At 73.8% G+C, this 54,412-nt stretch carries 55 protein-coding genes and 4 tRNA genes (2 of these 59 only partly in view); 26 read left to right on the forward strand and 33 right to left on the reverse strand.

Annotated features, from left to right (window positions below; genetic code table 11):
• The 3 genes from ACFWJB_RS02390 to ACFWJB_RS02400 form a co-directional block, all read right to left on the reverse strand.
• Positions 1-551 carry the 5' portion of an SCO family protein gene (locus tag ACFWJB_RS02390; protein ID WP_386919757.1) on the reverse strand. 100 nt of this gene lie to the left of the window's left edge, so 551 of the gene's 651 nt are visible here — the first part of the coding sequence; the start codon lies at positions 549-551; its stop codon lies off the left edge, out of view.
• An 84-nt stretch (positions 552-635) separates the two neighbouring features.
• A complete protein-coding gene (locus ACFWJB_RS02395; RefSeq protein ID WP_386919759.1) occupies positions 636-1,382 on the reverse strand; it encodes a YcnI family protein in 747 nt (248 codons plus the stop codon).
• A gap of 157 nt (positions 1,383-1,539) precedes the next feature.
• On the reverse strand, positions 1,540-2,379 hold the full coding sequence (locus ACFWJB_RS02400) for a hypothetical protein (protein WP_386919761.1): 840 nt from the start codon (positions 2,377-2,379) through the stop codon (positions 1,540-1,542).
• Positions 2,380-2,600: 221 nt separating this feature from the next.
• On the opposite strand from ACFWJB_RS02400, the gene ACFWJB_RS02405 reads away from it, so the two are divergent.
• Positions 2,601-3,056: an ATP-binding protein gene (locus tag ACFWJB_RS02405; RefSeq protein ID WP_385472857.1), complete on the forward strand. Its 456-nt coding sequence runs from the start codon at positions 2,601-2,603 to the stop codon at positions 3,054-3,056.
• 103 nt (positions 3,057-3,159) lie between these two features.
• On the opposite strand, the gene ACFWJB_RS02410 is transcribed toward ACFWJB_RS02405, so the two are convergent.
• Together ACFWJB_RS02410 and ACFWJB_RS02415 are read right to left on the reverse strand one after the other, a co-directional pair.
• A complete protein-coding gene (locus ACFWJB_RS02410; RefSeq protein WP_385472860.1) occupies positions 3,160-4,617 on the reverse strand; it encodes an aminopeptidase P family protein in 1,458 nt (485 codons plus the stop codon).
• A gap of 98 nt (positions 4,618-4,715) precedes the next feature.
• Positions 4,716-6,125, reverse strand: coding sequence for a PP2C family protein-serine/threonine phosphatase (locus ACFWJB_RS02415; protein ID WP_385472862.1), 1,410 nt, complete (start codon positions 6,123-6,125; stop codon positions 4,716-4,718).
• Positions 6,126-6,743: 618 nt separating this feature from the next.
• On the opposite strand from ACFWJB_RS02415, the gene ACFWJB_RS02420 reads away from it, so the two are divergent.
• Together ACFWJB_RS02420 and ACFWJB_RS02425 are read left to right on the forward strand one after the other, a co-directional pair.
• Positions 6,744-7,409: a bifunctional DNA primase/polymerase gene (locus ACFWJB_RS02420; RefSeq protein ID WP_386919763.1), complete on the forward strand. Its 666-nt coding sequence runs from the start codon at positions 6,744-6,746 to the stop codon at positions 7,407-7,409.
• Positions 7,410-7,465: 56 nt separating this feature from the next.
• Positions 7,466-8,110 (forward strand): hypothetical protein, encoded by a 645-nt coding sequence (locus ACFWJB_RS02425; protein ID WP_386919765.1) that lies wholly within the window; start codon positions 7,466-7,468, stop codon positions 8,108-8,110.
• Positions 8,111-8,366: 256 nt separating this feature from the next.
• Here ACFWJB_RS02425 and ACFWJB_RS02430 read toward each other — a convergent pair whose 3' ends face one another.
• Both ACFWJB_RS02430 and ACFWJB_RS02435 read right to left on the reverse strand, forming a co-directional pair.
• Positions 8,367-9,332 (reverse strand): DUF5926 family protein, encoded by a 966-nt coding sequence (locus ACFWJB_RS02430; protein WP_385470408.1) that lies wholly within the window; start codon positions 9,330-9,332, stop codon positions 8,367-8,369.
• 251 nt (positions 9,333-9,583) lie between these two features.
• On the reverse strand, positions 9,584-10,135 hold the full coding sequence (locus tag ACFWJB_RS02435; protein ID WP_385470406.1) for an ATP-binding protein: 552 nt from the start codon (positions 10,133-10,135) through the stop codon (positions 9,584-9,586).
• Here ACFWJB_RS02435 and ACFWJB_RS02440 point away from each other — a divergent pair.
• On the forward strand, positions 10,092-10,217 hold the full coding sequence (locus ACFWJB_RS02440; RefSeq protein WP_385470410.1) for a hypothetical protein: 126 nt from the start codon (positions 10,092-10,094) through the stop codon (positions 10,215-10,217). The genes ACFWJB_RS02435 and ACFWJB_RS02440 overlap by 44 nt on opposite strands.
• Positions 10,218-10,349: 132 nt before the next feature.
• Here ACFWJB_RS02440 and ACFWJB_RS02445 read toward each other — a convergent pair whose 3' ends face one another.
• On the reverse strand, positions 10,350-11,177 hold the full coding sequence (locus ACFWJB_RS02445) for a glycerophosphodiester phosphodiesterase (RefSeq protein ID WP_386919768.1): 828 nt from the start codon (positions 11,175-11,177) through the stop codon (positions 10,350-10,352).
• Positions 11,178-11,451: 274 nt separating this feature from the next.
• Between ACFWJB_RS02445 and ACFWJB_RS02450 the strand changes: the two genes are divergently transcribed.
• From ACFWJB_RS02450 to ACFWJB_RS02465, 4 genes are all read left to right on the forward strand, one after another.
• The gene (locus ACFWJB_RS02450; protein WP_386919770.1) at positions 11,452-12,909 is read left to right on the forward strand and encodes a S1C family serine protease; all 1,458 of its coding nucleotides are present in this window, start codon (positions 11,452-11,454) and stop codon (positions 12,907-12,909) included.
• Between the two features lie 62 nt (positions 12,910-12,971).
• Positions 12,972-13,056 (forward strand) — tRNA-Ser (locus tag ACFWJB_RS02455).
• A gap of 136 nt (positions 13,057-13,192) precedes the next feature.
• Positions 13,193-13,588: a hypothetical protein gene (locus ACFWJB_RS02460; RefSeq protein WP_386919772.1), complete on the forward strand. Its 396-nt coding sequence runs from the start codon at positions 13,193-13,195 to the stop codon at positions 13,586-13,588.
• Between the two features lie 67 nt (positions 13,589-13,655).
• A complete protein-coding gene (locus ACFWJB_RS02465) occupies positions 13,656-14,684 on the forward strand; it encodes a DUF4232 domain-containing protein (protein WP_386919774.1) in 1,029 nt (342 codons plus the stop codon).
• Between the two features lie 18 nt (positions 14,685-14,702).
• Here ACFWJB_RS02465 and ACFWJB_RS02470 read toward each other — a convergent pair whose 3' ends face one another.
• Entirely contained in the window at positions 14,703-15,569 is an 867-nt protein-coding gene (locus ACFWJB_RS02470; RefSeq protein ID WP_385470397.1) for a bifunctional DNA primase/polymerase, read from the reverse strand.
• 372 nt (positions 15,570-15,941) lie between these two features.
• Here ACFWJB_RS02470 and ACFWJB_RS02475 point away from each other — a divergent pair, with 372 nt between their 5' ends.
• The 3 genes from ACFWJB_RS02475 to ACFWJB_RS02485 all read left to right on the forward strand — a co-directional run bounded on the left by ACFWJB_RS02475 (position 15,942) and on the right by ACFWJB_RS02485 (position 18,920).
• Positions 15,942-16,268 (forward strand): hypothetical protein, encoded by a 327-nt coding sequence (locus tag ACFWJB_RS02475; RefSeq protein WP_385470395.1) that lies wholly within the window; start codon positions 15,942-15,944, stop codon positions 16,266-16,268.
• A 289-nt stretch (positions 16,269-16,557) separates the two neighbouring features.
• Complete coding sequence (locus tag ACFWJB_RS02480) at positions 16,558-17,115, forward strand: SigE family RNA polymerase sigma factor (protein ID WP_385470393.1); 558 nt, start codon at positions 16,558-16,560, stop codon at positions 17,113-17,115.
• A gap of 128 nt (positions 17,116-17,243) precedes the next feature.
• Complete coding sequence (locus ACFWJB_RS02485) at positions 17,244-18,920, forward strand: long-chain fatty acid--CoA ligase (protein WP_386919777.1); 1,677 nt, start codon at positions 17,244-17,246, stop codon at positions 18,918-18,920.
• Between the two features lie 106 nt (positions 18,921-19,026).
• Here ACFWJB_RS02485 and ACFWJB_RS02490 read toward each other — a convergent pair whose 3' ends face one another.
• Positions 19,027-20,247 (reverse strand): MFS transporter, encoded by a 1,221-nt coding sequence (locus tag ACFWJB_RS02490; RefSeq protein WP_386919779.1) that lies wholly within the window; start codon positions 20,245-20,247, stop codon positions 19,027-19,029.
• Between the two features lie 131 nt (positions 20,248-20,378).
• Here ACFWJB_RS02490 and ACFWJB_RS02495 point away from each other — a divergent pair, with 131 nt between their 5' ends.
• Positions 20,379-20,957, forward strand: coding sequence for a TetR family transcriptional regulator (locus tag ACFWJB_RS02495; RefSeq protein ID WP_386919781.1), 579 nt, complete (start codon positions 20,379-20,381; stop codon positions 20,955-20,957).
• Positions 20,958-20,964: 7 nt separating this feature from the next.
• Here ACFWJB_RS02495 and ACFWJB_RS02500 read toward each other — a convergent pair whose 3' ends face one another.
• Together ACFWJB_RS02500 and ACFWJB_RS02505 are read right to left on the reverse strand one after the other, a co-directional pair.
• Positions 20,965-25,242: a PAS domain-containing protein gene (locus tag ACFWJB_RS02500; protein WP_386919783.1), complete on the reverse strand. Its 4,278-nt coding sequence runs from the start codon at positions 25,240-25,242 to the stop codon at positions 20,965-20,967.
• Between the two features lie 177 nt (positions 25,243-25,419).
• Positions 25,420-25,911: an SSI family serine proteinase inhibitor gene (locus ACFWJB_RS02505; RefSeq protein WP_386919785.1), complete on the reverse strand. Its 492-nt coding sequence runs from the start codon at positions 25,909-25,911 to the stop codon at positions 25,420-25,422.
• Positions 25,912-26,079: 168 nt separating this feature from the next.
• Here ACFWJB_RS02505 and ACFWJB_RS02510 point away from each other — a divergent pair.
• Positions 26,080-26,170 (forward strand) — tRNA-Ser (locus tag ACFWJB_RS02510).
• Between the two features lie 213 nt (positions 26,171-26,383).
• A tRNA-Arg gene (locus ACFWJB_RS02515) sits at positions 26,384-26,456 on the forward strand.
• Positions 26,457-26,584: 128 nt separating this feature from the next.
• On the opposite strand, the gene ACFWJB_RS02520 is transcribed toward ACFWJB_RS02515, so the two are convergent.
• Entirely contained in the window at positions 26,585-27,895 is a 1,311-nt protein-coding gene (locus tag ACFWJB_RS02520; protein ID WP_386919787.1) for a hypothetical protein, read from the reverse strand.
• Positions 27,896-28,162: 267 nt separating this feature from the next.
• Between ACFWJB_RS02520 and ACFWJB_RS02525 the strand changes: the two genes are divergently transcribed.
• The 7 genes from ACFWJB_RS02525 to ACFWJB_RS02555 all read left to right on the forward strand — a co-directional run bounded on the left by ACFWJB_RS02525 (position 28,163) and on the right by ACFWJB_RS02555 (position 37,031).
• Positions 28,163-29,044, forward strand: a complete 882-nt coding sequence (locus ACFWJB_RS02525) for a DUF2797 domain-containing protein (RefSeq protein ID WP_386919789.1) — start codon at positions 28,163-28,165, stop codon at positions 29,042-29,044.
• Positions 29,045-29,106: 62 nt separating this feature from the next.
• On the forward strand, positions 29,107-30,021 hold the full coding sequence (locus ACFWJB_RS02530; RefSeq protein WP_386919791.1) for an amidohydrolase family protein: 915 nt from the start codon (positions 29,107-29,109) through the stop codon (positions 30,019-30,021).
• 137 nt (positions 30,022-30,158) lie between these two features.
• Positions 30,159-30,899: a response regulator transcription factor gene (locus ACFWJB_RS02535; protein ID WP_030188895.1), complete on the forward strand. Its 741-nt coding sequence runs from the start codon at positions 30,159-30,161 to the stop codon at positions 30,897-30,899.
• Positions 30,896-32,500, forward strand: a complete 1,605-nt coding sequence (locus tag ACFWJB_RS02540) for a sensor histidine kinase (protein ID WP_386919793.1) — start codon at positions 30,896-30,898, stop codon at positions 32,498-32,500. Before ACFWJB_RS02535 ends, ACFWJB_RS02540 begins: the two co-directional genes overlap by 4 nt.
• 14 nt (positions 32,501-32,514) lie before the next feature.
• Complete coding sequence (locus ACFWJB_RS02545) at positions 32,515-33,939, forward strand: glycosyltransferase (RefSeq protein WP_385471114.1); 1,425 nt, start codon at positions 32,515-32,517, stop codon at positions 33,937-33,939.
• The gene (locus tag ACFWJB_RS02550) at positions 33,936-36,131 is read left to right on the forward strand and encodes a glycosyltransferase family 39 protein (protein WP_385471112.1); all 2,196 of its coding nucleotides are present in this window, start codon (positions 33,936-33,938) and stop codon (positions 36,129-36,131) included. The genes ACFWJB_RS02545 and ACFWJB_RS02550 overlap by 4 nt, the downstream gene beginning before the upstream one ends.
• 141 nt (positions 36,132-36,272) lie before the next feature.
• Positions 36,273-37,031 (forward strand): TetR/AcrR family transcriptional regulator, encoded by a 759-nt coding sequence (locus ACFWJB_RS02555; RefSeq protein ID WP_385471110.1) that lies wholly within the window; start codon positions 36,273-36,275, stop codon positions 37,029-37,031.
• A gap of 7 nt (positions 37,032-37,038) precedes the next feature.
• Here the strand turns inward: ACFWJB_RS02555 and ACFWJB_RS02560 are convergent, their stop codons facing one another.
• Complete coding sequence (locus tag ACFWJB_RS02560) at positions 37,039-37,509, reverse strand: PPOX class F420-dependent oxidoreductase (RefSeq protein WP_385471108.1); 471 nt, start codon at positions 37,507-37,509, stop codon at positions 37,039-37,041.
• Positions 37,510-37,518: 9 nt separating this feature from the next.
• The gene (locus ACFWJB_RS02565; RefSeq protein WP_385471106.1) at positions 37,519-37,890 is read right to left on the reverse strand and encodes an STAS domain-containing protein; all 372 of its coding nucleotides are present in this window, start codon (positions 37,888-37,890) and stop codon (positions 37,519-37,521) included.
• Positions 37,891-38,150: 260 nt separating this feature from the next.
• Here ACFWJB_RS02565 and ACFWJB_RS02570 point away from each other — a divergent pair, with 260 nt between their 5' ends.
• Positions 38,151-38,831: an ANTAR domain-containing protein gene (locus ACFWJB_RS02570; RefSeq protein WP_385471105.1), complete on the forward strand. Its 681-nt coding sequence runs from the start codon at positions 38,151-38,153 to the stop codon at positions 38,829-38,831.
• 39 nt (positions 38,832-38,870) lie between these two features.
• On the forward strand, positions 38,871-39,581 hold the full coding sequence (locus ACFWJB_RS02575; protein ID WP_385471103.1) for a GAF and ANTAR domain-containing protein: 711 nt from the start codon (positions 38,871-38,873) through the stop codon (positions 39,579-39,581).
• On the opposite strand, the gene ACFWJB_RS02580 is transcribed toward ACFWJB_RS02575, so the two are convergent.
• From ACFWJB_RS02580 to ACFWJB_RS02590, 3 genes are all read right to left on the reverse strand, one after another.
• Entirely contained in the window at positions 39,564-40,385 is an 822-nt protein-coding gene (locus ACFWJB_RS02580) for a YceI family protein (RefSeq protein WP_385471101.1), read from the reverse strand. The genes ACFWJB_RS02575 and ACFWJB_RS02580 overlap by 18 nt on opposite strands.
• 146 nt (positions 40,386-40,531) lie before the next feature.
• Positions 40,532-43,069 (reverse strand): MFS transporter, encoded by a 2,538-nt coding sequence (locus ACFWJB_RS02585; protein WP_386919798.1) that lies wholly within the window; start codon positions 43,067-43,069, stop codon positions 40,532-40,534.
• A 13-nt stretch (positions 43,070-43,082) separates the two neighbouring features.
• Positions 43,083-43,583, reverse strand: coding sequence for a MarR family winged helix-turn-helix transcriptional regulator (locus ACFWJB_RS02590; RefSeq protein WP_385473453.1), 501 nt, complete (start codon positions 43,581-43,583; stop codon positions 43,083-43,085).
• Positions 43,584-43,789: 206 nt separating this feature from the next.
• Here ACFWJB_RS02590 and ACFWJB_RS02595 point away from each other — a divergent pair, with 206 nt between their 5' ends.
• A complete protein-coding gene (locus ACFWJB_RS02595; protein WP_385473456.1) occupies positions 43,790-43,990 on the forward strand; it encodes a hypothetical protein in 201 nt (66 codons plus the stop codon).
• Positions 43,991-44,096: 106 nt separating this feature from the next.
• On the opposite strand, the gene ACFWJB_RS02600 is transcribed toward ACFWJB_RS02595, so the two are convergent.
• From ACFWJB_RS02600 to ACFWJB_RS02635, 8 genes are all read right to left on the reverse strand, one after another.
• Positions 44,097-45,023, reverse strand: coding sequence for an RNA polymerase sigma factor SigF (locus ACFWJB_RS02600; RefSeq protein WP_385472943.1), 927 nt, complete (start codon positions 45,021-45,023; stop codon positions 44,097-44,099).
• Between the two features lie 306 nt (positions 45,024-45,329).
• A complete protein-coding gene (locus ACFWJB_RS02605; protein ID WP_385472946.1) occupies positions 45,330-46,241 on the reverse strand; it encodes an RNA polymerase sigma factor SigF in 912 nt (303 codons plus the stop codon).
• Positions 46,242-46,382: 141 nt separating this feature from the next.
• On the reverse strand, positions 46,383-46,676 hold the full coding sequence (locus tag ACFWJB_RS02610; protein WP_385472949.1) for a Dabb family protein: 294 nt from the start codon (positions 46,674-46,676) through the stop codon (positions 46,383-46,385).
• Complete coding sequence (locus ACFWJB_RS02615) at positions 46,676-46,852, reverse strand: hypothetical protein (protein ID WP_077801305.1); 177 nt, start codon at positions 46,850-46,852, stop codon at positions 46,676-46,678. Before ACFWJB_RS02615 ends, ACFWJB_RS02610 begins: the two co-directional genes overlap by 1 nt.
• Positions 46,853-47,008: 156 nt before the next feature.
• Positions 47,009-47,093, reverse strand: a tRNA-Ser gene (locus ACFWJB_RS02620).
• 67 nt (positions 47,094-47,160) lie between these two features.
• Positions 47,161-47,661 carry a tRNA adenosine(34) deaminase TadA gene (gene tadA, locus ACFWJB_RS02625; protein ID WP_386919808.1) on the reverse strand — a complete coding sequence of 167 codons (501 nt, stop codon included), beginning with the start codon at positions 47,659-47,661 and terminating at the stop codon, positions 47,161-47,163.
• A 29-nt stretch (positions 47,662-47,690) separates the two neighbouring features.
• Positions 47,691-48,227, reverse strand: a complete 537-nt coding sequence (locus ACFWJB_RS02630) for a hypothetical protein (RefSeq protein WP_385470667.1) — start codon at positions 48,225-48,227, stop codon at positions 47,691-47,693.
• 316 nt (positions 48,228-48,543) lie between these two features.
• The gene (locus ACFWJB_RS02635) at positions 48,544-49,038 is read right to left on the reverse strand and encodes a response regulator (protein WP_386919810.1); all 495 of its coding nucleotides are present in this window, start codon (positions 49,036-49,038) and stop codon (positions 48,544-48,546) included.
• 141 nt (positions 49,039-49,179) lie between these two features.
• Between ACFWJB_RS02635 and upp the strand changes: the two genes are divergently transcribed.
• A complete protein-coding gene (gene upp, locus ACFWJB_RS02640) occupies positions 49,180-49,815 on the forward strand; it encodes a uracil phosphoribosyltransferase (RefSeq protein ID WP_362485996.1) in 636 nt (211 codons plus the stop codon).
• Between the two features lie 27 nt (positions 49,816-49,842).
• Here upp and ACFWJB_RS02645 read toward each other — a convergent pair whose 3' ends face one another.
• From ACFWJB_RS02645 to ACFWJB_RS02675, 7 genes are all read right to left on the reverse strand, one after another.
• Positions 49,843-50,463, reverse strand: coding sequence for a LytR C-terminal domain-containing protein (locus ACFWJB_RS02645; RefSeq protein WP_386919872.1), 621 nt, complete (start codon positions 50,461-50,463; stop codon positions 49,843-49,845).
• A gap of 157 nt (positions 50,464-50,620) precedes the next feature.
• On the reverse strand, positions 50,621-50,917 hold the full coding sequence (locus tag ACFWJB_RS02650; RefSeq protein ID WP_003999914.1) for a type II toxin-antitoxin system VapB family antitoxin: 297 nt from the start codon (positions 50,915-50,917) through the stop codon (positions 50,621-50,623).
• 153 nt (positions 50,918-51,070) lie between these two features.
• Entirely contained in the window at positions 51,071-51,208 is a 138-nt protein-coding gene (locus ACFWJB_RS02655) for a hypothetical protein (protein ID WP_385470671.1), read from the reverse strand.
• Between the two features lie 58 nt (positions 51,209-51,266).
• The gene (locus ACFWJB_RS02660; protein WP_386919812.1) at positions 51,267-51,647 is read right to left on the reverse strand and encodes a hypothetical protein; all 381 of its coding nucleotides are present in this window, start codon (positions 51,645-51,647) and stop codon (positions 51,267-51,269) included.
• 91 nt (positions 51,648-51,738) lie between these two features.
• Positions 51,739-52,416, reverse strand: coding sequence for an HdeD family acid-resistance protein (locus tag ACFWJB_RS02665; protein WP_386919814.1), 678 nt, complete (start codon positions 52,414-52,416; stop codon positions 51,739-51,741).
• A 90-nt stretch (positions 52,417-52,506) separates the two neighbouring features.
• Positions 52,507-53,100, reverse strand: coding sequence for an HhH-GPD-type base excision DNA repair protein (locus tag ACFWJB_RS02670; RefSeq protein WP_385470677.1), 594 nt, complete (start codon positions 53,098-53,100; stop codon positions 52,507-52,509).
• A gap of 24 nt (positions 53,101-53,124) precedes the next feature.
• The gene (locus tag ACFWJB_RS02675; protein ID WP_386919816.1) at positions 53,125-53,847 is read right to left on the reverse strand and encodes a siderophore-interacting protein; all 723 of its coding nucleotides are present in this window, start codon (positions 53,845-53,847) and stop codon (positions 53,125-53,127) included.
• Positions 53,848-53,928: 81 nt separating this feature from the next.
• On the opposite strand from ACFWJB_RS02675, the gene ACFWJB_RS02680 reads away from it, so the two are divergent.
• Positions 53,929-54,412 carry the 5' end (the start) of a penicillin acylase family protein gene (locus tag ACFWJB_RS02680; protein WP_386919818.1) on the forward strand. It continues 1,586 nt past the right edge of the window, so 484 of the gene's 2,070 nt are visible here — the first part of the coding sequence; its start codon is at positions 53,929-53,931; the stop codon falls past the right edge of the window.

Here is a 54,412-nt window from a genome sequence, read left to right on the forward strand (position 1 = left end):
GAGAAGGCGATGACCTGGGTGCCGTGCGTCGAGACGACGTTGCCGTCCTTGTCCTTGGTCGGCGGGTCGATGGAGATGCCCAGGGTGCGGGCGCCGGCCTGGACGGTGTCGAAGTCGCCGGTCAGGCCGACGATCTGGGGGTCGATGCCCTGGAGCCACTTGCCGAGCGCGGCGGGGGTGTCCCGCTCGGGGTCGGTGGTGACGAACACGATGCGCAGCTTGTCCTGTTCGGCCTGGGGGAGCTGCTTCTTGGCCACCGCGACGTTGTTCATGGTCAGCGGGCACACGTCGGGGCAGTGGGTGTAGCCGAAGTAGACCAGGGTGGGTTTGCCGGCGGTCTGCTCGCGCAGGTCGTACTGCTTGCCCCGGGTGTCGGTCAGGACCAGGTCCGGCTTGTCGAACGGCCTGTCGAGGACGGTGGCCGCCTGCTTGCCGGTGTCCTCGGAGACCACGGTGACGGGCTTGTCGCCGTCGCCGTCGCTGCCGCAGGCGGAGAGGGTCAGGGTGGCGGCGGCGAGCAGCGCCGCCGCGGCGAAGGTCTTCTTGCGCATAGAGATATGTCCCAGATGTGATGTGCTCCGGTGCGCGCCGGGGTCCGCGGACGGAGCCCCGGCGCACACCGGCGGGGGGTGCTGTTACGCCGTCGCGCCGGTGTCCCGGCGGCGGCCGGCGAGGACGCCGTAGGCGACGCCCGCGGCGCCGACCACGATGCCGACGACGCCGAGGACGCGGGCGGTGGTGTCGCTGTCGTCGCCGGAGCCGGTGGAGGCGCCGGCCGCGGTCTTCGGTGCGGCGGACTCGGTGTCGGTGCCGGCCTTCGCGCCCGCCGCGCCGTGGGAGTCGCCCTCGGCGGCGGTCAGTTCGAGCACGGGCGCCGGGTTGTCGGGCTCCTCCTGGCCCTCCTGCGGCACCTCGATCCAGCGCACGACCTCCTTGTTGGAGTACGTCTGGATCGCCTTGAAGACCAGCTGGTCGGTGTCCTCGGGCAGCGCGCCGACGGACAGCGGGAACTTCTGGAAGTAGCCGGGCTCGATGCCCTTGCCCTCGGCGGTCCAGGTCACCTTGGAGACGGCCTCGGTGAGCTTCTCGCCGTGCGACTCCAGCGGCTTGTCCAGCGTGGACCGGGTCACCTCGACCTTCCAGCCGGCGACCGGCTGCGGCATCACGGACGCCAGCGGGTGGTCGGCGGGGATGGTGACCTCCAGCTTGGTGGTGGAGGCGTTGTCACGCTCGTTGGGGACCTTGAAGGCGACGACCGCGTAGCCGCCCTTGGCGGCCGGGCCCTCCGGCTGGACGCTGACGTGCGCGAAGGCGGGGGCGGACAGGGCGAGGACGGCGATGCCGGCCGCGGAGGCGGCGGCGGTGATACGGGAAACCTTCATGAACGGAGTACTCCGCTTCGTGTGATGACCGGCGGGAAGCCGGTCGGGAGTGACGAGAGGGATGCGCGCACGCGCGCGTGCCGCACGACGGCGGCCCCTGCTCCGTCACCCGGGCCGTGAGGCGGAAGCGGGTGGGGCGGTCGGTGGTCGCGTCGTGTCAGGCGGCGAGGGCGAAGGCGCTCGGCGGACCCCGTCTGATCACCGTGTGCTGGAGGGCGCTGGTGCGCGGCCGCGCCGGCACGAGCAGCGCGGTGCGCGGCGGACGCGGACCCGTGCGCGGCGCGCCCGCGAGCCCGCGGTGCAGGGCCCGCACCAGTGCGAGCGCCGCCCGCAGGGCGCGGACGAACGCTCCCTCGGCCATCGACTGGGCCGAGTGTGCCGACAGCGCGACGAGCCGCGCCACGGCCAGGTCCCCGCGCCGCAGCAGCCAGCCGGCGGCGAGTGCCGCGAGGACGTGGCCGAGGAGCATCGGCAGGGACGGCAGCAGTGGGGCGGCGGAGCCGGCGGCGCCGGCCAGGGCGTCCGCCGGGTGATGGGCCGCGCCCGGGTGGGCGCCGGAGGCCGGTGCGAGCCGCGCGTCGGTGAGGATCCGCTGGGCCTGCGCCGGGCTGATCGCCGCGGCGGTGGTCCCGCACACCAGGCGGGCGGCCTGCTGGACCAGCGAGGCGTCGGACAGCGGGCCCGGCCCACCGGGCGCCGCCGTGGTGACCGCCGCGGCTCCGTGCTGGCCCAGCCCGAACACGGTGTGCAGGGCGGTCTGGCCGACCGCGAGCAGCACCGCGATGCCGGGAAGTGACCGTTCGCGCCCGGCGAGGGGCACGGCGACCACGACCGCCCCGAGGAATCCCGCGCCCAGCGACCACAGGGGGACGGTGGCGCAGGAGGCCAGCGTGTGCCCCGCCGCGGCCAGCACGACGCAGACCGCGGCGAACACCGCGGCCCGCAGGATCCGGAGATCGATCCCGGAGCGCGCCGTAGGCGGGTGGGGGGCAGTCATGGCGCGCTCATCATCGCACTGGCGGCACCCGCGCCGTACGGCAGGTCCGCAAGATGCCGTACGACCGGATGGTCACTCCTGGTGCGAGCCGCCCCACATACACCGTTCGCCGGGGAGGTCGCGTCCGCCGTACGGGCGGTCCGATGCGCACACTGCGCTTACGCCCGGGCACGAGGGGCAATACGTAACGGTATGTCGAGCCGCGGCCGGGAGGCTGGAGCATGAGCATCTGGTGGTCACTCCATCTGCGGCGCGAGGCTGCGAGCGTGCCCCTGGCCCGGCGCCTGCTGCTCGGCACGATGGAGACCGCGGGCGTCGACCCCGACATCTCCTTCGACCTCTCCGTCGCCCTCAGCGAGGCCTGCGCCAACGCCGTCGAGCACGGCGGTGACGCCGGGCCCGGCAGCGACTCGGCCGCGTACCGCGTCACCGCCTACCTGGACGGCGAGCGGTGCCGCATCGAGGTCGCGGACACGGGCCCCGGCTTCGACGCGGAAGTGCCCGTCCGGCCGGCGGGCGCGGCGCCCGCCGACGCCGAGCACGGGCGCGGCCTGTGCCTCATCCGGGAGCTCGCCGACCACGTGCACTTCGGCGGCACGCCGGGCCGGGCGGGGGCCGTGGTGAGCTTCGACAAGCTCCTCAAGTGGCGCAAGGACGCACCGCTGATCGCGGTGTGACGGGCCGTGGGTGCCAGCGGTCGCCGAGCCGGCCGACGGCGAGGCCCCCCGGGTACGTCGATGGCCGGGTACCCGGTGCGGTACCCGGCCATCTGGCCGAAGGTCAGCCCTTCAGCGAAGCCATCCACGCCTCGACCTCGTCCGACCGGCGCGGCAGGCCGGCGGACAGGTTCCGGTTGCCGTCCTCGGTGACGAGGATGTCGTCCTCGATGCGGACGCCGACGCCCCGGTACTCCTCGGGCACGGTCAGGTCGTCGGCCTGGAAGTACAGGCCGGGCTCGACGGTGAGGACCATGCCGGGCTCCAGGGTGCCGTCCACGTAGGACTCCACGCGCGCCGCGGCGCAGTCGTGGACGTCCAGGCCGAGCATGTGGCCGGTGCCGTGCAGCGTCCAGCGGCGCTGGAGGCCCAGCTCCAGCACCCGCTCGACCGGGCCCTCGACCAGGCCCCACTCGACGAGCCGCTCGGTCAGCACGCGCTGGGCGGCGTCGTGGAAGTCGCGGTACTTGGCACCCGGCCTCACCGCCGCGATGCCGGCCTCCTGGGCGTCGTACACGGCGTCGTAGATCTTCTTCTGGAGCTCGCTGTACGTGCCGTTGACCGGCAGCGTGCGCGTGACGTCCGCGGTGTAGTACGTGTGCGTCTCCACGCCCGCGTCGAGCAGCAGCAGGTCGCCGGAGCGGACCGGGCCGTCGTTGCGTACCCAGTGCAGGGTGCAGGCGTGCGGGCCGGCGGCGGCGATGGTGCCGTAGCCGACGTCGTTGCCCTCCACCCGCGCGCGGAGGAAGAAGGTGCCCTCTATGTAGCGCTCGCTGGTCGCCTCGGCCTTGTCGAGGACCTTCACGACGTCCTCGAAGCCGCGGACGGTGGAGTCGACGGCCTTCTGCAGCTCGCCGATCTCGAACTCGTCCTTGACGAGGCGGGCCTCGGAGAGGAAGACGCGCAGCTCCTCGTCGCGCTCGGCGGTGACCTTGTCGGTCAGCGCCGCCTCGATGCCGGCGTCGTGGCCGCGCACGACGCGCACCGGGCCGGTGGCCTCGCGCAGCCGGCCGGCGAGTTCGCGCACGTCGGAGGCGGGGATGCCGTACAGCTTCTCCGCCTCGGTGAGGGAGTGGCGGCGCCCGACCCACAGTTCGCCCTGGCCGTCCAGCCAGAACTCGCCGTTCTCGCGGTCGGAGCGCGGCAGCAGGTAGATCGTCGCGGCGTGGCCGTCGCCCTCGGGCTCCAGGACCAGGACGCCGTCCTCCGTCTGGTTGCCGGTCAGGTAGGCGTACTCGACGGACGCGCGGAAGGAGTACTCGGTGTCGTTCGAGCGGGTCTTCAGGTTGCCCGCGGGGATCACCAGGCGCTCACCCGGGAAGCGGGCGGAGAGCGCGGAGCGCCGGGCGGCGGTCTCGGCGGCCTGGGCGATCGGCCGCAGGTCGTGCAGCTCGGTGTCGGCCCAGCCGGACTTCATGCTCTCGGCCAGCTCGTCGGACACGCCCGGGTACAGGCCGTTCTTGCGCTGCTTGATCGGCTCGTCGGCCTCGTCCGGGGTCTCCGGGGTGAGCTCCTCCGCCACGGTCATCCTCCTTGTTACGGCACTGGACCACCCCCCATCGTACGGTCGTACGGAAGGGGGCCCAGGGCCGAAGGACCTGTTACACCGTGCGCCGGCCCTCACTGGTCGAAGCGGACCGCCAGCAGCACCACGTCCTCCTCGGAGTCCGCCTCGTCCGCGCCGTCGGGCAGCACCGTGCGCAGCACGTGGTCGGCGACGGCGTCCGGGTCGTGGCGCTTGGCCCGCGGTACGCCGGCCGCCGCGGCGTGCAGGCGGGCGAAGGCGCGGTCGATCGGGTCGCCGGTGCGGTGCAGCAGGCCGTCGGTGTAGAGCAGAACCGTCTCGCCGGGCTCGGCCTGGAGCTCCACGCTCGGCGCCTCCCAGCAGGCGAGCATGCCCAGCGGCGCGGAGACGGAGGTCTCCACGAACTCCGTGCGCCGCTCGCCGATCAGCAGCGGCGGGCTGTGTCCGGCGCCGGCCAGGGTGATCCGGCGCAGCGCCGGCTCGCAGTAGCCGAACAGGGCGGTGGCCGAGCGGGCGGGCTCGGTGAGCCGCAGCAGCAGCTCCAGGTCGGACAGGACCGCGACCGGGTCCTCGCCCTCCATCACGGCGTACGCCCGCAGGGACGCGCGCAGCCGTCCGGTGGCGGCCACCGCGCTGGGGCCGGAACCGGTGACGGAGCCGACGGCCAGGCCGAGCGCGGCGTCCGGCAGCGGCAGGGCGTCGTACCAGTCGCCGCCACCGTGGGGGCCGGTGCGGCGGCGGGCGGCGAGCCGCACGCCGGGCACCCGGGGCAGGCGGGAGGGCAGCAGCTCCTCCGCCATGGTCGCCATGCACGCGCGGGTGCGCTCGGTCTCCAGGAGCCGGGCCAGGTGCTCGGCGGCGTACCGCGCGTACAGCCCGGCGAGGTGCCGCATCCGCTCGCGCGGCTCGGCGGGCTCGTCGTAGAGCCACACGGCGGCCCCGAGGCGGCCGGCACGCTCGGTGGACAGGGGGAGGGCGTAGCTGGCGGCGTACCCGAGGCGGGCGGCGACCTCGCGGTGGCGCGGGTCGAGGCCCTCCTCGGCGAACAGGTCGGGCTCGGCGATCCCGCCCTCGGCGACGGGCAGGCCCTCCAGGATCCGCCCGTACGCCAGCGAGCTGCGCGGCACCGTCTCGATGTGGCCGAGGTCGGCGCGGGCCAGCCCGAGGCCGGTGGTGCTGTCCGGGCCGAGCCCGTCGGCCGGCTCCATGACGACGAGACCGCGCCGGGCGCCCACCAGGGCGGCACCGGCGCGGAGCAGTTCCTGGAGCGCCTCGGCGAGGGAGTCCGTGCGGGCGAGACGCTCGGTCAGCTCGTGCAGGGTCGTCAGGTCGGACACCCAGCCGGCGAGCCGGTCCTGCAGGAGCGCGCCCGGCGGATCAGGCGTGCCCGGGTCGTTCGGCGGGGCGGCCGGGGAGGTGCCCGCGGCGGCGGGCGCGACAGTGTGGGCGGGGGACGGCACGGTTGAATCGATTCCGGCCACTTTCGCAGGGTGCGGGGCGTTCATGGCGTCCGGCTTTCCGACCGGTGCTTACTGCTCAAAAGCATCGCAAACCCCCATGTCATTCTGCGCCGCCGGCAGTGCCTCCACATGTACACGCACTCGTAAGGAGATGTCCAGCATTGTCCTGCCGGGATTCCTGGTGTCCGTGGGGTGCGAGCGGCCTTCCGTCCGAACCCTTGCGCAAAAGCCAAGTTGGCTTGAAACTGCCCCGGAGGACGTCTTGTTGCGGTCTTCTGGGGGTGCTCCACGGAGCGTCACAGCGGTCGTGATGGGTACGTACTCGGTGAAGGCCAGGGGTGGCTGGGGGCCACCCGGAACCTGGCGGCGGACCCGGGCGTCCTATCCACCGACGACCGTGCCCCATCCTCCCGTGGCGGAGGCGGAGAGAACTACGCGGGACGGCAAACGCCAGACTTCGCCACCCCGCGCCACGCCCATGCTTCCGATGGACGCAGTATGGACGCGAACCGCCGCGGACGCAGTCGAAGCCCGTCCCACAGGGGTCCCCCTGCCCGCGGCAGGGGTGTGATGCGCCACCAGCTACGCACAGCGAAGTGATCGACACATGATGTGAGACGACCACGGTGTTGCCAGGCGTGCAACGGAAAGGAACGAGCGCTCATGCGCGAGATCCTCGGAAGGCGACGCAGGCTGCTGTCCCGGCGGGGCGACGGGCGGCCTGAGCTGATCGGCGCGGCCCTGACCTACGCGACACAGTGGCGGTGGCCCGTCCTCCCGGGCGTGGCGCCGGACCCGCAGGCGCGCTCGCGCTGCGGCTGCCCCGACCCCGAGTGCACGGTGCCGGGCGCGCACCCCTTCGACCCCGGCCTCCTCGCCGCCTCCACCGACGAGCGGATGGTGCGCTGGTGGTGGACCAACCGGCCGGCGGCGCCGATCGTCCTGGCCACCGGGGGCAGCGCCCCGTGCGCCGTCTCCCTGCCCGCCCTGCCGGCCGCCCACGCCCTGGCCGCGATGGACCGCGCGGGCCTGCGACTCGGCCCGGTCGTCGCCTCGCCGGCCCGCTGGGCGCTGCTGGTCCGGCCGTACTCCATGGAGCAGCTGGGCGAGCTGCTCTACGCCAAGGACTTCGTCCCCGGCTCCCTGCGCTTCCACGGCGAGGGCGGCTACCTCGCCCTGCCTCCGTCGGAGACCGGCCGGGGCGCCGTCCGCTGGGAGCGCGCGCCGCTGCCCGGCTCGGCCTCGCCCTGGGTGCCCGACGTGGAGGCCGTTGTGGACGCGGTGGTCGACGCCCTCACCCGTACGGGTGTGAGCGCCCCCGAGTTGTAGGGGTGTCGGGCGCGGGCGCGGGCCGGCGCCCGCCCGGGGTCGTTATCGTCCGCTCCATGCCGCTTCATGCTGGGGAGCACCGTGCCGCGAGGCCGCGCCGCGGTGGATCGCACCGCCACCGGACCGGCCGCCGGGTCCGTCTGTACGGTCTGGCCGGCGTCGTGGTCTGCGCGGTCGTGCTGCCGTTCGCCGTGGCCTCCGGGGGGCCCGTGGCCGACGGGGGGAAGGACGGGCGGTCCCCGGGCACACGCCTGTCCGCGCGGGGCGGTGACGGCAAGGCGCCCGCACGGGCCGGCGGCGACCCCGTGCCGGCCGCGTCCGATCCCGCCCGCGGCACGCTGCCGCTCGGCCTGGCCACCGCGGTGCGCTGCGGCCCCGGACTCACCTCGCCCGAAGGGGTCGAGGCGCAGACCTGTGTGCTGACGCAGGGGACCGGGACCTGGGCGCGGACCTACTACCGCAACGCGACCGGCGAGGCGCTGGAAGCCGTGCTGAGTCTCCTGGGGCCCGGCGGCCGCAGCCTCGGCACGCGCTGTGCCGTGGGCGCCGAGGACGCGCCGGGCATGTGCGAGACATCCCGTGCGCGGATGCGGGGCGAGCCGGCCGATTACAGCGCGGTCGCGGAGTTCGCGGCCCGGGCCGGTCACGGACCGCCGCTGCTGCGCACCGGCAGCAACTTGCCGACGCGAAGCGCCCGTTGACGGGGCGGCCGTACCGCCCGGCTGTCGCGGCGCATGGAAAGACCCGGTTGCTGGCGACGGGGGATGCACCAGCAACCGGGCTACCCGAACGGTAACAAGAGATCGGCTGTTAGCAAATTCGATCTCTTGTTTTCCGGTCACCGACTGGCGTGCCACCACTGGGAGTTGTGACTGGAGTCACCTCTCCCGCGCCCCTGGTCCGGCTGACCGGTCGGTCAGCCGGACGGGAGGCCGGCGCCGTGCGCCGGCCGCGGCCTCAGCTGAGGGTGACCTGCCGGTTGGTCAGGCCGCCGCGCGCCCGGCGCTCGTCGGGCGTGAGCGGGGCGTCCGTGGCCAGTGCCTCGGCGAGACGCTCGGCGAACTCGGCCGCGGGCTTCTCCACGTCCTCGGCGGTGACCCCGCTCGGCAGGTCCCAGACCGGCACCGTGAGTCCGTGAGCACGGAAGGAACCCACCAGCCGGGTGCCCTCGCCGAGGCTCGACCGGCCCGCCGCGTGCAGCCGGGCCAGAGCGTCCAGAAGCCGCTCCTCCTCGTGCGGCATGACCCACCGCAGGTGGTTCTTCTCCGGCGTCTCGCACCAGTAGGCGGCGTCCACGCCCTGGAGCCGGACGGTCGGGATGGCCGCGGCGTTGGCCCGCTCCAGGGAGGCGGTCACCTCCGGCGTGGCGTTCTCCGGGTCCGGGACCCAGAACTCGAAGCCCTCGTGCACGACCGGCTCGAAGGCACCGTCGGGCGCGAGCAGGTCCTGCAGCCGCGGACCGTCGGCCGGCGCGCGACGCCCCTGCACGGGCGTGCCCGGCGCGGCGGTCAGGGCCCGCTGGAGGGTGTCCGCGAGGTCGCGGCTGATGTCGCCCGACGCCGTGTCGTTCTGCAGGCCGAGCAGCACCGAGCCGTCGTCGCGGCGCAGGGCCGGCCAGGCCATCGGCAGCACCGTGGCCAGCGTGACCGACGGGACGCCCTCGGGCAGGCCGTCCTTCAGCGTCAGTCCGGCCGTGGCGGCCGGCACCAGCTCGCGCAGCGCCACCCAGTCGCACTCGCCGGGCAGCCCTTCGAACGGGCGCTGCACCAGCGCGGTCGTGGCCTGCGCGGCGGCGCGGCCGTGGCAGGCCTTGTAGCGGCGGCCGCTGCCGCAGGGGCAGGGCTCGCGGGCGCCGACGACCGGGACCTCTCCGTCGGTGAGCTGGGGCCGCTTGGCCTTCGTCTGGAGTCGCTTCTTGGCCATCGTGGGTGTCTCCCGGTTACGGCTCTACTCGTACGGGCGCGAGCCTAGCCGTTCGCGCCCCGGCCGACGGGACCCTGTGGACGACGGGCCGCGTGTGGACAACTCCCCCGGCGCGCCGCGCCGGGAGCCTCCCCGCGGGAGGGAACCGCGCGCACGCCTCCCGCGGCGGCGGCACGCACCTCGCGGCCGTGCGCCGCCCGGTCCGTGCGCCGCCCGGTCCGTGCGCCGCCCGGCCCGTGCGCCGCCGGCGGTCAGCCCACGTCGTCGAACGCGTCCGCGAAGCCCAGTCCGGGCATCCGGGACACCACCGGTGCCGCGACCCGCGTGGCGAAGTCGTCGCGCCGGTGCCCCGCGTCCGGATCGTGCACGTCGTCGTGGACGACGACCCAGACCGTGACCTCTCCGCACGCCCCGTCCCGCACGCCCCAGTCGTCGGCGAGCGCCGTGATGATGTTCAGTCCGCGTCCGCCGTGCGCGGTGACCGACGGTGTCGCCGGGGCCGGCCGCGTCGGACCGCCGCCGTCCGTGACCTCCACGAGGAGCCGGCCACGCGCGTCCACCTGCCACGCGGCGCGGACGTCACCGTCCCCGGCCAGGGCTTCGCCCAGCGGACGTCCGTGCTTGCACGCATTGCTGAGCAGTTCGGAAAGGACCAGTACTGCGTCGTCGATGACCGATTCCGCCACACCACCGCTGCGCAGCTGCTCGCGCATCCGGTGCCGTGCTTTCCCCACGCCCGCAGGGCCATGGGGAACGGCCATGCTCGACGACGTGGGCACCTCCTGTGCCACCACCAACGCCACCCCCGAGACCTCCTTCGCCCCACGCCACGGTGTGGATGCCCTTCTGGCCTGTACCGGAAACCGGCCGGTCTCCGCCCAGTGACGCATTCGACACGGTCGAACACGCACCGAACGCGCCGGAGCACTCCCCGTAGTCGCGTGGCTTGATTTCGTCGGTGTGGCCGAGACCGGAGAATGGGGCAGAAAGGCCGCCGGGTCAAGGCCTCCGGGTGAATCAGCGGCCGAGATGCTCCAGGACGGCACGTGGCCGGTTCGTGATGACGGCGTCGACTCCCAGTCCGGCGCAGAGATCCACGTCGGCGGTCTCGTTCACGGTCCACACGTGCACCCGGTGCCCGGCCGCCTTCAGCCGCTCGATGTAGGCGGGATGGTTCCGGACGATGCGGATCGAGGGGCCCGCGATCCCGACACCGGCGGGCAGCCGCCCGTCGCGCAGCCGGGGCGAGACGAACTGCATCAGGTAGACCGTCGGCAGCGTCGGCGACGCGGCCCGTACCCGGTGCAGCGAGCGGGCCGAGAAGCTCATGACGCGCACCGGCGACTCGGTGGCCGAGGCGGGCGCCTCGAGGCCGAACCGCTTCAGGAGCAGCAGCAGCCGCTCCTCCACCTGTCCCGCCCAGCGCGTGGGGTGCTTGGTCTCGATGGCCAGTTCCACCCGCCGCCCCGCGTCCGACACCAGTTCCAGCAGCCGCTCCAGGGTGAGGACGGAGGTCTCCTCCCGGTCCTCGGGCCGGTGCTCCCACTCGGGCTGCTCGTCGCGCGTCCGCCAGAACTCCCGGGTCCTGCGGGCACCGAAGTCCAGCGCCGCAAGATCGGCCAGCTCCAGCGCCGAGACCGCGCCGCGGCCGTTGGACGTACGGTTGACGCGCCAGTCGTGGACGCAGACCAGGTGGCCGTCCGCGGTGAGGCGCACGTCGCACTCCAGGGCGTCCGCCCCGTCCTCGATCGCCTTCCGGTACGCGGCCAGGGTGTGTTCGGGGGCCTCCTCCGAGGCCCCGCGGTGGGCGACGACCTGAATCGGGTGCTGTCCTGCATGGGTCACCGCGTCATGGTGCCACCGTGTCCGGGTAGACGTGCCGTCGGAGTCATCGCCTCGTGCCCGTTTAGTCTTGGATGACCTGTATGAGGAACGACCGCGACCCACAGGATCCGCTTATGGTGCTCTGACGGCTCGTGGGAAAAGCTGATGGCCTACACATACACATGCACCACCACATGCGCGGCCGCGTCGCGCCGGGCCGTGGCACGGCCCGCGTGAGCGTGGCCGAGCGCGACCAGTGCGCCCGAGCGGCAGTCGTGGATCGAGGAGAGAAGCTGTGAGCACCGAGAACGAGGGCACCGCGGTACCCCCGGCCCCGCCCGCACCTCCCGTGCCGGTGGCATCTCCCGCAGCCTCCGAGCCGACCCCGCCGCCCCACCCGCACCAGCCGCCGGCACCGGCGCCCGCCGGCGCGGAACCGCAGGGCGGTTTCCAGACACCCGCGGCCTCCGCGCAGGGGCCGCACCAGGCCGCGCCCCAGGGCCCGTCGGCCCCCGACGCGTCCTGGCCGCCGCCCCCGCCGCCGGGCGGCGCGTCCTACGGCGGCGGAGGCGGGGACGGTTCCGGTGGCGGCTGGGGCGCCTCGTACCAGCCGCCGGCGCCGAAGTCCGGCCGCGGCCGCGGCGGCATGGTCGCCGCGGTCCTGATCGCCGCCCTGGTCGCGGGCGGTCTGGGCGGCGGTCTCGGCTACACGCTGGCCAAGAACAACGACGAGTCCGGCTCCACGACGGTCTCCGCCTCGGACACCGGCGGCTCGGTCAAGCGCGACGTGGGCACGGTCGCGGGCGTGGCCGGCAAGGCGCTGCCCAGCACGGTCACCATCCAGGCCGAGGGCAGCAACGGCGAGGGCGGCACCGGCACGGGCTTCGTCTTCGACAAGCAGGGCCACATCGTCACCAACAACCACGTGGTGGCGGAGGCGGTCGACGGCGGCAAGCTCAGCGCGACCTTCCCCGACGGCAAGAAGTACGACGCCCAGGTGGTCGGCCACGCCCAGGGCTACGACGTGGCGGTCATCAAGCTCCGCAACGCCCCGTCGGACCTGAACCCGCTGCCCCTCGGCAACTCGGACAAGGTGGCCGTGGGCGACTCGACGATCGCCATCGGCGCCCCCTTCGGCCTGTCCAACACGGTGACGACGGGCATCATCAGCGCCAAGAACCGTCCGGTGGCCTCCAGCGACGGCAGCGCGAGCAGCAAGGCGTCCTACATGAGCGCCCTGCAGACCGACGCCTCGATCAACCCGGGCAACTCCGGCGGCCCGCTGCTGGACGCGCAGGGCAACGTCATCGGGATCAACTCCGCGATCCAGTCCACCAGCGGGGGCGGCGGCTTCGGCGGCGCCGGCCAGGCGGGCTCGATCGGTCTGGGCTTCGCCATCCCCATCAACCAGGCGGAGTTCGTCGCCAAGCAGCTCATCAAAACCGGCAAGCCGGTGTACGCCAGGATCGGCGCCTCCGTCTCGCTGGAGGAGACGACGAACGGCGCGAAGATCACCGAACAGGGCGTCAGCGGCTCCCAGCCCGTCGAGCCGGGCGGCCCCGCCGCCGCCGCGGGCCTCAAGCCCGGTGACGTCATCACCAAGCTCGACGACACGGTGATCGACAGCGGCCCGACCCTGATCGGCGAGATCTGGACCCACAAGCCCGGCGACAAGGTCACGGTCACCTACGAGCGCGGCGGCAAGCAGCAGACGGCCGAACTCACCCTCGGCTCCAAGACCGGCGACGACTGACCCGCCCGCCCCCGCACGGACCCGCTACCCTGGTCCCGCGCGGCCGATCACGGCCGCCGCGGGGTGGGTTGCCCGAGCGGCCTAAGGGAACGGTCTTGAAAACCGTCGTGGCGCAAGTCACCGTGGGTTCAAATCCCACACCCACCGCGGTGATGAACGGCCCCCGACCGGGGACACGGTCGGGGGCCGTCGTCGTGCGCGCCGGCTGCCCGGTGTTCGTACTCGGGTGGGACTGAGTACGTGCACCCTGGTCGGCCGGTGGGCGGGCGGGGACGCTCGGGGCATGGAGAATCGACGACCGAAGAACGCCGTGCGGTGGGTGTGGGGGCTCGTGCTCGCCGCGGTGGCGGCGGGGCTGTGGGCCGCGTGGCTCGGGTGGGACCAGCACCGTGACGTGCACCCCGACGGCTCGACCACCGGGCCGTACGAGGCCTGGCAGGTGATCGGGCTGGTGCTGACGCTGCTGGTGCCGGTGTGCTGGGCGGCGTTCCGGGGGCACGGCGCGGGCGCCGTGGCCGGGGTCACCGCTGGTCTGACCGTCTCCGCCGCCTACGACTGGTCGGACGACGCCAGCGGGCTCTTCGTGGTCGGCGTGGGCATGGTCACGGTGGGGAGCCTCGCGGTGACCGCCGCGCTGGTCGCCCTGATCGCCGCGGTGCGGCGGAGGGGCGGGCTGTGACACGGCTGTGACCGGAAGTATGGCCTCCGCCACGGTCGGGGCGGAGCGGGGCTGGTGGGGTGGGGCGATGCGTACCTTCCCGCTCCGCAGGCCCCTCGCGGTCTCCGGTGCTCTCGTCGTCGCTCTCCTGCTCGGTGCCTGCGGCACCGGGACCGCCGTGTCCGGGGCGGGGGAGGACAGCGGGCCGGAGGGGCGGTGCGGGGCCGGTGATGACGCCGGTTCCGGTGCCGGGCAGGAGAGGGACGGGGTGCGGATCGTAGGCATGGCCGAGAGGGCCGGCGGGGCCGCCGGATCCGGTCCCGGTGCCCGGGTGGACGGGCGGCCGGGGGTGTCCGTCACGGCGGAGGGCCTGCCGGGGGCGAGTTCCCCCGGCGCGGGAGGCAGGTCGCCGTGCGTGGTCGCGTACACCGTGACCAACCAGGAGGCCGAGGCCTTCACCTACACCATCGACTTCACCCTTACCGACGACCAGGGCAGGGCGATGTCCGGCGTCGAGGAGACGGTGGTCTCCGTGGGCGCGGGGCGGACCGTGCGGCGCACCCTCGACCACGGGTATCTGCCCGGCGACAGTGCCCTGGCCCCGGAGCGCGTGCGGATCACCGACGTGAAGCGGGTGCCCGCCGACGAGGCGCCGGCGCCCGCGGGGACCTGCCCGGCGTCCGGGCTGCGGATCTTCGCCGACGACGGGGACGCGGCCATGGGGCTGCGCGTGGTGGGCCTGCACCTGGAGAACTGCGGTAGCCGCCCGCACTCCCTGGAGGGCTATCCGGCGCTCCAGTTGCTCGACGACGAGCTGGCGCCCGTCGACGGGATCCGGATCGTGCCGGGCGGCGAGGGCGTGGCCCTGCTGGACGGGTTCGACGCACCGCCCCGGCCGGTGACGCTGCGGCCGGGCGAGTCGGCGAGGGCCGGCCTGATGTGGCGCAACACCACGGAGTTCGGCGAGGCGGTGACCGTGCCGTACGTCCGCGTCCGGGAGCGGGCCGGCGCCGACCCCGTGATCGTGGCCCCCGGCCTCGACCTCGGCACCACGGGCAGGCTGGGCGTGAGCGCGTGGCGCAAGGACGACACCGCGAGCGCGCCCGAGGCGCCGTAGGCGTCCACCGCGCCCCGGTCAGGGGCGGTGGCCGGTCATGCGGGCCGCCGAGGCGATGGTCGCGCGGGCCTCGCGTTCCGTCAGGCCGGTGTCCCGGGCCGCCTCGACCAGGGGATCCACGAGGGCGGCGCCGATGCCGTCCTCGTAGGCGCGGCAGGCCGCCCAGAAGAGGCGGGTGTTGCGCTGGCCCTCGTGCGCGGCGAGGACGAACTGGACGAGACCCCGGCCGTGCGCGTCGGTCGCGGCGGCGGCGTGCCGGTGCGCGCGGGGCGGGGGGAGCAGGAGGCGCAGCAGCGCGGGCGGGCAGGCGGCCGGCGCGAGGTGGGCGGTCCCGGGCGCGGCGGTGTAGGCGCCGTGCCGGGTGCGGGAGCCGGGACCGACCAGGTAGCCGCCGGCGCCGCGGATGTCGATGCCGGGGGCGAGGCGGCCGGCCGAGTTGGGGACGACGGCGTCGGGCGGGCCGGTCAGCCAGAGGTGGCGGCCTCCGCTGGGGGTCACGACGACCACCGTGGGCGGGATCGTGAACAGGTGGCGCAGGGCCAGTTCGCGCAGGGCGGCCGAGGAGTCCGTGTCTCCCTTCGTGTCCAGGTCGACACCGATGAGGTGGTGCGGCGGCAGCCCGCAGGCGATGCCGTAGCCCGCGGCCCAGGGTGCCGCGGCGAAGAGCGCGCGGATGCGGGCCGGGTCGGTGGAGGCGTCGTGGACCCCGTGGCCGAAGCGGCCGCACTCGCCGTGGCAGCGGGAGGGCGCCGGGTCGTCGCGGTGGGGGGAGCGCAGGGCCGGGAGCTTCGTACGGGACAGGGGGATGACCGCCAGTCCGCGTTCGGCGGCGGACAGGGCGTGGGCGAGGGCCAGCGTCGTGGCCTGCCGGTCGGTGGTGGCCATGACTCTATGTTCGTACGCACGTTCGAAAAAGGGAAGAGTGGCCGCATGCGGCGCGCCGGGGCGGGGCGGCGGACGGAGGAAGCGGCGGAACGCTTCACCTCTTGTGGTGCTTGGTTCGGAGCTGTCCGCACTGCCCGGGTGCGCCACAAGTGAGGCCAAAGGGGTTTATCGACTTGTCCTCACGCTTGAGAGCGAATCGGTGCTTCCGGGGCGGTTCGCCGGTGATCCGCTGGGCAACTCTGGTCACGCGACGTCGTGCACAGCGTCGGGGCGGTCGGCCAACTGCCCCGGCACCCAGGCTGGTTCGTCAGTGCAGGTACCTCTCGCGTTGTCGGCAGGAAGCCGGTGCGCACCGTGTTCTGGAGGAATTACATGGCAAGCATCCGTACCGCTCGCGTCATCGCCGCCGTCGCCGCGCTCCCGCTGGCCGTCGCCCTCTTCGGCGGCGTCGCGGCCGCGGACAACGGCGCCCTCGCGAACGACGGATCGAGTGCGACCTCCGCGGAGGCCTTCGCGGGCGTCGTCGGCAGCGGCGTCGGCGACGACAACAACGGCAACTCGTCCACCACGCAGCAGCAGGCGGTCGGCTCGGGCGCCTCGAACCAGAGCAACACCGCGCAGGTCGAGGACTCCGCCTTCACGACCGTCAACCAGGGCAACGCGAACGTGGTCGTCACCTTCTCGCCGCTGTGGTGGTGAGCTGAGGGGCCGCGGGCGCTCCGGCGCCGGCCCCCGGTCTTCGTGCGGGTGTGCTTCATGGGGTCGCAGGGCGTCCGGGCGGCGGTACTCCGGTACCGTCGCCCGGGCGTTCGTCCCCGGCACGGTGCGCGGGAGCCGGGGGACCCTCAGGGGCGAACCCCCAGGGCCCTCCGTGTGCACCTCCACCCAGAGGAGGTGCGGCGGGCCCCACCCCTACAACCTGAGGCGGACTCCGCTTCGGGACCTGCGGCCGATCCGCCGCGCCTCCCTTCGCTCATAGCGTTGAGCCATGACCGCACTTGTCTGCACCAGCGCTTCGAACGCCGCCACGGCAATGACGCAGACCTTCCCGTACCCGTCGTTCTCGTCGTACGTGGAGGCCCGCCAGCCGGTCCTGCTGCGTACCGCCCGGTCGCTGACCGCGAACCCGAGCGACGCGGAGGACCTGCTGCAGACCGCGCTCACCAAGACGTACGTGGCCTGGGAGCGCATCGAGGACCACCGCGCCCTCGACGGCTACGTGCGCCGGGCGCTGGTGAACACCCGGACGTCGCAGTGGCGCAAGCGCAAGGTCGACGAGTTCGTGTGCGACGAGATGCCCGAGCCGGAGCCCGTGCCCGGCGGGGACGACCCGGCGGAGCGGCAGGCGCTGCGCGACGCGATGTGGCGGGCCGTCATGAAGCTGCCGGACCGGCAGCGGGCGATGGTCGTCCTGAGGTACTACGAGGACCTCAGCGAGGCCCGGACGGCCGAAGTGCTGGGCGTCTCCGTGGGCACGGTGAAGTCGGCGGTCTCCCGGGCGCTCGGCAAGCTCCGTGACGACCCTGAGCTGGGGATTGTTCGGTGATGGGAGGATTTGTGGCGGAGCGGCGGGCGGATCCGTCGGGCACCGGGCACTGATCGATCACCGGGGAGTAGTGACATACCGCGCGGTATGTGCGCAGAATCAGCGCAACCCTTACCGCCGCGTAGGCAATGTCGCCCCGGGAGGACACCGTGCTGAGCACGATGCAGGACGTACCGCTGCTGATATCGAGGATCCTGACCCACGGGTCGACGATCCACGGCAGCTCGCAGGTGACCACCTGGACCGGTGAGGACGAGCCGCACCACCGCTCCTTCGCCGAGATCGGCGCCCGCGCCGCCCGGCTGGCGCACGCCCTGCGCGAGGACCTCGCCGTCGGCGACGACGAACGCGTGGCGACCCTCATGTGGAACAACGCCGAGCACGTCGAGGCCTACTTCGCGATCCCCTCCATGGGCGCGGTCCTCCACACCCTCAACCTCCGCCTCCCGGCCGAGCAGCTGGCCTGGATCGTGAACCACGCGGCCGACCGGGTGGTGATCGCCAACGGTTCCCTGCTGCCGCTGCTCGCCCCGCTGCTGCCGCACCTGAAGACGGTCGAGCACGTCGTCGTCTCCGGGCCGGGCGACCGCTCCGCGCTGGCCGGGGCCTCCGTCCAGGTGCACGAGTACGAGGACCTGATCGCCGGGAAGCCGGCCGTGTACGACTGGCCCGAGCTGGACGAGCGGGCCGCCGCCGCCATGTGCTACACCTCCGGCACCACCGGCGACCCCAAGGGCGTGGTCTACAGCCACCGCTCGATCTACCTGCACTCCATGCAGGTCAACATGGCCCAGTCGATGGGCCTGACCGACCAGGACACCTCCCTGGTCGTCGTCCCGCAGTTCCACGTCAACGCCTGGGGCCTGCCGCACGCCACCTTCATGACCGGCGTCAACATGCTGATGCCGGACCGCTTCCTGCAGCCCGCGCCGCTCGCCGCGATGATCGAGGGCGAGCGTCCGACGCACGCCGCCGCCGTCCCCACCATCTGGCAGGGCCTGCTCGCCGAGCTGACCGCGCGGCCCCGGGACGTCTCCTCGCTCACCCAGGTCACCATCGGCGGCTCCGCGTGCCCGCCGTCCCTGATGGAGGCGTTCGACCGGCTCGGGATGCGGGTCTGCCACGCCTGGGGCATGACGGAGACCTCGCCGCTCGGCACGATCGCCCGGCCGCCGGCCCACGCGGTCGGCACCCCGGAGGAGTTCGCCTACCGCCTCACCCAGGGGCGGTTCCCGGCCGGCGTCGAGGCCCGCCTCACCGGTCCCGGCGGCGAGCGCCTCCCCTGGGACGGCGAGTCCGCCGGCGAGCTGGAGGTCCGCGGCAACTGGATCGCCGGCGCCTACTACAACGGCCCCGGAGCCGAGCCGCTGCGCCCCGCCGACAAGTTCAGCGAGGACGGCTGGCTGAAGACGGGCGACGTCGGCACCATCTCCCCCGACGGCTTCCTCACCCTCACCGACCGGGCCAAGGACGTCATCAAGTCCGGCGGCGAGTGGATCTCCTCCGTCGAGCTGGAGAACGCCCTGATGTCCCACCCGGACGTCGCCGAGGCCGCGGTCGTCGCCGTCCCCGACGACAAGTGGGGCGAGCGCCCGCTGGCCACCGTCGTCCTCAAGGAGGGCGCGAGCGTCGGATTCGAGGCCCTACGCACCTTCCTCGCCGAGGACGGCAGGATCGCCAGGTGGCAGCTCCCGGAGCGCTGGACGGTCATCGAGTCGGTGCCGAAGACGAGCGTCGGCAAGTTCGACAAGAAGGTGCTGCGCAGGCAGTACGCCGAGGGCGGCCTGGACGTCACCCGGCTCTGACGCCCGCCGGGAGTCCGGGCGGCCCGCCCGGTCTCCCCGCACCCGCACCTTCCGCGCCACCCGGCGGGGCCGGTCCCGCACGCCGGTCCGGTCCCGCCGTCCCCGTTCACCGCTTCCGTACGGCCGCCGCCGACCACCCCAGGGCCAGCCACGCCCCGGCCACCGCGCAGACCCCGCCCCAGCCCCAGTGGCCGAACGCGGGTCCCGCGAGCGCCGAGGCCAGCGCGCCGCCCGCGAAGCCGGCCACGACGTACGCGGTGTTGGCGGTGGCCGGGGCGGACGTGGTGGTCAGGGCGACGGTCTGGTTGGCGACGTGGGAGGCGACCAGGGCGGCGTGCACCAGGACCGCCGCCGCGCACAGGGCCGCCATCACCTGCCCGCCCAGCCAGAACAGCGGCACCGACAGGGCGGCGAGCAGATACGCGGTCCGGACGACCTTGGCGGCGCCGAACCGGTCGACCAGGCCCCCCGCGAGCGGCGCGACGACGCTCGCCGCCAGCCCGAACAGGCCGAACAGGCCGGCCGCGGCCGTGGTGAGACCGTAGCCGCCGTCCTCGGTGAGGAGCAGCGCCAGCGAGGTCCACAGGGCGCTCCAGGCGCCGTACATCCCCGCCTGGCGCACGCACGCCCGCCACAGGTCCGGGGAGCGGCGCACCACGCCGGGCAGCGAGGTGAGCCCCGAGAACAGCGCGCCCTGCCGCCGGCGCCCCTCGGCGGGCAGGACGTGGGCGGTCGCCAGGCCCAGGACGGCGGTCAGCACGGCCGCCCCCACGAACACGGCGCGCCAGCCGAAGGCCTGTCCGGCCAGTCCGCCGAGCACCCGGGCCGCCACGATGCCGGTGAACAGACCCGCGATGACGGCCGCGACGTGACGCGCCCTGCGGTCGGCGGGCGCGCGCTCGGCGACCAGCGGGACCAGGAGCTGCGGGACGACGGTCGCGGCCGAGGCGACGAGGACGGCGGCCGCGAGCGCGCCGGTCCCGGACGCCACCGCGCCGGCGACCAGGGAGGCCGCCGCGACCAGCGCGAGGACGGCGACCAGGCGCCGCCGGTTCACGCTGTCCCCGAGCGGGGCGAAGAAGAGCAGGCCCGCCGCGTACCCGAACTGCGCGACCGAGGCGAGCCAGGCCACCGCCGACGGGGTGGAGCCGAAGTCGCGGGCGATGAGGGGGAGCAGCGGCGCCGCGAGGTAGATGTTGGCGGCCGTCACGGCGGTGCAGACGGCGATCAGCGGGAGGAGGAGGCGGGAGGAGGCGGGCGGCGTCTCCCGCGGCGCGACGCGGGTCTCCTCCGGCGCGGTCCGGGCGGTGGCTGACGGTGACGACATGAGCGGAGCGACTCCTTCGAGCACTGACAACTAACTGGTTGGTTGGAAGGAACTCCCGGAGTCTGCTCGGCATTCCCCGATCCTGTCAACCAAACGGTTGGTTACCGACGTCGTCCCGCTACCCTGTCCCCATGGCAGCAAGAGACCCCGAGGCCACCAAGGCACGGATCTTCGAGGCGGCGGTCGCCGAGTTCGCCCGCCACGGCATCGCCGGCGCCCGCATCGACCGCATCGCGGCCGAGGCCAAGGCCAACAAGCAGCTCATCTACGCCTACTACGGCAGCAAGGGCGAGCTGTTCGCGTCCGTCCTCGAGAAGAAGATGCTCGACCTCGCGATCTCCGTCCCGGTCGACCCGGACGACATCGAGGGCTGGATCGACCGCCTGCTGGACTACCACGCCGCCCATCCCGAGCTGCTGCGCCTGCTCTTCTGGGAGGGCATGGAGTACGGCGCCGCCGAACTGCCCCACGAGGCCGAACGCCAGGCCCACTACGCCCGCAAGGTCGCCGCCGTGCGGGACGGCCAGGAGCGCGGTGTGATCACCGACGCCATCCCGGCCCCCGATCTGCTGTTCCTGCTGGTCGCCCTGGCCAACTGGGCGACCGTCGTGCCCCAGATGAAACGCATCCTGGTGGGCGGCGACGGCACGGACGCCGACCGCCTGCGCGCCTCGATCAAGCAGGCGGCGCGCAGGATCGTTTCCGGCTAGCGCGGCGTCAGTTGGTCCCGATCCGCGCGAGCAGCTCGACGATCCGGGACTGCACCTCGCCGCTGGTGGACCGCTCCGCCAGGAACAGCACGGTCTCCCCGGACGCCAGCCGCGGCAGGTCGGCCTGGTCGACGGCGGCGGTGTAGACGACGAGCGGCGTGCGGTTGAGCTGCCCGTTCGCGCGCAGCCAGTCGATGATCCCGGCGAAGCCCTCCTGGCGCCGGTGCATTCGCATCAGGTCCATCACGACCAGGTTCGGCCGGAACTGGCCCGCCAGCGTCACCGCGTCGGCGTCACTCGCCGCCCGCGCCACCTGCATGCCCCGCCGCTCCAGCGTCGAGGTCAGCGCCAGCGCGATCTCCGCGTGCTCCTCGATCAGCAGGACGCGCGGCGGATGCTGCTCGCTGTCCCGGGGCGCGAGCGCCTTGAGCAGCACGGCGGGGTCGGCGCCGTAGGCGGCGTCGCGCGACGCCTGCCCGAGCCCGGCCGTGACCAGCACCGGCACCTCGGCCGCCACCGCCGCCTGCCGCAGCGACTGGAGCGCCGTACGCGTGATCGGCCCGGTCAGCGGGTCCACGAACAGCGCGGCGGGGAAGGCCGCGATCTGCGCGTCGACCTCCTCGCGCGAGTGCACGATCACCGGCCGGTAGCCGCGGTCGCTGAGCGCCTGCTGGGTGGAGACGTCCGGCGCGGGCCACACCAGCAGCCGGCGCGGGTTGTCCAGCGGCTCCGGGGGGAGTTCGTCGTCCATCGGCTGCGGACGCGGCGGGTCGGCCACCTCCACGGCTCCGCCGGGCCCGTCCAGCGGCTCGGGTCCCTCGGCGGCGTTCCGGTCCGGCGCCCCTATGGCGTACGACCGTCCGGCGCCCTCGGTCGTCGGGGCGAGCCGGGGCTGTCCGCCGGCCGGCGACTCCTGCGTCTGCGTCTGCGGGGAGGGGGCCTTCGGCTGCGCGGGCACGGCCGGCTGGTCCGCCGCCGGATGCGGGCGGGCCGCCTGCTCCGGGCGTGCCGCGGCCGCCGGGTCGGGCGGGGTGCCCAGCTTGCGGCGCCGGCCGGAGCCGCCCGGCTGGTGCGGCGGTGGCGTGGCCGACGTCTGCTGCACCTGGAGCGCCTGCCGGTTGAACGGCACGCCCTGGCCGAGCGTCCGCACGCTGATGGCCCGTCCCTGGGTGGAGTTCGGGTCGACCGGGGCGGAGGCCTCCGCGGGCAGCGGCTGGGCCACGCGCGGCGCGTTCTCCGGCGGCAGCGGGGTGCCCCGGCTCGGCGTGGAGACCGGGACGGCCGGCGCGGGCACGGGGGCGGGCGTGTCGGTGGCGCCCGACGGGGCGGGCGAGGGGGGCGTACCGCCGGGCGGCACGGGGGCACCCGGCGGCACGGCGACCGCGGGCCACGGCTGCGGCGCGGGGGCAGGGGCGGACGGGGTGGTCTGTGCACCGGCAGGGGGCCCGGCGGCCTCGGCCGCGGTGACCTCGTCGCCTTCGGCGGGTCCGGCGGGTCCGGCGGGCTGGGCCGGTGCGGCGGGGGCGGCCGGCTCACGCGTGGCCTCCGGCGCGGGCGCGCCCTGACCGGCGGCGCCCTGCGGGGGCACCACGGCACCCTGCCCGGGCACGGGCGCACCCTGCACGGCACCGCCCTGGGCGGGAATGCCGGGCGCCTGCGCCGTCTGTGCCGGCGGGGCGGCGACCGCCCGGCGGCGGCGTCCCGTCGGTGCCTCGGTCGGGTGCGGCTGCGGCGGAGTGTGGTCGTCGGCCTGGTCGTGCGGCACGGCGTCGTGCCGGCCGGCGTCGATCAGCGCGTCGCCGGACACGGCCGGGCCCGGCACCTGGGCGGCCTGCCCGGCGTTCGCGGCGGCCGCGGGGCCGGTCGTCTCCGGCGCGTCGTCGGACGGCCGGTCGGCCTCGGCGGGCGGCAGGGCGAACACCTGGCGCGGCGCCGCCTCCTGCGCGGCGGCACGCTCGTTCGCGGAGGCCAGGGCGCGCCGTCGGCGTCCGGTCGGCCGCGACGCGTCGTCCGGATCCGGCTCGCCGGCCTGCGCGGGCAGCGCGGGGGGCAGCGCGTGCTGCTCGTCCCCGGCCCGCCGGGCACGCCGTCCGGCGGGCGCGGGCAGGGCCTGCGGCCCGCCGGGCACGCCCTGCGGGGACGCGGGCACGCCCTGCGGCGGTACGGTCCCGCCCAGACCGGTGTTGGAGGCCGCGGCGCCCGCGGCATGCTCGGCGGCCATGACGACGGCACCCTCGGACACACCGGCGGACGCCTCGGGCCCGGGGCCGTCCCCGTCGGCGCCCGCGCCCTCCGCGGGCCGTCCCCGCCGTCGCCCGGTACCGCCGGAACCGTCGGCCGGGGCCGCCTGGGCCGGAAGCGCGACGGGAGCCGGCGCCGGCTCCCCGGCCGCCCGCCGCCTGCGCCGCCCGGTGGGCGTGCCGTTCTCCGCCTCGGGGCCGGCGGCACCGTCGGCAGCCTCGGCGGACGGGCCCTCGACCTCGCTCTCCAGGAAGGCGTCGACGGAAGCCCGCCGGGCCCGTCGCCGCCCGCCGGCGGCGGGCCCCTCCTGAGTGGCCGGCGTGTCCGGTGCCACGTCCGCGGCGGTCGGCGCCTCGGCGGCCGGGGCGACCGCGACGGCACCCGCCCCGCCCCCGATCGGCACCTCCAGGACGTAGGCGCTGCCGCTCATGCCCGGCACCTCGTGCGTCTGCAGCACACCGCCGTGCGCCCGGACGATCCCGCGCACGATCGGCTCGTGCACCGGGTCTCCCCCGGCGTACGGCCCGCGCACCTCGATCCGCACGACCTCGCCGCGCTGCGCCGCCGCCACGACGACGGTGTTGTCCAGGTAACCGCCCGCCGACACCGGCGTGTTGCCGGTCGCGTCGACGCCCGCGACGTCCGCGACGAGATGCGCCAGCGCGGTCGCCAGCAGCCGGGGGTCGACCTCGGCCTCGATGGGCGGCGCGTGCACGGCGAACTGCACCCGTCCCGGGCCGATCAGCTCGACGGCCCCGTCGACACCGGAGGCGACGACGGCGTCCAGCATCACCTTCGTACGGGAGACGCTCTCGTTCCCGACGTCGAGGCGCTGGTACCCGAGGACGTTGTCGATGAGGGTCGTGATCCGCGTGTAGCCGGCCGACAGGTGGTGGAGCACCTGGTTCGCCTCGGGCCACAGTTGGCCCGCGTCGTCGGCGGCGAGCGCGGCCAGCTCCTGGCGCAGCTCCTCCAGCGGCCCCCGCAGGGAGGTCCCGAGGAGGGTGAGCAGCTGTTCGTGCCGGGCGGCGAGCGCCTCGTACCGGTCCTTCTCCCGCTCGCCGAGCGCGGCGTAGCGGTCCTCGTTCGCGGCGAGTTCCTCCGCGTGCTTCTCGCGCAGTTCCTCCAGCTCGGTCACGTGCTGCTGGCGCAGCGCGGTCAGCTCGGAACCGTGCTCCTCGGAGAGCCGCTCCAGCTCCTCGGCGTGCCGCTGCTCCGCCTCCTCGTGCTCCTTGACGAGGGCGTCGTACGGCCGCCGGTCGGTGAAGGTCATCACGGCGCCGACGAGCTGGTCGCCGTCGCGCACGGGCGCGGTCGTCAGGTCGACCGGCAGCTTGTCGCCGCTCTTGGAGTACAGCACCTGCCCGCGCACCCGGTGCTTGCGCCCGGAGCGCAGGGTGTCGGCGAGCGGGGACTCGTCGTACGGGAAGGGGGAGCCGTCGGCACGCGAGTGCAGGACGAGGGTGTGCAGCTCACGGCCGCCGAGGTCGCTGGCCCGGTAGCCCAGGATCTGGGCGGCGGCCGGATTGACGAGGACGATGCGCCCGTCGGTGTCCGTGCCGACGACGCCCTCGGAGGCGGCCCGCAGGATCATCTCGGTCTGCCGCTGCGAACGCGCCAGCTCGGCCTCGGTGTCGACGGTGCCGGTGAGGTCGCGGACGACGAGCATCAGCAGCTCGTCGCCGGTGTAGCCGTAGCCGTCGTAGGCCTGCTGCCCGTTCTCCAAATTGGCGCTGGCGACCTCGACGGGGAACTCGGTGCCGTCCGTGCGCCGGGCGACCATCCGCGTCGGCTTCGTGCGCGCGCGCGGGTCGATGTGGTCCGGCCGCCGCATGGACCCGGGGATCAGCCGCGAGTCGAACTGCGGCAGCAGGTCCAGCAGCCCGCGCCCGACCAGGGCGGTGCCCGGCGCCTCGAAGGCCTCCAGCGCGATGGTGTTCGCGTTGACGACGGTGCCGTTGGCGTTGACCAGGACCAACGCGTCGGGCAGGGCGTCCAGTATGGCTGCGAGGCGAGCAGCGCCTCGGGATGGCCTGCTGCTCACGAGACGCTTCCCTCCTGTTACCGCACTTGCCGACCGCCTGGGCCATCTTGCCAATCGGCCCGCAGCGTGTCACGCGAGGGAGTCTATGCGCTGGGCCCGGTCGGCGGGTCGGGATGGCAGGGAGGTCGCACGAGGAAGTGACGTAGAACGTGTGACCGGATACCGCCCCGGGCCCGGCTACGCCCCCGCGGGCGCCCGCAGATCGGGCAGCAGGGGCACCATGCGGTCCCAGCGGGAGACCTGGCAGCCGTTGCCGCGGTCGTAGCGCGCGTCGACGGGGCGCCCGGCCCAGGTGCCGGTGACGTGCGCGGTGGCCGGTCCGCCGTACTGAAGGGTGCAGACGCTGTCCTCCGGGACCGCCGCGAAGGTGTCCTGTCCCCAGCGCGTGTCCCGGTCGAGCACGGCGCAGGCGCCGGCCGGGTCGGGGTGGCTGCCGCCGCCGGGGTGGCAGTACAGCTCGTACGTCCCGTCGGCGCCCGCCCCGGCGTCCCGGACGGTGACCGTCAGGTGGTCGCCGGCCCGGTCCTCGTCGCGGACCGGCGGTGGCATCAGCGTGCCGGCGCCGGCGGACGCGGCCGCGGGTGCGGCGGCCAGGGAGACGAAGGCGGCGACGGACACGGCGGCCGCGCCGAGGAGGCGGGCGGCGAGGGATCGGGTGATCGGCAGCATGACCTGACTAACGCCCCGTCCGCCCGGACGTTGCGCGACCACGCCCCAAGGGCTTTGCCCTGCGGCCCGCCTGCCTAGTACCGTGGACGTCGATTGGTGACAGCGCGCTCATCTGTGTCATCATCGGCACGCACCACTCGCGCTCGCACGCGAGAGGTGATGTTGTCTGGAGGCGTCGCCTAGTCCGGTCTATGGCGCCGCACTGCTAATGCGGTTTGGGTCTTAAAGCCCATCGAGGGTTCAAATCCCTCCGCCTCCGCAGTTGACCGACGAAGCCCCGGCCCTGACGGCCGGGGCTTCGTCGTCGTCCGGGTCCGGTTGGCGCTCCGTCGCGCCTGTGGTGGCGTTTCCGCAGGTCACAAGGGGTGTGGCAATCGGATTTCACATGACGGCGGCAGTCATGTAATGTTCTTCCTGTCGCCGCGAGCGGGGCCGAAAGGACCGGGAGCGGCGGGAAAACAGAAAAAGACAAGCACTCGTAGCTTAACGGATAGAGCATCTGACTACGGATCAGAAGGTTGCAGGTTCGAATCCTGCCGAGTGCACACAGGACGAAGGCCCCGGAGCGATCCGGGGCCTTCGTCGTTTTCGCGTCGGGCAGCGGCGCTGCCGGGTCCGGGCCCCGCGGGGAATTCCCCGGGGCCCGGACCTTCGTGGCTCGGTGAGCGAGTGATCAGGCGTCGTCCGCGGCCCCGCGGCGGCGTACGGCGAAGACCGCGCCGGCGCCGAGGGCGGCGGTGAGGGCGCTCGTGAGGGCGAGCGTCGTCGTGGAGGAAGCTCCGGTCTCGGCGAGGCTGCCGCTCGTGCTCGTGCTCGTGACCGTGCCCGTGGCCACGGACTGCGTGGACGTGCCACCCTGCGCCGAGGTGCCGGTGCCGGTGCCCGTGCCGGGCTTCGTGGTGTCCGGACGCTCGTCGTCGTTCTCGTCGGGCCGGCCGGGTTCGGCGTCGTCGACCGGGCCGGGTTCGCTGCCCGCGGGCAGGACCTCGAAGTCGTAGCGCTTCATCGGGCCCAGGACGCAGGGGTTGTACGCGTCGGAGGCGTCGCCCGCGAACAGGGCGAAGGCGTCGGTGGTCCGGGCCTCGGAGCCGACCGTCATCCGCAGCTTCACGTCGCTGCGCTCGCCCGGCTTCATGACGTCGATGTGCGCGATGTGGACGGACCCGTCGGCGGGAAGGGGCTGCCAGCCCGAGCCGTTGGACCACTCCACCTCCAAGACGCTCTTCGCGTCGGCCCGTTCGCCCTCCACGTGGAAGAAGACCAGGGGGTCGACCGTCAGCGTGCGCGCGGTGCCGTTGGTCACGCGGAGGGTGAAGTCGACGGTGGTCCCGGCGACGACCTCGGACGGCAGTCCCACCGCGAGCGAGGTCAGCCCGTTCTCGCGGACGCACTTCTTGGCGGCGGCGAGCGCGGCCTCGGCGGCGTTCCTGGCCTCGAGGGCCTTGTCGAGGGTGGCCTTGAGGGCGCCGTACTCGCGGACGGCCGCCACCCTGGCGTCGTCCAGCGCGGTCTGGGCCGCCTCGGCCGTCGCGTCGGCCTTCCGCTTGGCCTCGACGGCCTTCGACAGGTCGGCCTCGGCGGTTTCGAGGGCTTGCCGCGCCTCGGCCTTCTCGGTCTCGTTCTCGGCCGCTTCGATTGCGGCCTCGGCGTCCGCGACGGCCTGCTCGGCGGCGGTTCTGGCGTCCGCCGCGTCCTTGGCCGCCTTTTCCGCGGTAATCGCGGCCGCCTTGAGCGGGTGAGTGTCGGAATCCAGGGAGTCCAGGGTGGCCTCGAGCTTCTTCCTGCCCTCCTCCCTGGCGGTGACGGCCTCTTCGTACGCCTTCTGCGTGTCGGTGGCGGCCTTCACCAACTCCGCGTACGTCGGCTGGTTCTGCGTCTGCGCCGTGGGTGTCCCGGCGGCGAGTGCCGGGGTGGCGGCGAGGAGCGCGACGGGCGTGACCACCGCGACGGCGGCGGCCACGACGAGGGAACGGCGAAGCTTCACTGAGGACCTTTCCTGCGGGCCTGGCGGGAGAAAGGGGGAATGGCCACCGCGCATCGCGCAGGATGGCCGGAATTCCGACGAGTTTATAGGCCACGTAAAATGGGGGCTTATTTTTTCCGGATTACCCTTTCCCGCCGCCTTCTCTTCCGGCAGATTCCGCCGGGATAAATTGGACGGACGGGGACGGTTGTTCCGGACGGTCGTATATTTTCTGTGATGCATGTCACCCCGGCGGCGTTGTCAGTGGTGGCTCGTACGCTCGGGGTGATGGCACAGGCATGGAAGTGCGCGGGGCTGCGGTGGGTGGAGGGCAGCCCCGTGCTGACGTGGGTCGGTGGCCGGCGCAGCGCGCTGACCAGGGGGAAGCGGGTGGCCTTCGGCGTCGCGGCAGGAGGTGTGCGGACGTGTGTCGGGGCGCGGGGGCATGCCTGTCCGGCCGGGGAGGCCGTGCCGGGGCGGAGCACGGGGGCGCGGTGCGAGGAGTGCGCGCGGCTGGACCGGGCGCACTCGGTGGCCGCCGACACGATCGCCGACGACCCCCGGCCGTACCGGGTGTATCTGGCGTGGTTCGGGCCCGGGCTCGTCAAGGTGGGGATCACCGGGGCCGAAAGGGGGCCGGCGCGGCTGCTGGAACAGGGGGCGGTGTGCTTCAGCTGGCTGGGGACCGGGCCGCTGATGGCCGCGCGGCGGACCGAGGAACTGCTGCGGGCCGCGCTGCGGGTGCCCGACCGGATCCCGTACGCCCGGAAGCGGGCGGTGCGTTCCGCACTGCCCGGGACGGAGGGGGAACGGGCGGCCGAGATCGCCGAGCTGCACGGGCGGGCGGTGGCCCTCGTGGGCTGGCCGGAGTCGCTGGCGCCGGAGCCGTTCCGGGCCGTGGACCACATGCGGGCGTTCGGCCTCGGGCAGGGGGACCGGGGGCGCGGAGCCGTGGGTGAGGTGACCGGGCTGGTGGCGGGAGGCGCGGTGGGGGGTGAGCTGGTGGCGGTCGCCGGGCCGGACCTCCACCTGGCGACGGAGCGGGGGGTCGTCGTGCTCGACACGCGGCTGATGCCGGGGTGGGAGCTGCTCGCCGCCGAGGGGGACCGGTGCGCCGTCCCCGTGCGGGAGTTCACCGGGGCCGCCGGGGTCCAGGACGGCCTGTTCTGAGCCGGCGTTCCCTTCGGCCGGGAGGTGGACCCGGCCCCGCCTCCGGGGAGATCGTGGTCGGCATGAGTGATCAGCGCATATCGGGGGCCGGTCCGGAGGAGCTCCGGCAGGTCCGTGGCTTCTGGGAGGGGCTCGGGCTGCCCGGCCTCGTCGACGTGCACACGCACTTCATGCCCGAGCGGGTGCTGCGCAAGGTCTGGGAGTACTTCGACGCGCTCGGTCCGCTGACCGGCGGGGTGGAGTGGCCGATCACCTACCGGAGGGAGGAGGAGGAACGGACGGCGCTGCTCCGGGAGTTCGGCGTGCGGGCCTTCACCGCCATGCTGTACCCGCACAAGCCCGGCATGGCGCAGTGGCTGAACGACTGGGCGGTGGACTTCGCCCGCCGGACACCCGACTGCCTGCACACCTCCACCCTCTTCCCGGAGCCCGGCGCCGAGGCGTACGTCGGCCGGGCCGTCGAGGCGGGGGCCCGGGTCTTCAAGGCACACGTGCAGGTGGGCGCGTACGACCCGGCCGACGAGCTGCTCGACGGGGCCTGGGGGCTGCTCGCCGAAGCGGGGGTCCCGGTGGTGATCCACTGCGGTTCCGGGCCCGCGCCGGGCAAGCACACCGGGCCCGGGCCGATCGCGCGGGTACTGGCGAGGCACCCCCGGCTGCGGCTGGTCGTCGCGCACCTCGGGATGCCGGAGTACGAGGACTTCCTGGACCTCGCCGAACGGTACGGCGAGGTACGGCTGGACACCACCATGGCGTTCACCGACTTCAGCGAGCGGCTCGCCCCCTTCCCCCGGCGGGCCCTGCCCCGGCTGGCCGCCCTCGGCGACCGCGTCCTGCTCGGGTCGGACTTCCCCAACATCCCGTATCCCTACCTGCACCAGCTGCACGCGCTGGAGCGGCTGGGGCTGGGCGACGCGTGGCTGCGGGCGGTGTGCCACGACAACGGGGCGCGGCTGTTCGGGCTGCCCGAAGGCTGACCCGGGCCGCAAAGAGCCCGGCCGGGACCGGCCCCGGGACGTGTCCAGGAGGTTCCTGAGAAGTCCCTGTGGGTTTCTCAGAGAAATCACAGCCCGGGGAAAGGGTGCTCTCAGAGCGCCCCGACATCGTGTCCGGTATGACCACGACCTCGCCCCAGGGGCGCACCGAACTGCTGAGGCCGGACGGGAGCCCCGTCCGGGTGCTTGTGGTGGACGACGAGCTGTCCATCACCGAACTGCTGTCCATGGCCCTGCGCTACGAGGGCTGGCAGATCCGCAGCGCGGGCGACGGGCACGGTGCCGTCCAGGCCGCGCGCGAGTTCCGGCCCGACGCCGTCGTGCTGGACATGATGCTGCCCGACATGGACGGGCTCAGCGTGCTGGGGCGGCTGCGCCGCGACCTGCCCGACGTGCCGGTGCTGTTCCTGACCGCGAAGGACGCGGTCGAGGACCGCATCGCCGGACTGACCGCGGGCGGGGACGACTACGTCACCAAGCCGTTCAGCCTCGAGGAGGTCGTCGCCCGGCTGCGCGGCCTGATCCGCCGCTCCGGCGCCGCCGACCGGCGCTCCGACTCCGTCCTGGTCGTGGGCGACCTCACCCTCGACGAGGACAGCCACGAGGTCACCCGCGGCGGCGACGGCATCCACCTCACCGCCACCGAGTTCGAGCTGCTGCGCTTCCTGATGCGCAACCCGCGGCGCGTGCTCAGCAAGGCGCAGATCCTGGACCGCGTGTGGTCCTACGACTTCGGCGGCCAGGCCAACGTCGTCGAGCTGTACATCTCCTACCTGCGCCGGAAGATCGACGCCGGACGCGAGCCGATGATCCACACCCGGCGCGGCGCCGGCTACCTGATCAAGCCCGCGGTGTCATGAGCCGACGGCGACGACCGCGGCCGCGGACCCTGCGGACGCGGCTCGTCGTCGCGTCCGTGGCACTGATCGCGGTGGTCTGCGCGGTGATCGGCACGGTGACGACGGTGGCGCTGCGGTCGCATCTGTACGAGCAGCTGGACGGGCAGGTGCGCGAGGTCGCGGCCCGGGTGTCCGGCTTCGGGCCGCCCGGCGACCTGAAGGCCGGCGGCGTGGGCCCGCCTCGCATGGACCTCGACGAGTTCGTCACGCACGGGGGCCCGCAGCCGCGCGGCACGATCGTCGCCGAGGTCCGCGACGGTGCCGTCGTCGACGCCAAGTACGGCGAGAAGGACGACGAGAGCACCGACGTCAGCAGGACGAAGGCGGTCTCTCTCGGAGCGGCGGGACGTGCCGCGCTGGCCTCCGTGCCCCGGGACGGCGAGGCGCACGGCGTCGAGATCCCCGGTCTGGGCGACTACCGCGTGGAGTACCACGACGGCTACTACGCCGCCCTCCCCACCTCCGACGTCACCGGCACCATCAACACCCTGATCCTCGTCGAGGCCAGCGTCACCGCCGCGGGTCTCGTCGCCGCGTCCCTCGCGGGCACCGTCATCGTCGGCGTCGCCACCCGCCCCCTGCGCAGGGTCGCGGCCACCGCCACCCGCGTCTCCGAGCTGCCGCTGCACGCGGGCGAGGTGAACCTCGACGAACGCGTCCCGGAGTCCGAGTGCGACCCGCACACCGAGGTCGGCCGGGTCGGCGCCGCGCTGAACCGCATGCTGAACCACGTGCACGGAGCCCTGCACGCACGTCAGGAGAGCGAGACGCGGGTACGGCGGTTCGTCGCGGACGCCAGCCACGAGCTGCGCACGCCGCTCGCCTCCATCCGCGGGTACGCCGAACTCACCCGCCGGGGGCGGGAGCAGGTCGGTCCCGACACCCGGCACGCGCTGGGCCGCATCGAGTCCGAGGCCGGCCGCATGACCCTGCTGGTCGAGGATCTGCTGCTGCTCGCCCGCCTGGACGCCGGGCGGCCCCTGCGGTTCGAGCGGACCGACCTCGTCCCGCTCGTCGTGGACACCGTCAGCGACGCCCGGGCGGCCGGCCTCGGCCACGTCTGGCGGCTCGACCTGCCCGACGAGCCGGCGTGGGTGTCGGCGGACGCCGCCCGGCTCCAGCAGGTGCTGGTCAACCTGCTGGCCAACGCCCGCAACCACACCCCGCCCGGCACGACCGTCACCGCGCGCGTGCGGCACAGCGGGTCCTGGCTGTGCGTGGACGTGGAGGACGACGGGCCCGGCATCCCGCCCGCGCTGCTGCCGCACGTCTTCGAACGCTTCGCGCGCGGCGACTCGGCACGGTCCCGGGCGACCGGCTCGACGGGCCTGGGGCTCGCCATCGTGCAGGCCGTGACGTCCGCGCACGGCGGCGGGGTGACCGTCGACAGCGTGCCGGGACGGACGGTCTTCACCGTGCACCTGCCCGCGGTCCCGGCGCTGCCCGCGGTCCCGGCGCTGCCCGCGGTCCCGGCACTGCCCGCGGCCCCTGCGCACGGGAGCGCGGGGCCGCACTCACAGGCACGGCACAGCCTCACCACACGGACGCGACAGGGGGATTGAGAAGAGTCGGTGCCATGCGAACCGACTCTTCTCCCGGCTCCCTGCCGGCGCGGGAGCACCTCCCGGCCGCAGGAGCCGGTACGCCTGTCCTGGACGTGGTGATCCCCGTCTACAACGAGGAGAAGGACCTGCGGCCGTGCGTCCTGAGACTGCACGAGCACCTCACCCGCACCTTCCCGTACGCGTTCCGCATCACGGTCGCGGACAACGCCTCCACGGACGCCACCCCGCACGTGGCGGCCCGGCTGGCGGCGGAGCTCGCCGAGGTCAGGTCCGCCCGGCTGGAGCAGAAGGGGCGGGGCCGGGCCCTCACGACGGTCTGGTCGGCCTCCGACGCCCCGGTCCTCGCCTACATGGACGTGGACCTGTCCACCGACCTCAACGCGCTGCTCCCGCTGGTGGCCCCGCTGATCTCCGGTCACTCGGACCTGGCGATCGGCTCCCGGCTCGCCCGCAGCTCACGGGTCGTGCGCGGCGCCAAGCGGGAGTTCATCTCCCGGACCTACAACCTCATCCTGCGCGGCTCCCTCCAGGCCCGCTTCTCCGACGCCCAGTGCGGCTTCAAGGCGATCCGCCGGGACGTGGCCCAGGTGCTGCTGCCGCTGGTGGAGGACACCGGCTGGTTCTTCGACACCGAGCTGCTGGTGCTCGCCGAGCGGGCCGGGCTGCGGATCCACGAGGTGCCGGTCGACTGGATCGACGATCCGGACTCCACCGTGCACATCGTGCGGACGGCGACCGACGACCTCAGGGGCGTGTGGCGGGTCGGCAGGGCCCTGGCCACGGGTTCGCTGCCGCTGGACCGGCTGGCCCGGCCGTTCGGCGACGACCCGCGCGACCGGGACATCGAGGACGTACCGCAGGGGCTCGCCCGCCAGCTCGTCGGCTTCTGCGTCGTCGGCGCCCTGTCCACCCTCTTCTACCTGCTGCTCTACAGCGGCTTCCGCGTCCTCACCGGCTCGCAGCTCGCCAACGCGCTCGCCCTGCTGGTCTCCGCGGTCGCCAACACCGCCGCCAACCGGCGGCTGACCTTCGGGGTGCGCGGCCGGGGCGGCGCGGTGCGCCACCAGGCGCAGGGACTGGTCGTCTTCGGCATCGGTCTGGCCCTGACCAGCGGTTCGCTCGCCGCGCTGAGCGCCGCGACGGCCGACCCGGCCCACTCCACCGAGCTGGCGGTGCTGATCGCCGCCAACCTCGCCGCCACCGTGCTCCGCTTCCTGCTCTTCCGGGCCTGGGTGTTCCCGGACACGCCGCCCGCCCCGGCCCCCCGGGGGACGCGGCAGGCTCCGCGTCCGTACGGCACGACCCCGTACGCCACGCCCCCTCACCCGACGACCTCGTTCCGCGCCGGTGACGTCGCGGAGCACACCCGGGGCGACGCCACCGTGCGACTGGCGCCGGTACGCCCCGCCGACACCGACCCGAGGGACGGACGATGACGACGCACCACGACCGGACGACGTACGAGGGGGATGCGCGTCCCGCCGACAGCGGCGCCCCGCCCCCGGCACAGCCTCCCCGGCCACCCGCACGGGCCCTGCCGCGCAGACTGTGGCGGGGCCGCCCCGAGGACCCGAGCTGGGCGCGCCCGGCCTTCCTCGGCCTGCTGCTGGCCACCGCGCTGCTCTACCTCTGGAACCTGAGCGCGTCCGGCTACGCCAACTCCTTCTACTCGGCGGCCGTGCAGGCGGGCAGCCAGTCCTGGAAGGCGTTCTTCTTCGGCTCGCTCGACGCCGGCAACGCCATCACCGTCGACAAGCCCCCGGCCGCGCTGTGGCCGATGGCGCTGTCGGTGCGGATCTTCGGGCTCGGCTCCTGGGCGATCCTCGTCCCCGAGGTGCTGATGGGCGTCGCGACGGTCGCCGTCGTGTACGCGGCCGTGCGCCGCCGCTTCGGCCCGGCCGCCGGACTGATCGCCGGCGCGGTGCTGGCGCTCACGCCGGTCGCCGCGCTGATGTTCCGGTTCAACAACCCGGACGCGCTGCTGGCGCTGCTGATGTCCGTCGCCTGCTACCTCGTGGTGCGCGCGCTGGAGGACGGCCGGACCAAGTGGCTGGTGTGGGCGGGCGCGGCGATCGGCCTCGCGTTCCTGGCGAAGACCCTCCAGGCCTTCCTGATCCTGCCCGCGCTCGCCCTGGTCTACGGCGTCTGCGCCCCGGTCCGGCTGCGGAGGCGGCTGGGCCAGCTGGCGCTGGCGACCGCGGCGATCGTCGTCTCCGGCGGCTGGTGGGTCGCGGTCGTCGAGCTGTGGCCCGCGTCGTCGCGGCCGTACATCGGCGGCTCGCAGAACAACAGTTTCCTGGAGCTGACCTTCGGCTACAACGGCCTCGGCCGCCTCAACGGCGAGGAGACCGGCAGCGTCGGCGGCGGGGGCGGCCCCGGTGGCGGGGCCGGCGGTCAGTGGGGCGAGACCGGCTGGGACCGGATGTTCAACTCCGAGATCGGCGGCCAGATCTCCTGGCTGCTGCCGGCCGCGCTGATCCTGCTCGCCGCGGGCCTGCTCGTGACGCGCGGGCGCGGGCGCACCGACGCGACCCGGGCGTCGTTCCTGGTCTGGGGCGGCTCGCTGCTGACGACGGCGGCGGTCTTCAGCTACATGGCGGGCATCTTCCACCAGTACTACACGGTGGCCCTCGCCCCGTACCTGGCGGCCGTGGTCGGCATGGGCGCGGCGGCCCTGTGGGAGCGGCGCGAGCGGATCCCGGCGTCCCTGGCGCTCGCCGCGGCGGTCACGGCGACGGCCGCCTGGGGATACGTGCTGCTGCACCGCACGCCGGACTACCTGCCGTGGCTGAGGTGGCTGGTCCTCGTCGGGGGCCTGGCCGCAGCGCTCGGGCTCGTCTTCGCCGGACGGCTGGGGCGGCGGACCGCGCTCGCGGTGGCGGGGCTGGGCGTCGTGGCGGCGCTGGCCGGGCCGACCGCTTACACCCTCAGCACCGTGCGGGAGGGGCACAGCGGCTCCATCGTCACGGCCGGCCCGGCCGGCGCGAGCATGATGGGCGGCCCGGGCGGTGGCGGCCGGGGCGGCGGTCCCGGCGGCGGCTTCCCGGGCGGCGGCAACGCGCCGGGGCAGGGCCAGGGGCAGGGCGGTCCGGGCAACGGCACCGGCGGCTTCCCCGGCGGTGCGCCGGGCCAGAACCAGCCGGGCGGCGGCTTCCCCGGCGGCGGCCGGAACGGCGGGACGGCCCCGAACGGTCAGGGCGCCACCGGCGAGGGCGGCCGCACGGACGGCGGCATGGGCGGCGGCGGCATGGGCGGCCTGCTGAACGGCGCCCAGGTCGACGCCGAGGCCAGGAAGCTGCTGGAGACCGACGCCGACCGGTACACCTGGGTCGCGGCGGCGATCGGCTCGCAGAACGCCGCGAGCTACCAGCTCGGCACCGGCGAACCGGTGATGGCGATCGGCGGCTTCAACGGCACGGACCCGTCCCCCACGCTGGCCCAGTTCAAGAAGTACGTGGAGGACGGCAGGATCCACTACTTCGTCTCCGGTGGCGGCACGGGTGGCGGCATGGGCGGTGGCTCCGGCAGCTCGTCGCAGATCACCTCCTGGGTCGAGGCCAACTTCGAGGAGGTCACCGCGGGGTCGGCCACGTTCTACGACCTCACGCAGCCGGCCGACGGAAGCTGACCGGCCGGCCCGGGACGACGCCAGGGGCTCCCTCACGGTGCGGTGCGCCGTGCGGGAGCCCCGGTGCGCCGCGCTGCCGCCCCGCGCTCCCTCGAGGGGCGTCTAGCATGACCGGCGACGGGGAGACCGAGGCAGGTGCGCATGGCGAAGGCAGGCCGGCAGGGGCCGAGGGCCAGTGTCTGGCTCGGCGGCGGGGCTCGCCGCGGCGGGCGGGGCGGCGGGCAGCCGTCCGGGCTCGACCGGGAACGGATCACCGAGGTCGCCGTCCGGCTGCTGGACGCCGAGGGCCTGCCCGGATTCTCCATGCGCCGCCTGGCCGCGGAGCTGAACGTGACGGCGATGTCCGTCTACTGGTACGTCGACACCAAGGACGAACTGCTCGAACTCGCCCTGGACGCGGTCTTCGGCGAGCTGCGGATGCCCGGCCCCGAGTCCGACGAGGACTGGCGCGACCAGCTGCGCACGCTGGCCGGGGAGAACCGCGCGCTGCTGGTGCGCCACCCCTGGCTGTCCCAGCTGATCGGGACCTACCTCAACATCGGCCCCAACGCGCGGGCCTTCTCGCGGTCGGTGCAGCGCGTCATCCGCCGCACCGGCCTGCCCGCGCACCGGGTGACCGGCGCGATCTCGGCCGTCTTCCAGTTCGTCTACGGCTACGGCACGATCGAGGGCCACTTCCTCGGCCGCGCGGCGGACACCGGCCTGAGCCCGGACGAGTACTACCAGCACTCCCTGAGCGCGGTGACCGGGTCGCCGGAGACCGCGGGCGTCGTCGAGGAGTCCCGGGACATTGTGGCGGCCCGCGGCGGCGACACCGTGGCGGAGATGCTGGAGCGGGACTTCGACTTCGCCCTGGAACTGCTCGTCGCGGGCATCGAGGCGATGGTGGCGCGCGCCTGACGGCCGCTCAGTCGTCCTCGGACAGCCGGGCCGGGAAGCCGCCCGTCGCCACCGGCCCCCACGCCACGGGCGTCACCCGGATGATCGACTTGCCCTGCTCGACCATGGCCCGCCGGTACTCGTCCCAGTCGGGGTGCTCGCCGGCGATGTTGCGGTAGTACTCCACGAGCGGCTCCACGGAGTCGGGCGCGTCGATGACCTCCGCCGTGCCGTCGACCTGGACCCAGGGGCCGTTCCAGTCGTCGCTGAGCACGACGAGACTGACCCGCTCGTCCCGCCGGGCGTTGCGCGTCTTGGCCCGCTCCGGGTACGTCGAGACCACGATCCGGCCGGAGTCGTCGACCCCGCAGGTCAGCGGCGACCCCTGCGGGCTGCCGTCGGACCGCCGGGTCAGCAGGATCGCGCGGTGCCGCGGGCGTACGAAGTCCAGCAACTCGTCGAGGGTCACGCGGGTGTTGGTCGCGATGTTCGGTGCCATGCCGCCAGCCTAGGCCGGAGACCCGCCGCCGGACCGCAGCGCCTCCTCGAGGTTGTCGTGGACCGGCACGTCACGGCGCAGGCCGGTCAGCTCCAGGACCAGGCTCGGCACGCTCGCCGGTGCCGCCACCACCCGCAGCAGGGTCCGGCCGCGCAGCCGGTCGCGTACCTCGTCGAGGAGGCAGGCCCCCTGGGAGTCCATGAAGTGGGTCGAGGTCAGGTCGAGGACGAGGAGGCGCAGGGCGCCGGAGTGGTGGTCCACCGCGGCCATGATCATGGGCAGCAGCCCCGCGGCGTTGCAGAAGTCGATCTCCGGGGGCAGTGCCAGTACGGCGCAGCCCGGCGGCTCGCCCGGCTCGCAGGGGCGGGGAGGGAAGGTCACGTCACTCACCTGACAGACGTCCGTCCGGCTTTCCGGCGAGGCCGCTTCCTGACCCGGGCCCTCATTCCACCACGCGGGAGCGGGCCGTGAAAGGTGGCCGCCCGCTCCGTCGGCCGGGCGTCACCGCCCCGCAACCGAACGGCTAAAGTGCTGTTCGTCCTGTGCTCGCAGTCGGGAATGTGCTGCGGAGCTCTCCTGCGCACGGCCGAACGGCCGTGCATGCCGAAGAGGTTCGTGTGACTGCGTCCGAATTTACCGATTTGCCGCGTTTTCCGGCGGGCTTCGAGCTGGCCGAGGCGCTGACCACGGCGGCCCGGCGGCTCCACGGGACGGGCACCGCGGACGACACACTGCGCACTGCCGTCGAGCTGGCCGTGCACCTCATGCCCGGCGCCGAGCACGCGGGCATCTCGGAGATCGAGCGCGGCGGCAGGGGCCGCGCCCTCGCCTGGACCGACGAGACCGTGCGCTCCGCCGAGTCCCGGCAGCCCGGCCGTGAGCCGCACCCGGACCGGCAGCGGCTGTGGACCGCGCCCGTGGTGCGGATAGACGACACCGAGGCCGACGGCGGCGACGCCCTGTCCGACCTCGGCCTCCGCTCGGCGCTGTCCCTCCGGCTGCGCTCCGACCGGCGCCGTCTGACCGTGCTGACGGCCTACGCGCGCAAGCCGCGCGCCTTCGACGAGGACGCCACCCGTGTCGGCCGCCTGTTCACCGCCCACGTCAGCCTCGCCCTGGACTCGGCGACCGTCCGCCAGCAGCTCACCGAGGCGATGCGCACCCGGGACCTGATCGGCCAGGCCACCGGCATCCTCATGGAGCGCATGACCATCGACGCGGCCGGCGCCTTCGACTCCCTGGTCAAGGCCTCGCAGCGGGAGAACGTCAAACTGCGCGACCTGGCCCGCCGCATCGTCGACACGAACAACCCGTCCGGGTGACGAGGCGTCTTCGGGCGCCGACGGGATATCCGTAGGGGCATGACCGCTCAGAGCTCCGAAAGCCCCGAGACGCTGGACGGGGCGCTGGCACGCAGCCAGGGACTCGACACCCTGCTGCGCGATCTGACCGACCGCGCGGTGCTTGCGGTACCCGGCGCCGTCGCCTGCTCGGTCACGGTCCGCCGCGCCGGCCGGCTGATGACCCTGGCCGGCAGCACCGGCCTCCCCAGCGGCCTGGACCTGCGCCAGTACGAGAACGGCGAGGGCCCCTGCGTGGACGCCGCCGAATCCGGCAGCCCCCGGTACTGCCCCGACCTGGCCGAGGAGACCCGCTGGCCCGCGTACACGGAGTACGCGCTGGCCACCGGGGTGCGCTGCGTGCTGGCGCTGCCGCTGGCCGTCGAGGGCGAGACGGGCGCCGCCCTCAACTTCTACGGCCGCGAACCCGGTTCGCTGGGCGAGGGACGCGAAGCGGCCCGCACCTTCGCGGTGCGGGCCGCGGACGCGGTGAACGAGGCGCTGGGCATCGAGCGGCAGCGGTCCTCGGCGGCCGACGTGCGGACCGCCCTGCTCTCCCGCAGCGTCATCGACCAGGCGGTCGGCATCCTCATGGCCCGGGAGCGGATCGACGCCCAGCGGGCCATGGAACGGCTGCGCCGGGCCTCGCAGCACACGAACGTCAAGCTTCGGGACCTGTGCGACGAGCTGGTGGCCCGGACGGCCGGCGGCGCCTCACACGGCCGGCAGTGACTCCCCCTGGACCGCCTGGACGTCCAGCTCGACCCTGAGCGTCGTGCCGATGGCGGCGATGCCCGCCTGGAGGACCTGGTTGTAGTTCATGGCGAAGTCCTCGCGCCGCAGTTCCGTGGTCGCGCGGAACGCCGCCCGGGTGCCGCCCCACGGGTCGGCGCCGGTGCCGAGGTAGGCCAGGTCCAGGTCGACCGGGCGGACGACGCCGTGCAGGCCCAGCTCACCGTGGACGGTCCAGCGGTCGGTGCCGGCCAGGGTCACCCCGGTGGACCGGAAGGTGATCTCCGGGTGCCGCTCGACGTCCAGGAAGTCCGCGGAGCGCAGGTGGGTGTCGCGCATGCCGTTGCCGGTGTCGATGGAGGACGCCTTGATCACCGCCTCCACCCGGGACTTGGTGACGTCGTCCGGCGCGATCTCGACGGTGCCGGCGAAGTCGGTGAAGCGGCCGCGCACGCTGGAGATGCCCAGGTGCTGGGCCACCGCGGCCACGCTGGAGTGCGCCGGGTCGATGGTCCACGGCCCGGGCGGCGGCAGCTCGGTGCCGCCCTGGCGGGCCAGCGTCACGGTGCCGACCTCGGCCCGGCCGCTAGCCGTGACGATGGCGCTGGAGGCGGCGGGCGCGTACCCGACGGCCGTGACGATGACGGTGTACGCCCCCGGCGCGAGCTGCGCGGTGTCCCGGACGGAGCCCTCGGCGTCCGCCTCGGCGCGCAGCACCTGCGTGCCGGTCATGTCGGTCACCGTGACGACCGCGTGCGACACGGCCCATCCGTCCCGCGTGCGGATCCTCGCGGTCAGTCCCATCCCGTTGTCCCCTGTTCTCCCCGGAAAGCGGGCCCATAGGTCTGCACGGGCCCGAAAAGCCTTGTCTGTCGGTCGCAAAGAGACCGGCCCGTGGCGGCGGCGCGCCTCCGCTCGGAGCGCGCGGGCCGCCACGGGCCGGGGTGTCGCTACTCGCCGGGGTGGGCGAGTTCGATGTCGTGGTCGTCGACGCCCTGGCCGGCGACCGTGAGGGCCGTCGCCACCGGCGGGTAGCCGGTCGCGATGACGGTGTACTCACCGGCGTCCAGGTCGGTGAAGGCGTACGCCCCGTCCGAGCCGGTGGTGGCCGTGCCGACCACGTTGCCGGCCGCGTCGACCAGGGTCACGCGGGCGTCGGCCAGCGGACCGTGCGGGGCCCGCACGACGCCCTGGACCTCGGCCCCGGCCTGCAGGTCGACCTCGACGCGGGTGACACCCGTGCCGCCCACCTCGACGGGCAGGGCGCGCGGCCGGTACCCGGCGGCGTTCACCGCGACGGTCACCGTGCCCGGCACCAGCTCGTCGAAGGAGAAGTCGCCCTGGTCGCCGGTGGCGGCGGAGGCCAGCAGGTCCCCGCGCACGTCGGTCACGATCACCATCGCGTCCTTGACCGGCTGCCCGCCCTCCGCGGACCGGACCAGGCCGGTGAGCCCGCTGGTGCCGCTGAGCAGGATGTCGTAGGCGACCGGTTCGTCGTTGACGACGACCGTGGACGCCTGCGGCTGGAAGCCGTCGGCGGAGGCGATCAGGACGTACGACCCGGCGCTCGGCGCGTCGATCGCGTAGGAGCCGTCGGCCTGGGCGACCGAGCGTCCCAGCTGCCGGCCCGCCAGCGAGATCAGCGTGACGGCGGCCTGTCCGACCGGCGCGGACTCGGCGCCGCGGACGAAGCCGCGGACCGGGATGCCGCCGGAGACGGGTGCCTCGGAGCCGGCCGCCGTGGCGACGGCGGCGAGCCGCTGGGTGGCCTCGGGCCGGGCGGCGGTGTCGTCGGCCGGCGCGGTGGCGGCCACGGCCGCCGGGACGGGTTCGTCGGCGACCCGGGCGGCCTCGGCCGGGACCGGGGCCGCCGGGGAGGCGGTCGTGGCGGCGGACTCGGCCGCCTGGGCCAGGGCGCCGGTGGTGCGCAGCGGCACCTCCTTGATGAACAGCGTCACGATGAAGGCCAGGGCGGCGATCGGCGCGACGTACAGGAAGATGTCCGCGATGCCGTGCCCGTAGGCGCTCTCCAGCCAGGTGCGGATGGGCAGGGGCAGCAGGTCCATGTCGGGGATCTGGCCGGAGCTCATGGCCTTGCCGGCCGCCATCTGCTCCTCGGGCTTGAGCTGCCCGATGGAGTCGGTGGCGTAGTGGCTGATCCGGCTCGACATGATCGAGCCGAGCACGGAGACGCCGACCGCACCGCCGAGGGACCGGAAGAAGGTCACCGTGGAGGACGCGGCACCCAGGTCGCTCGGGGCCACCTGGTTCTGCGTGCACAGCACGAGGTTCTGCATCATCATGCCGACGCCGAGACCCATCAGCGCCATGAAGATGCCGATGTGCCAGTACGGGGTGTCGTAGCGCATGCCGCTCAGCAGGCCCAGGCCCGCCGTCAGCAGCACGCCGCCGGCCAGCAGCCAGCCCTTCCACTTGCCGGTCTTGGTGATGACCTGACCGGAGACCGTGGAGGAGATGAACAGGCCGCCGATCATCGGGATGGTCATGACGCCCGACATCGTCGGGGACTTGTCCCGGGCCAGCTGGAAGTACTGGCTGAAGTAGACGGTGCCCGCGAACATCGCGATACCGACGAACAGCGAGGCCAGCGAGGCCAGGGCGATGGTGCGGTTGCGGAACAGGCGCAGCGGGATGATCGGCTCGCTGGCCTTGGACTCGACGAACAGGAAGATCAGCGTCAGGACGACGGCGCCGCCGACCATCACGCCGGTCTGCCAGGACATCCAGGAGTACTTGTCGTCGGCGAAGGTGACCCAGACGAGCAGCAGGCAGACGGCCGCGGTGACGAAGAAGGCGCCGGCCCAGTCGACCTTGACCTTGCGCTGGTTCACCGGCAGGTGCAGCGTCTTCTGCAGCACGATCAGGGCGATGATCGCGAAGGGCACGCCGACGTAGAGGCACCAGCGCCAGCCGAGCCAGCTGGTGTCGGTGATGACGCCGCCGAGCAGCGGGCCGCCGACGGTGGCGACGGCGAAGGTCGCGCCGAGGTAGCCGGAGTACCGGCCGCGCTCACGCGGGGAGATCATCGCGGCCATGATGATCTGCGCCAGGGCGGACAGACCGCCACCGCCGAGACCCTGGATGGCGCGGGCGGTGATGAGCATCCCCGGGTTCTGCGCCAGACCGGCCACGACGGAACCTATGACGAAGACGACGAGGGCCGTCTGGACCAGAGCCTTCTTGCTGATCTGGTCGGCGAGCTTGCCCCACAGCGGGGTGGAGGCGGTCATCGTCAGCAGCGAGGCGGTGACGACCCAGGTGTAGGCGCTCTGGCCGCCACCGAGATCGCCCACGATCTCGGGCAGGGCGTTGGTGACGATGGTCGAGGACAGGATGGCGCAGAACATGCCGAGCAACAGCCCGGACAGCGCCTCCATGATCTGCCGGTGGGACATCGGAGCGTCTCCGGCGGAGCCTCCCCCGTGCTTGGCATGAGCCCGCACACCGGCTGGTGTGGTCGTTGCCATGGACTTCCTTTGCTTACGTGGTGACTGCGGGTGTACGGGTGGTCTGTTCGACCGCGGGTGGTACGGCGGGCCGGCCCACGGAGGACCGGCAGTCGTCGAAGCTCGCCCGGAGCCTGGTCATGAGCCGGGTGAGCTGGCCGACCTCCTCGTCGGTCCAGTCGCTCAGGCGGTGGGCCAGCAGCTGGGTCGTCCGTTCGGACAGATCGTCCAGCTGGGCCTGGCCCTCGGGCGTCAGACGCAGGATGCGCGAGCGCTTGTCCGCCGGGTCCGGGGAGCGTTCGATCCAGCCCCGCTCGGCGATGTGGGCGACATGGCGGCTGGTCACCGACATGTCCACGGCGAGCAGCTCCGCGAGCTTGCTCATGCGCATGTCCCCATGGCGGCCCAGCAGCGTCAGTACGGCGGCCGATCCGCCGGGACAGTCGGCCGGCAGGATGCGGCCGAGTTCCCGTTTGACGGCGCCGAAGGCGCTGAACTGGCGGATCAGCTCCTCGTACTGCGCCTTTTCGGCCATGCGCACCTCCTGCATTCGTTGCTTAGGGCAACCATAGGAGCGGTTGGTTGCTACAGGCAAATAAAAACGGGGGTCCCGAAATAAAAAGTTGGCAAAGGCAAGTATTGCGAGAGTAAACACCCAGGTGAAGGGCGGTGACCTGGGACAACGGGTCTGCGGAGCCCCGCACTTGGGCCCCACTCGCCGATTCGCTAGTGTCTCGGCCCATGGCTAACAACCAGGGCCCCCAGGGCAACCACGACCCCGCAGGCAGCACCCAGATGTTCCGTGCGTTCGTCGACGAGGGCGCCCCCCAGGCCCGGCAGGCGGACCCCGTCGCCTCCTCGGGCCCCCGCATCGGGCTGATCGTCGGCATCGTCGCCGCCGTGGTGGTCGTCGCGGCCGTGGCCTGGCTGGCGCTGAAGTAGACCGGGGACCACGCCCGCGTACGACGCGACCGCCGCGGCCCCCCAGGGGGTGCCGCGGCGGTCGCCTTGCCGTCGTGGGGTACCGCCGGACGGCGGCGGGGCGGGCTCAGTCCGAGATGAGGCCCTCGCGCAGCTGCGCCAGGGTGCGGGTGAGCAGCCGCGAGACGTGCATCTGCGAGATGCCGACCTCCTCGCCGATCTGCGACTGGGTCATGTTGGCGAAGAAGCGCAGCATGATGATCTGCCGCTCCCGCGGCGGCAGCTTGGCCAGCAGCGGCTTGAGGGACTCGCGGTACTCCACGCCCTCCAGCGCCGTGTCCTCGTACCCGAGGCGGTCCGCCAGCGAGCCCTCGCCGCCGTCGTCCTCCGGGGCGGGGGAGTCCAGCGAGGAGGCGGTGTAGGCGTTGCCCACCGCCAGGCCGTCGACGACGTCCTCCTCGGACACGCCCAGCACGGCGGCCAGCTCGCCGACCGTCGGGGAGCGGTCGAGCTTCTGGGAGAGCTCGTCGCTCGCCTTGGTCAGCGCCAGGCGCAGCTCCTGGAGCCGGCGCGGGACGCGCACGGACCACGAGGTGTCCCGGAAGAACCGCTTGATCTCGCCCACGACCGTCGGCATCGCGAAGGTCGGGAACTCCACGCCCCGCTCGCAGTCGAAGCGGTCGATCGCCTTGATCAGGCCGATGGTGCCGACCTGGACGATGTCCTCCATCGGCTCGTTGCGGGAGCGGAAGCGCGCGGCGGCGTAGCGCACCAGCGGGAGGTTGAGCTCGATCAGGGTGTCCCGGACGTACGCGCGCTCGGGGCTGTCCTGGTCGAGTGCGGCGAGCCGCAGGAACAGGGAGCGGGACAGGGTGCGGGTGTCGATGTTCGTCGAGGCCGCCAGGACGGGGGCTTCGGCTGCCGGGAGGGCCTGAGCCGGCACGGCGTCGAGGGTCGGGACGTCATCGATGGAGCCGAGCGCCTGGAGCGCGTCGGGCGCGGTCTCGCTTTCCGCGAGCGCGAGCACCTTCGAGCTGCCCTGTTCTACGGACATGCCACCCCCTTTGGGTCGCGGGACGGTCACGGCGGACGCTCCCACGGTGGGAACGCAGCCTTCACCTGAATACCGGAGCCGGAGCTCCGGCAAACGCGCTTCCGGCAGAATGTCACATGTCGGCAACGCGCTGTAGTGACATGTCGACATGCGAGACGCGAAAACCCCCTGGAAAGAGGGGGTCTGACGGTCTGTCGGACGGAATCCGCCCGCAACGGCCCTGGTGGGCGATTCGCTCGCGCCGGTGACCGCTCGGTCATGCTTTCGGTTGCACGCCGGGTTGCGCGTCCGGGTCGCGCGTCCGGTTCACGCGTCGATCCGGTTGGCGGACCTCAACCGCTGGAAACTGCGCGCCAGGAGCCGCGACACGTGCATCTGCGAGACGCCGAGTTCCGCGCTGATCTGCGACTGGGTGAGGTTGCTGTAGTAGCGCAGCAGCAGGATGCGCTGCTCCCGCTCGGGGAGCTGCACGAGCAGGTGGCGGACGAGGTCGCGGTGCTCGACGCCGTCCAGCGCCGGGTCCTCGTAGCCGAGCCGGTCGAGCAGCCCGGGCAGCCCGTCGCCCTCCTGCGCCGCCTCCAGCGAGGTGGCGTGGTACGACCGTCCGGCCTCGATGCAGGAGAGCACCTCGTCCTCGCCGATGCGCAGCCGCTCGGCGATCTCGGCGGTGGTCGGGGAGCGCCCGAAGGCGGTCGTCAGGTCCTCGGTCGCGCTGTTGACCTGCACCCACAGCTCGTGCAGCCGGCGCGGTACGTGCACGGTGCGGACGTTGTCGCGGAAGTAGCGCTTGATCTCGCCGACCACCGTGGGCATGGCGAAGGTCGGGAACTGCACGCCGCGGTCCGGGTCGAAGCGGTCGATGGCGTTGATCAGCCCGATGGTGCCGACCTGGACCACGTCCTCCATCGGCTCGTTGCGCGAGCGGAAGCGCCCGGCGGCGTAGCGGACCAGCGGGAGGTTGGCCTCGATGAGCGCCGCGCGCACGCGGTCGTGCTCCGGCGTGCCCGGCTCGAGTCCCTTGAGCTTTCCGAAGAGCACCTGGGTCAGGGCCCGGGTGTCGGCGCCCCGGCTGCGCTGCGGCGCGGTGGGCCCCGAGGGGGGCTCCTGGGCCTGTGCGGGGGGTGCGGGCGGTGCCTGAGGCGCAGTACTGGCCGGCACGGTCAACTCCACCTCGTGATCCGTCAACTCATCCGTCAACTCTCCGTCAAAAGCGGTCATAGCATCACAAGACATCCGCACGGTGTGCAAGCACCCCATAACCCCGTGTTGAGGGCATAAGGGGCGGGCCGTGCGCGGCCGTCCCCGCACGCGGACCAGCCCCCCGACGTTTCCGGCGGGGGGCTGGCGGTGCGCGGGGCCTCAGAACTCGTAGTCGGCGATCACCCAGGTGGCGAACTCACGCCACAGCGCGACGCCCGCCTGGTGCGCCGGGTGGTCCACGTAGCGCCGCAGGGCGTCGGTGTCGTCCACGGCGGAGTTGATGGCGAAGTCGTAGGCGATGGGGCGGTCGCTGATGTTCCAGGCGCACTCCCAGAAGCGCAGCTCCTCGATCCGGCCGCCGAGGGCCCGGAAGGCCTCGACGCCCTCCACGACGCGCGGGTCGTCACGCTCGACGCCCTCGTTCAGCTTGAACAGCACCAGGTGACGGATCATCACTTTCCTCCGTTGGCGGCCCAGGTCATGAAGTCCCCGACGGCTCCCGCGGCGTCGGAGATGCCCTGGAACCCGATCTGGACGTAGTCGGCGGCCTTCGCCGGGTCCGTGATGATCACGTACAGCACGAAGACCACGAGCACGTAGACGGCGATCTTCTTCGCGTTCACCGCCACCGCGGCCTCCCCCTGGGACTTCCTCGGACTCTGCGCTACCGGCGGTGAGTGTAACTGTCCGCTCCCGTGTGCGATCAATGCCTCGTTCCGGTGGCGAGCCGCGCCGACGTCCGGACACGACGAAGGGCCCAGTCCTCGGACTGGGCCCTTCTGCTGCGGTAGCGGAGGGATTTGAACCCTCGGTGACTTGCGCCACACTCGCTTTCGAGGCGAGCTCCTTCGGCCGCTCGGACACGCTACCGAGAGAGACCTTACAGCACAGTGCGGCATGGTTCGAAATCGGTATCCGGCGGCTCCGCGGGCGGGTGTCAGCGGTCGCGGAAGAAGTCCGTGAGCAGCAGGGCGCAGTCCTCGGCGAGCACGCCCTCGATCACCTCGGGCCGGTGGTTGAGCCGCCGGTCGCGGAGGACGTCCCACAGCGAGCCGGCCGCGCCCGCCTTGTCGTCGCGGGCGCCGTAGACGACCCGGTCCACCCGGGACTGCACCACCGCGCCCGCGCACATCGTGCACGGCTCCAGGGTGACGACGAGCGTGCAGCCGGTCAGCCGCCACCGGTCGCCGAGCCGCGCGGCGGCCCGCCGGATCGCCAGCACCTCCGCGTGGGCCGTCGGATCGCCGGTGGCCTCGCGTTCGTTGTGCCCGGACGCCAGCACCGTGCTGCCGTCCGGGGCCAGTACGACGGCGCCGACGGGGACGTCCCCGCCCCGGGCGGCGTGACCGGCCTCGGCCAGCGCCAGCCGCATCGCGGGCCGCCACCGGTCGCGCACCGGGTCGGACCCGGCCGGGTCCCGGTCCGGGCCCGGCGGCATCCGACCCGGGCCCTCGTCGATCGGTGCGGTCAGCGGACCGTCTCCAGCACCTCGGAGGCGCCCAGCGCCTCGGCGATCTCGCCGACCGCGTCCCCGGACATCGACCGCAGCTCCTTCTCGCTCACGCCGAAGTCGTCGAGGACCTGGGCGTCGCCGACCGGGCCGTGCGGCACGGAGGACTCGCCGGAGCCGGCGTCCGCGTCGTCCTCGTCGCCGTCGTCGGGCTCGCCGTCCTCGGTGCCGTCGAGGTCGAGGGCGTCGAGGTCGGGGACGTCGTCACCGGGGTCCCGGCCGAGCAGTTCGTCGGTGAGCAGGATCTCCCCGTAGCTGCTGCGGGCGGCCGCGGCGGCGTCCGAGACGTAGATGCGGGGATCCTCCTCGCCGTCCACGCGGACGACGCCGAACCAGGCGTCCTCCTGCTCGATCAGCACGAGCACCGTGTCCTCGTCGGGAGAGGCTTCCCGGGCCAGGTCGGTCAGATCCGACAGGGTCTCCACATCGTCCAGCTCCGTGTCGCTCGCTTCCCACCCGTCTTCGGTGCGCGCGAGCAGTGCGGTGAAGTACACCGTGACTCTCCCACTGGTCGTAGGCGTGCCGGTTGGGGTTCCCCCCGGCGGAGGTCGTGGGCGGGGCAAGCGGTGCCGTGAACCCCACCCACTCGGAATCGTGGCAGAAACAAGGCCCTCGGGCGATGTCTTCCGCGCCCTGTGTCCCGCCGTTTTGATCGCGGTCCGTGCGTGCGTGTCCGAGCCCGGTCCGGCGGCGCAGTCCTTGCCGCCACTCGCGGATCGTACGCGGCTTCCGCCCGGGGCCGTACACAGCCGTTCCCGTGCCGTCGGCGCGGCGCGCGATCTTCCCCCGACGGGCTCTGGGCCCCCGGCGCTACCAGCGGAACGTGCGCATGCGCATCGCGTGGCGCAGCCGGGCGGCCTTCGCGCGGCGCGGCTGGACGCGGTCCCGCAGCTCCCGGGCCTCCGCGAGGTCGCGCAGGAACTGGGCGCGGCGCCGACGGCGCTCGGACTCCGCGTCCGCGGCCGACCGGCGCTCCGCCCCCGGCCCGCGCTCCGCCCCCGGCCCGCGCTCCGTGCCCGGCCCGCGCTCCGTGCCGGGCCCGCGTTCCGAGCCGGGGCCGCGTCCGCGCTCCGCGCTGGGGCCGCGTCCGGTGCCGGGTCCGCGCTCCGCGCTGGGGCCGCGTCCGGTGCCGGGTCCGCGCTCCGCGCTGGGGCCGCGTCCGGTGCCGGGCCCGCGTCCTGTCCCCGGTCCGCGCTCCGTCCCCGGTCCGCGTTCCGTTCTCGGCCTGCTCTCCGTCCCCGTCCTCTGCCGTGTCCCCGGCTCCTCGCCCGGGGACGACGTGTCGTGAATGTCCCGGTCAGGCACAGTCTCACCACCCCGCGTCCGTCCCTCCCACCTTCCCCCGGACGGGCGTTTCGACGCCCACGAGCCGGGCGAGAGGCCCCGGTGCGCGCTCGACCGGCCGCGGGGACGCCGGTGCGACGGGGCCCGGTTACTGTGGGGGACATGCGTCTCCACGTCGTCGACCACCCCCTGGTCGCCCACAAGCTCACCACGCTGCGCGACCAGCGCACCGACTCCGCGACCTTCCGCCGTCTCGCCGACGAGCTGGTCACCCTGCTCGCCTACGAGGCCACGCGTGACGTGCGCACCGAACAGGTCGACATCCAGACGCCGGTCACGCAGACCACCGGCGTCAAGCTCTCCCACCCGCGCCCGCTGGTGGTGCCGATCCTGCGCGCCGGTCTCGGCATGCTCGACGGCATGGTCCGGCTGCTGCCGACCGCCGAGGTGGGCTTCCTCGGCATGGTGCGCAACGAGGAGACGCTGCAGGCCTCCACCTACGCCACCCGCATGCCGGACGACCTCTCCGGGCGTCAGGTGTACGTGCTGGACCCGATGCTGGCCACCGGCGGCACGCTGGTCGCCGCCATCCAGGAGCTGATCAAGCGCGGCGCCGACGACGTGACGGCCGTGGTGCTGCTCGCCGCCCCCGAGGGCGTCGAGGTGATGGAGCGCGAGCTGGCCGGCACCCCGGTGACGGTGGTGACGGCCTCGGTCGACGAGCGCCTCAACGACCAGGGCTACATCGTGCCGGGCCTCGGCGACGCGGGCGACCGGATGTACGGAGCCGCCGAGTAGCGGCTCGCGGCGCGTCCGTACGGCTGCTCAGCAGCCCTTCTTCTCCGCGGCGGGCGTCGGCCGCGGCGTGGCCAGCCCGGCCAGCGCCGCGTCGGCGTCCGCCGGCTTCGCCAGGCCCTTGAAGCCGTTGCCGATGATCAGGTCCACGGTGGCCCCCTTGCGGGCCGCGTCGGTGCGCCGCTCGGCGGCCGGCAGCTGGGTGCCGAGTACGGGCAGCGCGCCCTTCAGGGCCGCCGCGGGTCCGAGCAGCACGCCCGAGCCGCCCACCTTCTTGTCGAACTGCGCGGGCGCGTTGGTGACGTCGCCGATGCGGAAGCCGCGCTTCTTCAGCTCGTCGGCGGTCTGCTGGGCGAGGCCCTTGCGGGTGGTGGCGTTCAGCACGTTGACCGTGATCTGGGCCGGCTTCGGCACGGCCACGGCCGCGGGCGAGGCGCTCGCGCGGGCCGGGGTGACCCGGCAGCCCGCCGCGGTGCCGGCCGCCGAGGCCTCGTCGCCACCGGTGAAGACGTCGATGAGCTGCAGCGTGCCCCAGCCGAGGACTCCGAGGACGGTGGCGCAGGCGACGCCGGCGAACGCGAGCCGTCCGCGTCGGCGGGCCGGTCGCATCCGTGGGTACTTGTCCCCCGTGATCTTGTACTGGCCGCCCATGCCAGGGGGAGTCAGCATGCTCATGGGCGCAGCGTAGTGCGCCGGAGCGGCGATGCCTATTAGATGATCAGTCGACGTTCCGCGGTTCGGTGCAATGCCACCCGAATGGGTTAAGCCACGGCGTCACGGGGTCCGGCGAGGGGCGGCGCGGGTCCGGTCAGTCGAGTTCGAGGACGCGCGCGTGCAGCACCTGACGCTGCTGCAGCGCCGCGCGGACCGCGCGGTGGAGGCCGTCCTCCAGGTACAGGTCGCCCTGCCACTTCACGACGTGTGCGAACAGGTCGCCGTAGAACGTGGAGTCCTCGGCGAGGAGGGTCTCCAGGTCCAGCTGGCCCTTGGTCGTCACGAGCTGATCGAGGCGGACCGGGCGCGGCGCGACGTCCGCCCACTGCCGGGTGCTTTCCCGGCCGTGGTCGGGGTACGGCCGGCCGTTTCCGATGCGCTTGAAGATCACACGGAAAGCCTACCGGCCCGGGCGTCGCGGGCGCAGCCATGGCGGCGCAGCGCGGCGCCGGAAAAGACGCCGTAAACGAGGGCAAACGGGAAGGGGGTGCCGGTGGGACGGCCGTACGGGCGTCCCACCAGGCGCGGTGACCGCGGTTTCCCGTCAGTCACGCCTCTCTTCCCGTGCGGGCGCCCGCTGTTCGCGGGGGGCGTCCCGCTCGGCTCCGGGCCCGGCCGGGGTGCGGCGGGCGGCCTCGGCGCGCAGGAGGGCGCGCAGGACGGCGTAGGGATCGTCGGGCATGGCTGTGCTCCTGGGGTGCGTTCCGTCGGGGGCTGGGGGACCGGGGCGGCCGGTCCGGTCAGCAGCGCAGGACCACGGAGCGCGTGCCGCGGGGGGCGGGCGGCGGAGCGGACGGTGCGCGGTGCCCGTCGGCGCGGGGGTGCCCGGCGGTGGCGGGCGGCGGGGTGAGCCGGGGCGGTGCCGGACGCCGGGCGAGCCGGGCCGGTGCCCTCGGGGCGGCGTCGAGGTGGTCGTACTCGGCGGACGTGCCGCCCGGGCCGCCGCTCTCGGCGGCCACCACCGGGGGCGGCACCGCGGGGGCCTGCGCGTGGGCGCACGGCACGAGCAGGGCCAGGAACAGGACCAGGGCCCGCACCCAGGTGCCGCGGCGCCCGGCGCGGACGGCGCGTGGAGCGCGTCCGGCGGGGTTCACGGCGGTGGTGCGCGATGCGGGCCTCACACAGGTCGTGTCCCCGCCCGGCGTACGCCGTTCAGCACGCCCCGGGCCGGAACCACTCGCCCGGCGCAGGGCCGGGGGCGGGGTGCGCCGTTCACACGGTGTGCGGGACCCGGCGGACCCGGTCCCGGATGCGCAGGGACGTGACGATCTCGACCACCCCCACCACGACGAGCCACCAGCCGCCGATCACCGTGAGGACGGTGACCGACTCGACCGGCGAGTCGATCAGGACGATGCCGGCGAGGACGGTGACGACCCCGAGGAGGACGTGCCAGCCGCGCGCGGGCATGGCCGGGTCGTGCGCGGCGGCCACGGTCTGGGTGATGCCGCGGAAGAGCCAGCCGATGCCGATCCACAGCGCGAGCAGCAGGACCGACTGGAGCGTGCCGCGGAAGCAGAACAGACCCAGCAGGATCGACACGGCACCGCTGACGAACGCGAGGACCCGCAGCGAGGTCCTGCCGTGCGTGCCGAAGGCGGAGGCGAGCTGCAGGACGCCGCTGACCAGGAGGTAGAGGCCGAACAGCACGCCGGCGACGCGCAGGGTCACCCCCGGCCAGACCAGCACCAGCACGCCGAGGACCAGCGAGGCGATCCCGGTGACCAGGACCGTCTGCCAGGCGGTGCGGGCCAGCACGTGGAGGGGGCCTTCGACGGGCGGCTCGGGCTCGTACCCGCCGGCCGCCCGGCCGTGCGTCCCGTGCCGGGCGTGCACTCCGCGGTCGTCGTACTGCGGGCCCCCGGGGGAGCCGAACGGTGGTTCGGTCATGGTCCATGCTGGAAACGGCCGAGCCGTTCCCGCCACCCGGAGCGGTCCACCGGACTGACGCCGCGGGGCGGACCGGGCTCCGCGCCCCGGCTACGCGTCGGCGGCCTTCGCGGCCTTCGCGGCCGCCTTCATCTCCTGTTTGTGCGCGCGGACCTTGGCGAGCGACTCCGGGCCGGTGATGTCGGCGACCGAGCGGAAGGACTTGGGTTCGCCGTAGGCGCCGGCCGCCTCCCGCCAGCCCTCGGGACGGACGCCGAGCTGCTTGCCCAGCAGGGCGAGGAAGATCTGGGCCTTCTGCCGGCCGAAGCCCGGCAGCTCCTGAAGCCGCTTCAGCAGTTCCCTGCCGGTGCCGACGCCCCGCCAGACGGCCTCGGCGTCACCGTCGTAGGTCTCGACGAGGTACCGGCACAGCTGCTGGACGCGGCCCGCCATGGAGCCGGGGTAGCGGTGCACGGCGGGCTTCTCCGAGAGCAGGGCCGCGAAGCCCTCGGGGTCGAAGGCGGCGATGTCGTGGGCGTCCAGGTCCTCGGCGTTCATGCGGCGGGCGATGGTCGACGGGCCCTTGAACGCCCACTCCATGGGGACTTGCTGGTCCAGCAGCATGCCGACCAGCGCGGCGAGCGGACTGCGGCCGAGGAGCTCGTCGGCCTCGGGGTCCTGGGCGAGGTGAAGAGTGACGTCCATGCCCCGATGATCGCGCGTGCGGGCTCAGGTCGCGCGCCAGTACCCCAGCGCGTTCACCCGCTGCCTGGGCACGCCCAGGTCCTTGCGGACGTGGGTGGACAGGGCCCGGGTCGTCGCCGTGTCGCAGGCGATCCAGACGTACGGCTCGGGGGTGTCGCGGAGCAGTGCGGGCAGTGCCTCCCGCACCTCGGCGACCAGCCGGGCGCCCCCGTCGTGCCGCGGGACCGTGCGGATCTCGTGCCGGGCCGGGTCGGCACGCAGGGGCAGGCCGGCGGTCGCGCCCTCGAACCAGACGGTCGCCGGGACCGTGTCCAGCGCGTCGAGGAGCGAGTTCAGGGCCGGCAGGGACGCCGGATCGGCGACGGCGAAGAGGTGCGAGGGTGCCGGGTCGGGCCGCTGGAAGCCGGTGCCCTGGACCGTCGCCTCGACGGTGTCCCCGGGCTTCGCGGCCCGTGCCCAGTCGCTGGCGCACCCCTCGTGCAGGGCGAACTCCATGCCGAAGGTGCCGGTCGCCGGGTCCGGGTCGACCAGCGTGTACGCCCGCTGGTGCGGCCTGCCCGCGTTGTCGAACCACAGCCGCACCCACATCGTGGGGTGGACGCCGGTCGCCGCCAGCAGGCCGCCGTCGGACAGGCGCAGGCGCCGGTACCGCGGGGTGACGTCCTCGGCGTCCGTCACGGTGAGCCGGAAGTCCTTCGCCCGCATCAGCCTGAGGACCGCGCCCTCCCAGCCCCGCCCCTGCCCCATCGGCCCTTCACCCTTCACGTACGATTCCGCCACGACGTATTACTTAGGTGAGCCTAACCTAAAGGAAAGTAGGGGCACAGGGTGAGCGCCGAGATCTACCGCGACGCCTGGGGGATTCCGCACCTGCGCGCGGACAGCGCGGAGGAACTCGCCCGCGCCCAGGGCCGCGTGACCGCCCGTGACCGGGCCTGGCAGCTGGAGGTCGAGCGGCACCGCGCCCAGGGCACCTCGGCGTCCTTCCTCGGCCCCGAGGCCCTGCCCTGGGACCGGTTCGTGCGCCGCGCCCTGCTGGCCGACACCGCCCGCCGCTGCCACGCGGCCCTGGAGGAACGGGACCCGGAGACGGCCGCCTGGGTGCGGGCGTACACCGACGGGGTGAACGAGTCGCTCACGGCGGACGACCCGGCCCCCGAGTTCGCGCGCGCCGGCCTCGCGCCCGGCCGCTGGGAGCCCTGGACGCCACTCGCCGTCTGGCTGGCCACGCACATCCTCTTCGCGGGCTTCCCCGCCAAGCTCTGGCGCGCGCACGTCGCTGGGCACCTCGGCCCGGACGCCGTCGCCCTCT

The sequence above is a fragment of the Streptomyces sp. NPDC127100 genome, from assembly GCF_042724095.1.
Lineage (GTDB): Bacteria > Actinomycetota > Actinomycetes > Streptomycetales > Streptomycetaceae > Streptomyces.

Excerpts from the sequence above, each read along its gene's own strand:
- ACFWJB_RS02425 (WP_386919765.1), top strand. The coding sequence starts at position 7,466 with ATGCCGCTTCATGCTGGGGAGCACCGTGCCGCGAGGCCGCGCCGCGGT.
- upp (WP_362485996.1), top strand. The coding sequence starts at position 49,180 with ATGCGTCTCCACGTCGTCGACCACCCCCTGGTCGCCCACAAGCTCACC.
- ACFWJB_RS02460 (WP_386919772.1), top strand. The coding sequence starts at position 13,193 with ATGGAGAATCGACGACCGAAGAACGCCGTGCGGTGGGTGTGGGGGCTC.
- ACFWJB_RS02495 (WP_386919781.1), top strand. The coding sequence starts at position 20,379 with ATGGCAGCAAGAGACCCCGAGGCCACCAAGGCACGGATCTTCGAGGCG.
- ACFWJB_RS02480 (WP_385470393.1), top strand. The coding sequence starts at position 16,558 with ATGACCGCACTTGTCTGCACCAGCGCTTCGAACGCCGCCACGGCAATG.
- ACFWJB_RS02525 (WP_386919789.1), top strand. The coding sequence starts at position 28,163 with ATGGCACAGGCATGGAAGTGCGCGGGGCTGCGGTGGGTGGAGGGCAGC.
- ACFWJB_RS02665 (WP_386919814.1), bottom strand. The coding sequence starts at position 52,416 with ATGACCGAACCACCGTTCGGCTCCCCCGGGGGCCCGCAGTACGACGAC.
- ACFWJB_RS02465 (WP_386919774.1), top strand. The coding sequence starts at position 13,656 with ATGCGTACCTTCCCGCTCCGCAGGCCCCTCGCGGTCTCCGGTGCTCTC.
- ACFWJB_RS02550 (WP_385471112.1), top strand. The coding sequence starts at position 33,936 with ATGACGACGCACCACGACCGGACGACGTACGAGGGGGATGCGCGTCCC.
- ACFWJB_RS02675 (WP_386919816.1), bottom strand. The coding sequence starts at position 53,847 with ATGGGGCAGGGGCGGGGCTGGGAGGGCGCGGTCCTCAGGCTGATGCGG.
- ACFWJB_RS02580 (WP_385471101.1), bottom strand. The coding sequence starts at position 40,385 with ATGGGACTGACCGCGAGGATCCGCACGCGGGACGGATGGGCCGTGTCG.
- ACFWJB_RS02440 (WP_385470410.1), top strand. The coding sequence starts at position 10,092 with ATGCTCGACGACGTGGGCACCTCCTGTGCCACCACCAACGCCACCCCC.
- ACFWJB_RS02545 (WP_385471114.1), top strand. The coding sequence starts at position 32,515 with ATGCGAACCGACTCTTCTCCCGGCTCCCTGCCGGCGCGGGAGCACCTC.
- ACFWJB_RS02400 (WP_386919761.1), bottom strand. The coding sequence starts at position 2,379 with ATGACTGCCCCCCACCCGCCTACGGCGCGCTCCGGGATCGATCTCCGG.
- ACFWJB_RS02430 (WP_385470408.1), bottom strand. The coding sequence starts at position 9,332 with ATGGCCAAGAAGCGACTCCAGACGAAGGCCAAGCGGCCCCAGCTCACC.
- ACFWJB_RS02585 (WP_386919798.1), bottom strand. The coding sequence starts at position 43,069 with ATGGCAACGACCACACCAGCCGGTGTGCGGGCTCATGCCAAGCACGGG.
- ACFWJB_RS02670 (WP_385470677.1), bottom strand. The coding sequence starts at position 53,100 with ATGGACGTCACTCTTCACCTCGCCCAGGACCCCGAGGCCGACGAGCTC.
- ACFWJB_RS02530 (WP_386919791.1), top strand. The coding sequence starts at position 29,107 with ATGAGTGATCAGCGCATATCGGGGGCCGGTCCGGAGGAGCTCCGGCAG.
- ACFWJB_RS02485 (WP_386919777.1), top strand. The coding sequence starts at position 17,244 with ATGTCGCCCCGGGAGGACACCGTGCTGAGCACGATGCAGGACGTACCG.
- ACFWJB_RS02540 (WP_386919793.1), top strand. The coding sequence starts at position 30,896 with ATGAGCCGACGGCGACGACCGCGGCCGCGGACCCTGCGGACGCGGCTC.
- ACFWJB_RS02420 (WP_386919763.1), top strand. The coding sequence starts at position 6,744 with ATGCGCGAGATCCTCGGAAGGCGACGCAGGCTGCTGTCCCGGCGGGGC.
- ACFWJB_RS02590 (WP_385473453.1), bottom strand. The coding sequence starts at position 43,583 with ATGGCCGAAAAGGCGCAGTACGAGGAGCTGATCCGCCAGTTCAGCGCC.
- ACFWJB_RS02535 (WP_030188895.1), top strand. The coding sequence starts at position 30,159 with ATGACCACGACCTCGCCCCAGGGGCGCACCGAACTGCTGAGGCCGGAC.
- ACFWJB_RS02555 (WP_385471110.1), top strand. The coding sequence starts at position 36,273 with ATGGCGAAGGCAGGCCGGCAGGGGCCGAGGGCCAGTGTCTGGCTCGGC.
- ACFWJB_RS02470 (WP_385470397.1), bottom strand. The coding sequence starts at position 15,569 with ATGGCCACCACCGACCGGCAGGCCACGACGCTGGCCCTCGCCCACGCC.
- ACFWJB_RS02405 (WP_385472857.1), top strand. The coding sequence starts at position 2,601 with ATGAGCATCTGGTGGTCACTCCATCTGCGGCGCGAGGCTGCGAGCGTG.
- ACFWJB_RS02475 (WP_385470395.1), top strand. The coding sequence starts at position 15,942 with ATGGCAAGCATCCGTACCGCTCGCGTCATCGCCGCCGTCGCCGCGCTC.
- ACFWJB_RS02505 (WP_386919785.1), bottom strand. The coding sequence starts at position 25,911 with ATGCTGCCGATCACCCGATCCCTCGCCGCCCGCCTCCTCGGCGCGGCC.
- ACFWJB_RS02610 (WP_385472949.1), bottom strand. The coding sequence starts at position 46,676 with ATGATCCGTCACCTGGTGCTGTTCAAGCTGAACGAGGGCGTCGAGCGT.
- ACFWJB_RS02490 (WP_386919779.1), bottom strand. The coding sequence starts at position 20,247 with ATGTCGTCACCGTCAGCCACCGCCCGGACCGCGCCGGAGGAGACCCGC.
- ACFWJB_RS02575 (WP_385471103.1), top strand. The coding sequence starts at position 38,871 with ATGACCGCTCAGAGCTCCGAAAGCCCCGAGACGCTGGACGGGGCGCTG.
- ACFWJB_RS02645 (WP_386919872.1), bottom strand. The coding sequence starts at position 50,463 with ATGGGCGGCCAGTACAAGATCACGGGGGACAAGTACCCACGGATGCGA.
- ACFWJB_RS02605 (WP_385472946.1), bottom strand. The coding sequence starts at position 46,241 with ATGACCGCTTTTGACGGAGAGTTGACGGATGAGTTGACGGATCACGAG.
- ACFWJB_RS02595 (WP_385473456.1), top strand. The coding sequence starts at position 43,790 with ATGGCTAACAACCAGGGCCCCCAGGGCAACCACGACCCCGCAGGCAGC.
- ACFWJB_RS02415 (WP_385472862.1), bottom strand. The coding sequence starts at position 6,125 with ATGAACGCCCCGCACCCTGCGAAAGTGGCCGGAATCGATTCAACCGTG.
- ACFWJB_RS02395 (WP_386919759.1), bottom strand. The coding sequence starts at position 1,382 with ATGAAGGTTTCCCGTATCACCGCCGCCGCCTCCGCGGCCGGCATCGCC.
- ACFWJB_RS02655 (WP_385470671.1), bottom strand. The coding sequence starts at position 51,208 with ATGCCCGACGATCCCTACGCCGTCCTGCGCGCCCTCCTGCGCGCCGAG.
- tadA (WP_386919808.1), bottom strand. The coding sequence starts at position 47,661 with ATGCCGCCGGGCCCGGACCGGGACCCGGCCGGGTCCGACCCGGTGCGC.
- ACFWJB_RS02600 (WP_385472943.1), bottom strand. The coding sequence starts at position 45,023 with ATGTCCGTAGAACAGGGCAGCTCGAAGGTGCTCGCGCTCGCGGAAAGC.
- ACFWJB_RS02560 (WP_385471108.1), bottom strand. The coding sequence starts at position 37,509 with ATGGCACCGAACATCGCGACCAACACCCGCGTGACCCTCGACGAGTTG.